Source organism: Kitasatospora sp. NPDC058243, from assembly GCF_042882025.1.
In the GTDB taxonomy this organism is placed as follows: domain Bacteria; phylum Actinomycetota; class Actinomycetes; order Streptomycetales; family Streptomycetaceae; genus Kitasatospora.
Genome location: NZ_JBHVWW010000044.1, coordinates 1 through 47573 on the forward strand (window position 1 = coordinate 1; position 47573 = coordinate 47573).

At 73.6% G+C, this 47573-nt stretch carries 40 protein-coding genes, 1 pseudogene and 1 riboswitch; of the genes and pseudogenes, 23 read left to right on the top strand and 18 right to left on the bottom strand.

The window, feature by feature from the left end:
* From ACFVX9_RS25590 to ACFVX9_RS25600, 3 genes are all read left to right on the top strand, one after another.
* A partial coding sequence (locus ACFVX9_RS25590; protein WP_387983626.1) for a serine hydrolase domain-containing protein occupies positions 1 to 1014 on the top strand: 1014 nt, incomplete at its 5' end.
* Positions 1015 to 1178: 164 nt separating this feature from the next.
* Complete coding sequence (locus tag ACFVX9_RS25595; protein ID WP_380376537.1) at positions 1179 to 1985, top strand: hypothetical protein; 807 nt, start codon at positions 1179 to 1181, stop codon at positions 1983 to 1985.
* Positions 1986 to 2185: 200 nt separating this feature from the next.
* Complete coding sequence (locus ACFVX9_RS25600) at positions 2186 to 3361, top strand: alpha/beta hydrolase family protein (protein ID WP_387983628.1); 1176 nt, start codon at positions 2186 to 2188, stop codon at positions 3359 to 3361.
* A gap of 140 nt (positions 3362 to 3501) precedes the next feature.
* Here ACFVX9_RS25600 and ACFVX9_RS25605 read toward each other — a convergent pair whose 3' ends face one another.
* The gene (locus ACFVX9_RS25605) at positions 3502 to 4041 is read right to left on the bottom strand and encodes a winged helix-turn-helix transcriptional regulator (protein WP_380557848.1); all 540 of its coding nucleotides are present in this window, start codon (positions 4039 to 4041) and stop codon (positions 3502 to 3504) included.
* A 121-nt stretch (positions 4042 to 4162) separates the two neighbouring features.
* Between ACFVX9_RS25605 and ACFVX9_RS25610 the strand changes: the two genes are divergently transcribed.
* On the top strand, positions 4163 to 5665 hold the full coding sequence (locus ACFVX9_RS25610) for an MFS transporter (protein WP_380376545.1): 1503 nt from the start codon (positions 4163 to 4165) through the stop codon (positions 5663 to 5665).
* Positions 5666 to 5734: 69 nt separating this feature from the next.
* Positions 5735 to 9415, top strand: a complete 3681-nt coding sequence (locus ACFVX9_RS25615) for a SpoIIE family protein phosphatase (RefSeq protein WP_387983629.1) — start codon at positions 5735 to 5737, stop codon at positions 9413 to 9415.
* Positions 9416 to 9510: 95 nt separating this feature from the next.
* Here ACFVX9_RS25615 and ACFVX9_RS25620 read toward each other — a convergent pair whose 3' ends face one another.
* The 3 genes from ACFVX9_RS25620 to ACFVX9_RS25630 all read right to left on the bottom strand — a co-directional run bounded on the left by ACFVX9_RS25620 (position 9511) and on the right by ACFVX9_RS25630 (position 12365).
* A complete protein-coding gene (locus ACFVX9_RS25620; RefSeq protein WP_380424040.1) occupies positions 9511 to 10578 on the bottom strand; it encodes an S-adenosylmethionine:tRNA ribosyltransferase-isomerase in 1068 nt (355 codons plus the stop codon).
* Positions 10575 to 11324 (bottom strand): SDR family NAD(P)-dependent oxidoreductase, encoded by a 750-nt coding sequence (locus ACFVX9_RS25625; RefSeq protein ID WP_380376551.1) that lies wholly within the window; start codon positions 11322 to 11324, stop codon positions 10575 to 10577. The genes ACFVX9_RS25620 and ACFVX9_RS25625 overlap by 4 nt, the downstream gene beginning before the upstream one ends.
* 72 nt (positions 11325 to 11396) lie before the next feature.
* On the bottom strand, positions 11397 to 12365 hold the full coding sequence (locus ACFVX9_RS25630) for a pseudouridine synthase (protein WP_387983632.1): 969 nt from the start codon (positions 12363 to 12365) through the stop codon (positions 11397 to 11399).
* Positions 12366 to 12491: 126 nt separating this feature from the next.
* Here ACFVX9_RS25630 and ACFVX9_RS25635 point away from each other — a divergent pair, with 126 nt between their 5' ends.
* The 3 genes from ACFVX9_RS25635 (at position 12492) to ACFVX9_RS25645 (ending at position 15273) form a co-directional block, all read left to right on the top strand.
* Complete coding sequence (locus ACFVX9_RS25635) at positions 12492 to 13580, top strand: PP2C family protein-serine/threonine phosphatase (protein ID WP_380483933.1); 1089 nt, start codon at positions 12492 to 12494, stop codon at positions 13578 to 13580.
* A 130-nt stretch (positions 13581 to 13710) separates the two neighbouring features.
* Positions 13711 to 14100 (top strand): DUF3224 domain-containing protein, encoded by a 390-nt coding sequence (locus tag ACFVX9_RS25640; protein ID WP_387983634.1) that lies wholly within the window; start codon positions 13711 to 13713, stop codon positions 14098 to 14100.
* A gap of 102 nt (positions 14101 to 14202) precedes the next feature.
* Positions 14203 to 15273, top strand: a complete 1071-nt coding sequence (locus ACFVX9_RS25645) for a DUF5995 family protein (RefSeq protein WP_387983636.1) — start codon at positions 14203 to 14205, stop codon at positions 15271 to 15273.
* Here ACFVX9_RS25645 and ACFVX9_RS25650 read toward each other — a convergent pair.
* Positions 15234 to 16673 (bottom strand): GuaB1 family IMP dehydrogenase-related protein, encoded by a 1440-nt coding sequence (locus ACFVX9_RS25650; RefSeq protein ID WP_387983637.1) that lies wholly within the window; start codon positions 16671 to 16673, stop codon positions 15234 to 15236. The genes ACFVX9_RS25645 and ACFVX9_RS25650 overlap by 40 nt on opposite strands.
* Positions 16674 to 16970: 297 nt before the next feature.
* Between ACFVX9_RS25650 and ACFVX9_RS25655 the strand changes: the two genes are divergently transcribed.
* Entirely contained in the window at positions 16971 to 18461 is a 1491-nt protein-coding gene (locus ACFVX9_RS25655; protein WP_380483941.1) for an SDR family NAD(P)-dependent oxidoreductase, read from the top strand.
* Positions 18462 to 18501: 40 nt separating this feature from the next.
* The gene (locus ACFVX9_RS25660; RefSeq protein ID WP_063346495.1) at positions 18502 to 18954 is read left to right on the top strand and encodes an NUDIX hydrolase; all 453 of its coding nucleotides are present in this window, start codon (positions 18502 to 18504) and stop codon (positions 18952 to 18954) included.
* A 133-nt stretch (positions 18955 to 19087) separates the two neighbouring features.
* Here the strand turns inward: ACFVX9_RS25660 and ACFVX9_RS25665 are convergent, their stop codons facing one another.
* Genes ACFVX9_RS25665 through ACFVX9_RS25675 form a run of 3 tightly spaced genes read right to left on the bottom strand, consistent with a single transcriptional unit; the run spans position 19088 to position 22550 of the window.
* On the bottom strand, positions 19088 to 21328 hold the full coding sequence (locus tag ACFVX9_RS25665; protein ID WP_387983639.1) for an FtsX-like permease family protein: 2241 nt from the start codon (positions 21326 to 21328) through the stop codon (positions 19088 to 19090).
* Complete coding sequence (locus ACFVX9_RS25670; RefSeq protein WP_380483924.1) at positions 21325 to 22029, bottom strand: ABC transporter ATP-binding protein; 705 nt, start codon at positions 22027 to 22029, stop codon at positions 21325 to 21327. Before ACFVX9_RS25670 ends, ACFVX9_RS25665 begins: the two co-directional genes overlap by 4 nt.
* On the bottom strand, positions 22026 to 22550 hold the full coding sequence (locus ACFVX9_RS25675; protein ID WP_380376580.1) for a PadR family transcriptional regulator: 525 nt from the start codon (positions 22548 to 22550) through the stop codon (positions 22026 to 22028). The genes ACFVX9_RS25670 and ACFVX9_RS25675 overlap by 4 nt, the downstream gene beginning before the upstream one ends.
* A gap of 522 nt (positions 22551 to 23072) precedes the next feature.
* Between ACFVX9_RS25675 and ACFVX9_RS25680 the strand changes: the two genes are divergently transcribed.
* Complete coding sequence (locus tag ACFVX9_RS25680) at positions 23073 to 23741, top strand: hypothetical protein (protein WP_387983640.1); 669 nt, start codon at positions 23073 to 23075, stop codon at positions 23739 to 23741.
* A gap of 48 nt (positions 23742 to 23789) precedes the next feature.
* Here the strand turns inward: ACFVX9_RS25680 and ACFVX9_RS25685 are convergent, their stop codons facing one another.
* From ACFVX9_RS25685 to ACFVX9_RS25695, 3 genes are all read right to left on the bottom strand, one after another.
* On the bottom strand, positions 23790 to 24467 hold the full coding sequence (locus tag ACFVX9_RS25685) for a YoaK family protein (RefSeq protein WP_063346500.1): 678 nt from the start codon (positions 24465 to 24467) through the stop codon (positions 23790 to 23792).
* 59 nt (positions 24468 to 24526) lie between these two features.
* Entirely contained in the window at positions 24527 to 25261 is a 735-nt protein-coding gene (locus ACFVX9_RS25690; protein ID WP_063346501.1) for an MgtC/SapB family protein, read from the bottom strand.
* Between the two features lie 120 nt (positions 25262 to 25381).
* Positions 25382 to 27031 carry an NRAMP family divalent metal transporter gene (locus ACFVX9_RS25695; protein WP_387983642.1) on the bottom strand — a complete coding sequence of 550 codons (1650 nt, stop codon included), beginning with the start codon at positions 27029 to 27031 and terminating at the stop codon, positions 25382 to 25384.
* Positions 27032 to 27389: 358 nt separating this feature from the next.
* Positions 27390 to 27567: riboswitch (M-box (ykoK) riboswitch) on the bottom strand.
* Positions 27568 to 27704: 137 nt separating this feature from the next.
* Here ACFVX9_RS25695 and ACFVX9_RS25700 point away from each other — a divergent pair.
* The 4 genes and pseudogenes from ACFVX9_RS25700 (at position 27705) to ACFVX9_RS25715 (ending at position 32798) form a co-directional block, all read left to right on the top strand.
* A complete protein-coding gene (locus ACFVX9_RS25700) occupies positions 27705 to 28580 on the top strand; it encodes an ABC transporter ATP-binding protein (protein WP_387983643.1) in 876 nt (291 codons plus the stop codon).
* 947 nt (positions 28581 to 29527) lie between these two features.
* Positions 29528 to 29863, top strand: a pseudogene (locus tag ACFVX9_RS25705) (FtsX-like permease family protein); the annotation flags it as partial.
* Between the two features lie 1643 nt (positions 29864 to 31506).
* Positions 31507 to 31842 (top strand): BlaI/MecI/CopY family transcriptional regulator, encoded by a 336-nt coding sequence (locus ACFVX9_RS25710; RefSeq protein WP_387983645.1) that lies wholly within the window; start codon positions 31507 to 31509, stop codon positions 31840 to 31842.
* Positions 31839 to 32798 (top strand): M56 family metallopeptidase, encoded by a 960-nt coding sequence (locus ACFVX9_RS25715; RefSeq protein ID WP_380380672.1) that lies wholly within the window; start codon positions 31839 to 31841, stop codon positions 32796 to 32798. The genes ACFVX9_RS25710 and ACFVX9_RS25715 overlap by 4 nt, the downstream gene beginning before the upstream one ends.
* 38 nt (positions 32799 to 32836) lie before the next feature.
* Here the strand turns inward: ACFVX9_RS25715 and ACFVX9_RS25720 are convergent, their stop codons facing one another.
* Both ACFVX9_RS25720 and ACFVX9_RS25725 read right to left on the bottom strand, forming a co-directional pair.
* Complete coding sequence (locus tag ACFVX9_RS25720; RefSeq protein WP_380380670.1) at positions 32837 to 33856, bottom strand: acetamidase/formamidase family protein; 1020 nt, start codon at positions 33854 to 33856, stop codon at positions 32837 to 32839.
* Positions 33857 to 34085: 229 nt separating this feature from the next.
* A complete protein-coding gene (locus ACFVX9_RS25725; protein ID WP_063346507.1) occupies positions 34086 to 35156 on the bottom strand; it encodes a C40 family peptidase in 1071 nt (356 codons plus the stop codon).
* Positions 35157 to 35458: 302 nt separating this feature from the next.
* Here ACFVX9_RS25725 and ACFVX9_RS25730 point away from each other — a divergent pair, with 302 nt between their 5' ends.
* The 3 genes from ACFVX9_RS25730 to meaB are packed head-to-tail and all read left to right on the top strand — an operon-like array spanning position 35459 to position 40542.
* A complete protein-coding gene (locus ACFVX9_RS25730) occupies positions 35459 to 37327 on the top strand; it encodes a methylmalonyl-CoA mutase family protein (RefSeq protein WP_380380668.1) in 1869 nt (622 codons plus the stop codon).
* On the top strand, positions 37324 to 39528 hold the full coding sequence (gene scpA, locus ACFVX9_RS25735; protein WP_063346509.1) for a methylmalonyl-CoA mutase: 2205 nt from the start codon (positions 37324 to 37326) through the stop codon (positions 39526 to 39528). The genes ACFVX9_RS25730 and scpA overlap by 4 nt, the downstream gene beginning before the upstream one ends.
* Positions 39529 to 39540: 12 nt before the next feature.
* Positions 39541 to 40542: a methylmalonyl Co-A mutase-associated GTPase MeaB gene (meaB, locus tag ACFVX9_RS25740; protein ID WP_380380665.1), complete on the top strand. Its 1002-nt coding sequence runs from the start codon at positions 39541 to 39543 to the stop codon at positions 40540 to 40542.
* A 298-nt stretch (positions 40543 to 40840) separates the two neighbouring features.
* On the opposite strand, the gene ACFVX9_RS25745 is transcribed toward meaB, so the two are convergent.
* Positions 40841 to 41314: a DIP1984 family protein gene (locus ACFVX9_RS25745; protein WP_380375422.1), complete on the bottom strand. Its 474-nt coding sequence runs from the start codon at positions 41312 to 41314 to the stop codon at positions 40841 to 40843.
* A 114-nt stretch (positions 41315 to 41428) separates the two neighbouring features.
* Positions 41429 to 42256, bottom strand: a complete 828-nt coding sequence (locus ACFVX9_RS25750) for a hypothetical protein (RefSeq protein WP_380375420.1) — start codon at positions 42254 to 42256, stop codon at positions 41429 to 41431.
* Between the two features lie 581 nt (positions 42257 to 42837).
* On the opposite strand from ACFVX9_RS25750, the gene ACFVX9_RS25755 reads away from it, so the two are divergent.
* The 5 genes from ACFVX9_RS25755 (at position 42838) to ACFVX9_RS25775 (ending at position 45991) form a co-directional block, all read left to right on the top strand.
* The gene (locus ACFVX9_RS25755; RefSeq protein WP_363376953.1) at positions 42838 to 42969 is read left to right on the top strand and encodes a hypothetical protein; all 132 of its coding nucleotides are present in this window, start codon (positions 42838 to 42840) and stop codon (positions 42967 to 42969) included.
* 360 nt (positions 42970 to 43329) lie between these two features.
* Positions 43330 to 43530 (top strand): hypothetical protein, encoded by a 201-nt coding sequence (locus ACFVX9_RS25760; RefSeq protein WP_380375419.1) that lies wholly within the window; start codon positions 43330 to 43332, stop codon positions 43528 to 43530.
* A gap of 314 nt (positions 43531 to 43844) precedes the next feature.
* Positions 43845 to 45185 carry a hypothetical protein gene (locus ACFVX9_RS25765; RefSeq protein ID WP_380375417.1) on the top strand — a complete coding sequence of 447 codons (1341 nt, stop codon included), beginning with the start codon at positions 43845 to 43847 and terminating at the stop codon, positions 45183 to 45185.
* Between the two features lie 3 nt (positions 45186 to 45188).
* Positions 45189 to 45500 carry a putative quinol monooxygenase gene (locus ACFVX9_RS25770; RefSeq protein ID WP_380375415.1) on the top strand — a complete coding sequence of 104 codons (312 nt, stop codon included), beginning with the start codon at positions 45189 to 45191 and terminating at the stop codon, positions 45498 to 45500.
* A 17-nt stretch (positions 45501 to 45517) separates the two neighbouring features.
* Positions 45518 to 45991 carry a hypothetical protein gene (locus ACFVX9_RS25775; RefSeq protein WP_380375427.1) on the top strand — a complete coding sequence of 158 codons (474 nt, stop codon included), beginning with the start codon at positions 45518 to 45520 and terminating at the stop codon, positions 45989 to 45991.
* A gap of 21 nt (positions 45992 to 46012) precedes the next feature.
* On the opposite strand, the gene ACFVX9_RS25780 is transcribed toward ACFVX9_RS25775, so the two are convergent.
* From ACFVX9_RS25780 to ACFVX9_RS25790, 3 genes are read right to left on the bottom strand one after another with little or no spacing between them, the layout of a single operon-like run.
* The gene (locus ACFVX9_RS25780; protein WP_380375413.1) at positions 46013 to 46354 is read right to left on the bottom strand and encodes a hypothetical protein; all 342 of its coding nucleotides are present in this window, start codon (positions 46352 to 46354) and stop codon (positions 46013 to 46015) included.
* A gap of 34 nt (positions 46355 to 46388) precedes the next feature.
* On the bottom strand, positions 46389 to 46970 hold the full coding sequence (locus ACFVX9_RS25785; RefSeq protein WP_380375412.1) for an HD family hydrolase: 582 nt from the start codon (positions 46968 to 46970) through the stop codon (positions 46389 to 46391).
* Between the two features lie 13 nt (positions 46971 to 46983).
* Positions 46984 to 47367, bottom strand: a complete 384-nt coding sequence (locus ACFVX9_RS25790; RefSeq protein WP_380375411.1) for a hypothetical protein — start codon at positions 47365 to 47367, stop codon at positions 46984 to 46986.
* Positions 47368 to 47573 lie beyond the last annotated feature (206 nt).

Here is a 47573-nt window from a genome sequence, read left to right on the forward strand (position 1 = left end):
GCGGTGGTCTCCAGGCGGGCTGGCGTCGCCGCGGAGATCCGCGGCGCCGGGCGGACCGGTCCGGGCGGCGCCGTGCCCGGGCCGCACACCCTGTTCGAAGTCGGTTCCGTCACCAAGGTGTTCACCTCGCTCGTCCTCGCGCGGCTGGTGCTCGCCGAATCCGGCGGGGCCGCCACCGGGCTCGACGAACCGCTCGCCGACGTGCTCGCCGACGTACGGCCCGGCGGTGTCGCCGTCCCGGCCAGGGGCGGGCAGCCGATCACCCTGCGGCACCTCGCCACCCACACCTCCGGGCTCCCCCGGCTGCCCCGGGGCCTGCTGGCGACGGCACTGCTCAATCCCAACAAGCCCGATCCGTACGCCCGTTGCAGCACCGAGTACGTCCTCGCCGGGCTGGCCAGGACGAGACTGCGGGCCAGACCCGGGCGTGGCTTCCGCTACTCCAACCTCGGCGCCGGGCTGCTCGGCCTGGCCCTCGCCCACCGGGCCGGCACCGGCTACGAGGAGCTGGTGGCGCGTGAGATATGCGAGCCGCTGGGACTGGTGGACACCCACGTGCGCTCGGGCCGGGAGCAGTCCGGGCGGCTGGCGCACGGGCACACCTCCGGCGGGCGGCCCGTGCCGTACTGGGACTTCGCGGACGTCCCCGGTATGGGCGGGCTCCGGTCGACCGCCTCCGACCTGGCGATACTCCTGCGGGCCCAGCTGGCCGCCGACCGCGAGCCGGACGCGCCGCTGGCGCCCGCGATCACCCTCACCCGGGCGGCCCGGCACCGGGTCAACCCGTTCGCCTGGATGCACCTGGGGTGGCTCGGCCACCGCCTGCACACCCAGCAGGGCGGCCACCTGCAGATCTGGCACAACGGCGGCACGGGCGGGTTCCGCTCCTTCGTGGCCTTCGATCCGGAGAAGCAGGTGGGGGTGGCGGTGCTGGTCAACACCCGTCGCTCCGCCGATCCGGCCGGGACGGCCCTGCTGCGCACGCTGCAGAACGAGTACGCGACGACGAGCTGAGGCGGCGGGTCCGATCGAGCGGCAGGCCGGGTCGAGTGGAGGACCGGGTGCGGCCGTCGGCGGAGTGAGGTGGAGGATGGGGTGAGTTCGTTTCAGGGCCAAGAGGTACGAATTGGCCCTGTTCGAGGGCGCGGCGGTCGGTCGATGCTGAGGATCTGACAGTCGTGGTTCCGGTTGTGGTGTTCGCTCAGCGGGAGGTGGCCGAGGTGGCGGTGGTGTGGCCCTTGTCGCGGGCTCGGTCGGTCGCGGGCGGCGACGGGCGGCTCGGCCGGGCGGTGCGGGTGTACCGGCGGTTCCGGCCGCTGCCGTGGCGGACGCGGGCCTGGCTGGACGCGGCGGCGGCCGCCGTCGCCGGGGCGGCCTGGCTGGCGAGCGGGGAGTGGTGGCCCGCGCCCATGGTGGCCGCGGCGGCGATCACGGCCGCGAGCGGGTACGGGCGGCTGCGGCCGGCACCGGGCCTGCGGGCCGTCCGGGTGCACGAGCGCGGGCTGGTGCTGGTCGGGGCGGACGGCGCGGAGCGGCCCCTGCCGTGGAGTGCGGTGGAGGCCACCGAGTACTCCCCCGGCGGGCGGCACGGGGTGGGCGAGCAGGGCCGGATCTGGCTGGTCGGCGCGGACGAACCGCTGGCACTGGCGCAGCTGCGGCGGCTGGACGAGCTGTTCCGGGAGCTCGACGAGCGGCTCCGCCCGACCCTCCGGGCCGCGCTGCACGAGGCGCTGCGCACGGAGGGCGGCGTCCGGTTCGCCCGGGGGCGGCTGACGCTGACGGCCGGCGGGCTGGTGCACCGGCCGCCGCATCCGCTCGCCGCGACGGAGGCGTTCCGGTGGGCGGAGGTGCAGTCCGCGCGGGCCTCGGATCTCGGGGAGCTGGAGATCCGGACGCACTCGGCCGGCCTGCCGCTCACCCTCCCGGTGCCGAACGCCGGTGCGGCGGCGGCCTTCGTCGAGGAGGTCCGGGCCCGGAGCCTCTGACCAGCGAACGGTCCCGGGGGCTGGACTCCCGGACTCGCTGCTCAGCGGCGAGTTCGGCTCCTCAAAGGACCCCCCCCGGTCCGGTCCGGCCGGCGTCCGTCCGGCCGACCCCTAAGGGTCCCCGCCCGCACCTCCCGGAAGGGATCTGTACGCCGCTGAGGGGACGTCAACTTCCGCTCCCCCGGCCTACCGTCCCTCACATGAACCGACTTCGCGCCACCGCCGCCGCGGCGGCCCTGCTGCTCACCCTGCCGCTGTCCGTCGCCGCCGCCGTGCCGGCCCTGGCCGCTCCCGCCTCCCCGACGAACGTCTCCGCCCCCGCCGCCGTCCACGTCGACCTGCCGCGCCCGACCGGCCCGTACGCGGTCGGGCAGGAGATCCTGCACCTGGTGGACCAGGACCGCCCGGATCCGTGGGTCCCCTCCGCCGGTCCGCGCCAGCTGATGGTGTCGATGTACTACCCCGCGAAGGCCGGGACGGGCAGCGCGGCCCCGTACATGACCCCTGCGGCCGCCCGGATGCTGCTGGACGGGAAGCTCCCGGGCAACACCATCCCGACCGAGACGGTCACCGGCACCCGGACCTGGGCGAAGTCCGACGCGCGCCCGCAGGGCGGCCACTTCCCGCTGGTGGTGCTGTCGCCGGGCTTCACCATGCCGCGGGCCTCGCTGAGCGGCCTCGCCGAGGACCTGACCAGCCGCGGGTACGTCGTCGCGCTGATCGACCACACCTACGAGAACACCGGGACGACGTTCCCCGACGGGCAGACCCTCCCGTGCCTGCTGTGCAACAAGCTGACGACCCCGGAGTCCTGGGCGGCCGTGGACAACAGCCGGGCGAAGGACGTCTCCTTCGTCCTCGACCAGCTGACCGCCCGCCCCCACCCGGCGTGGCGCTACGCCCGCATGATCGACCGCGACCGGATCGGGATGGCCGGGCACTCGGCCGGCGGCGCCTCGACCGTCCCGTCCCTGCTCACCGACGACCGGATCCGGGCCGGGGTGGACCTGGACGGCACCATGGACGTCACCGTCCCCGCCTCCGGGATCGGCGGCAAGCCCTTCCTGATGATCGGCCACCCGCTGCCCGACGGCGCCGAGGACAGCAGTTGGACGGAGAGCTGGCCGCACCTCGACGGCTGGAAGCGCTGGTTGACCTTCGCCGGCTCCAACCACGGCACCTTCACCGACTTCCCGCTGTTCTTCGAGAAGCTCAACCTGCCCCAGCCTCCCGGCACCACGATGTCGGGCGAGCGGGGCGTGGAGCTCACCCGCTCGTACGTGGCGGCCTTCTTCGACCTCCAGCTGAAGGGCGTGCAGCAGCCGCTCCTCGACGGGCCGACCGCCGCCAATCCGGAGGTGACGTTCCAGCCGTAACCGGGACGTGGTGGGCGCGGCCGTCGGCAGCCTGCCGGCGGCCGCGCCGCCGTCTGTCGCCAGCCGTTCGCCGTTCGCCTTTTGCCGTTCGCCTTTTGCCTTTTGCCTTTTGCCTTTTGCCGACCGCCGACCGCCGACCGCTACGCGGCCGCCGCCGAGGCGATCGGTTCGAGCAGCCGGTGCGGGCGGACCAGGGAGCGGGAGACCGGGTCGTCCCGGTGCGTGCCGCCGCGGGCGGGGTTGGGGCGCATCGCGATCTCGGCCGGCGGGACGGGTGCGCCGCCGCACCGCGGGCAGACGCCGACGACGTCCAGGTCGGTGCCGCAGACGGCGTGCGCGAACAGGTGGTGCGGGCCGCCCGCGGTCGCGTGGCGGCCGCCCCAGCGGCTCAACTGGTAGAGCGGCCCCCACAGTTCGAGGCCGGTCCCGGTGAGCAGGTAGCCGTGGCGCAGCGGCGCCTGCTGGTACGGCTCCTTGCGCAGCACCCCGGCCGCGACCAGGGCGTTGAGGCGGGCGGTGAGGACGGCGCGGGGGATGCCGAGGTGGGCGAGGAAGTCGTTGAAGCGCTGCACCCCGTAGAAGGCGTCGCGGAGGATCAGCAGGCTCCAGCGTTCGCCGACCACCTCCAGGGCGCGGGCCAGTGCGCAGTCCTGCTGTTCGTAGTCGGTTCCCAGCGCCATGCGGGTCAGCCTAGTCCACCCGGACAGAGGGTTCAATGAACAGACCAATGGTGGTAGCGTGCCGACCGAGACGAAGGTTCATTCACCAGACCTAAGGTCCGCGCTCCGGAGGGAACACCCCATGTCCCCCGCACCACCCGGCTCCTCCCCCGGCTCCTCCCCCGTCACCGTGCCCGTCACCGCGCCCGCCCGGCCCCGCGCCACCCTGGCCGCCACCGCGGCCGCAACCGCGCTGGTCACCGTCGCCTACACCGCCCCCACCGCCTCGCTCGCCGCCACCGCCCAGGCCGCGCACCTCGGGGCCACCGGCCGGACCTGGATCCTCACCGGCACCCTGGTCGGCATCTCCGCCCTGCTGCTCACCGCCGGAAGCGCCGCCGACGACCACGGCCGCAAGCGGGTCTTCACCTTCGGCGTGCTGCTGTTCGCGGCCGCCGAGGCGCTGGCCGCGCTGGCCCCCGGCGGCGCCGTCTACCTGGCCGCCCGGGTGCTGCTCGGCGTCGCCTCGGCCGCCGTCCTGGCACCCGCGCTCGGCCTGATCAGCCACGCCCACCCGCCCGGACCGGGCCGGATCCGGGCCCTCGGGGTCTGGGGCGCCGCCGTCGGCCTCGGCATCGCCGTCGGCCCGGTGTACGGCGCGCTGGTCGGGCAGTGGGCCGGCTGGCGCGCGGTCAGCGGCGGGATCGCGATCGTCTCGGCCGCCGTGGCGGCGTACGCGGCCACCGTCCTCACCGAGTCCCGGGCCGAACGGCCACGCGCCCTCGATCCGTACGGGGTGCTGACGCTGGCCGCCGGGACGTCCTGCCTGATCGCCGGGCTGGCCGAGGGGCGCGGCGGCTGGGGGCGGCCGGTGGTCGTCGCGCTGCTGGCCCTCGGCGTGCTGCTGCTGGCGCTGTTCGGGCTGGTCGAGGCGAAGACCCGGGAGCCGATGCTGGACCTCGCACTGTTCCGCAGCCCCGGCTTCGTCGCCGCCACCGTCGGGGCGCTGTTCACCGGGCTCTCGCTGGTCGGCTTCATGAGCTACCTGCCGACCCTGCTCCAGGGCGTCCTGGGCCTGTCCGGCCTGGCCGCGGGCGGGGTGCTGGCGCTCTGGTCGGGCCTGTCGGTGCTGTCCGCGCTCCAGGCGCGGCGGCTGGCGGCGCACCTGTCGGCCACCGCGCAGGTCGCCGTCGGACTCGCGGTCTGCGGCCTCGGCGAGGCGGGCCTGTACGGGCTGGCGCCCGGCTCCGGCTGGCTGCGGCTGGCGCCGGGTCTGGCGGTGGCGGGCGTCGGCAGCGGGGTGCTCAACGCGGCGCTGGCCCGGCTGGCCGTCAGCAGCGTCCCGGCGCACCGGGCGGCCATGGGCTCGGGTGCCAACAACACCTCCCGGTACCTGGGCTCGGCGCTCGGCGTCGCGGTCACCGTGGCCGTCGCGGGCTCGGCCCGACCGGGCGGCCCCGGCCGGGAGGCCGCCGCCCGCGCCCTGGCGGCGGGCACCGACCGGGCCGTCCTGGTCGCCGCCGCCCTGTGCCTCGTCGGCGCGCTGCTCGCCCTGGCCGCCCGCACCGCCGAAGTCCGAGGCGCCGAAGCCCGGCGAGCCCTTCCCGGAGCGCCCGCTGCCGCACCGGTGAGCCCGCTACGGTGAGCGGCCCGCCGGGGCCGCGTGCGAAGATGGCAGGGCTGGTGGGGACGATCTCCGGACGGTTCTCTGGCCATGGTGAACGACAACGAGCACCACCAGGGCGAGCCGCAACAGGACGCCCTGCTGATGGTGCCGATCGCGACGGCGCTGATCGAGGCCGACGGCCGGATCCTGCACTGGAGCGGCGACGCGGAGGCACTGCTCGGCTACTCCCCGGGGCAGGCGGTCGGGGCCAGGGCCGCCAAGTTGCTGACCTCCGAGGAGCAGCGGCCCGAGGTGCTGGAGCTGTTCCAGCAGATCCTGAACGGCCGGCCCTGGTCCGGCGTGTTCCCGGTCCGGCACCGGGACGGGCACCTGGTGAACCTGGAGTTCCGCACCCATCCGATCACCGGGCCGGACGGCCGCACGCTGGTGCTGGCCGTCGCCTCCGACGTGACCACGCTGCGCCGGATCCAGGCGGACCTGGCGGTGCTCGACGGCTTCTTCACCCAGTCCCCCGTGGGCATGGGCGTCTTCGACCCCGAGCTGCGGTTCGTCCGGCTGAACGAGGCGCTGGCCCGGGCCAACGGCCTGCCCGTCGAGGAGCAGCTCGGCCACCGGCTCACCGAGGTGCTGCCCGGGATCAACGGCGCCGAGGCCGAGGCGGTGATGCGGCGGGTGCTGGAGAGCGGCGAACCGGTGGTGGACACCCGCTCGCACGGCCGCACCCCGGGCGACCCGCAGCGCGACCACGCGTGGTCCGCCTCGTACTTCCGGCTGGAGGAACCCGGCGGCCGGGTGCTCGGCGTGAGTTCCACCGTCATCGACGTCACCGAGCGGTTCCGCGCCGAGGCCCGGGCGGCGCGCGCCCAGGAGCGGCTGGCCCTGCTGGTCGACGCGACCGCCTCCATCGGCACCACGCTCGACCTGCGGCAGACCGCCCGGGAGCTGGCCGACACGATGGTGCCCAGGGTCGCCGACATCAGCGGGGTGTTCGCGCTGGAGGTGCTGGTGGCCGGGCGGAACGTCGAACCGCCCGACCCGGACGCGCCGCAGCTGGTCCGCCGGCTGGCCCTGGCCACCACCGACCCGCTGTACCCGGCCGAGTCACTGCCGGTGGAATCGCTGTACGAGCTGACCCCGGACTCGCCGTACGCCCGGGCGCTGGCCACCGGGCGGACGGTGGTGGTGCCGTCCTGGGAGCTGCCGCTGCTGAGCGAGGCCATCACCGAGAGCCACCGCCGGGCCTACCTCGGCGACCGGCCGCGCTCGGTGCGGATCACCCCGCTGGTCGCGCGCGGCACCACGCTCGGCATGGTGGTGTACTCGCGGCGCGGCGACCGGGAGTCGTTCGCCGAGGCCGACATCACCCTCGGCGACGAGCTGGCCTCGCGGGCCGCCGTCGCGATCGACAACGCCCGGCTGTACCTGCGCCAGCACCAGACCGTCCTGGCCCGGCAGCAGGCGCTGCGCGAGGCGAAGGCCGCCCAGGAGCGGCTGGCGCTGGTCAACGTGGCCTCCGCCCGGATCGGCACCACCCTCGATCTCGCCCAGACCGCACAGGAGTTGGCCGAGGTGGCGACGCCCAGGCTGGCCGACTCCGTGGTGGTGGAGGTGCTGGAGGAACTGGTCCGCGGCGAGCGCGAGGCCCGCGCCCCGGAGGACGGTTCGGCGCTGCTGCGGCGGATGGCCTTCCACTCGGTGCCCGGCTCGACATTGCGGCCGGTCGCCCGGCTCGGCGGGGTGCACCGCTTCGCACCCGGCACGCCGTACGCGTGGAGCCTGGCACACCGCAAGCCGGTCCTGGTGCCGCGGATGGACGCGGAGGGGCTGGCCTGGTTCGCCGACGACCCGGTGCGCGCCGCGGCGGTGCGGGAGCAGAACGTCCACTCCTTCATGGTCGTCCCGCTGATCGCGCGCGGCACCGCGGTCGGCGTCGCGGGCTTCTACCGCACCCTGGTGGAGCGCCCGTACGAGGAGGACGACATGGCGCTGGCCGGCGAGTTGGCGGTGCGGGCCGCCGTGTCGATCGACAACGCACTGCTGTTCACCCGCGAGCGGGACGCGGCCGCCGCCCGGCAGCGGGCGCTGGACGCGGCCCGGGCCGCGCAGCAGCGGCTGTCACTGCTCAACGAGGCCAGCACCCGGATCGGCACCACCCTCGATCTGCACCGCACCGCCCAGGAGTTGGTGGAGGTGGTGATCCCGCGCTTCGCCGACTTCGTCACCGTGGACCTGCGCGACGCGGTGCTCGGCGGTGAGGAGCCCGGCCCCGTCCCGGATAACGAGTCGATACTGATGCGGGCGGTGGCGGTCGGCGAGACGGCTCAGGACGGCACCATGACGGCGGCCTCCGACCAGGTCGGCGAGACCTCGCAGTCCGCCCAGCTGTACGCGCAGAGCCTGCGCACCCGGCGCTCGATCCTGGTCTCCGAGGTGACCGAGGAGGAGATGCGTCGGATCGCCGCCTCACCCGACCGGGTCCAGCCGGGGCTGGCCGCCGGGGTGCACTCGTACCTGATGGTGCCGCTGGTGGCGCGCGGACTCGTACTGGGCGGCGCGGAGTTCGTCCGCACCCGCAACCCGGAGCCGTTCGGCCCGGAGGACCGCTCACTGGCCGAGGAACTCGCCGCGCGCACCGCCCTCGCGATCGACAACGGCCGGCTCTACCGGCGCGAGCGGGACACCGCGCTCACCCTCCAGCGCAGCCTGCTGCCGCAGGAGATCCACCGCACGCTCGGCCTGGACCTCGCCTACCGCTACCTGCCCAGCAGCGTGGTCAGCGAGGTCGGCGGCGACTGGTTCGACGTCGTGCCGCTCTCCTCGGGGCGGGTCGCGCTGATCGTCGGCGACGTGATGGGCCACGGCATCCGGGCCGCCGCCACCATGGGCCAACTGCGCACCGTAGCCCGGACGTTGATCACCCTGGACCTGAGTCCGGAGCGTGTCCTGCACCGGCTGGACGAGGCCTCCAGCGCCCTCGGCGAGGGCCAGTTCGCCACCTGCGTCTGTGTGGTGTACGACCCGGTGGACCGCCACTGCACCGCCGCCTGCGCCGGCCACCTGCCGCCCGTCGTCGCCGATCCGCAGGGGCGGGCGCACCTGGTCGAACTGCCGCCCGGCGCACCGCTCGGCGTCGGCGGAGTCCCGTTCGAGAGCGTGGAGTTCACCCTCCCCGAGGAGGCCATCCTGGTGCTCTACACCGACGGGCTGGTCGAGCGCCGGGGCCACGACATCGACGAGGGACTGCAGTTGCTCTGCCGGACGGTCGCCGACCGGCGCCGCTCGCTGGAGCAGACCTGCGACGCCGTCCTGGCCGAACTCACCGGCCCCACCAGCGAGGACGACATCGCCGTCATCATGGCGCAGGTCCGGCCGGTCGGCGCGGACCGGATCGCCAGCCTGCCGCTCACCGGCGACCGCGCGATGGTCGCCCACTCGCGCCGCTTCACCCGCGAGACGCTGGCCGCCTGGGGCCTCGAAGCGCTCGCCGACTGGGCCGAACTGCTCACCAGCGAGCTGATCACCAACGCCCTGGTGCACGCCGGATCCCCCACCCAGCTGCGGCTGTTCTGCAACCGGGCGCTCACCGTCGAGGTCGCCGACCAGGAGAGCGAGACGCCCCGGATCCGGCGCGCCCGCGCCGAGGACGAGGGCGGGCGCGGCATCCACCTGGTCAACGAGCTCGCGCACCGCTGGGGCAGCCGCCGCACCGGGGACGGCAAGGTGGTCTGGTTCGAGCTGGAACTGCCCCCGGGCAGCCCGTCCGAGTGATCCGGCCCGCGACCGGGCGATCCGGGCCCGCGACCGGGTGGCACGGCCTGCGACCGGGCGGTTCGGCCCGCGACCAGGAGGCACGGCCCGCGGGCTCAGTCCGGCAGGAGCAGGTTCACGTCGCCGAACTCGTGCCAGAGGTAACGGTGCTGGACGGCAGCCCGGTAGCACTCGGCGAGCAGGGGCCGCCCGGCGACGGCGGCCAGCATCAGCAGGTGCGAGGCGCGGGGCTCGTGCCAGCCGGTGAGCAGGCCGTCGACCGCGCGCACCCCGCGCTCCGGGGTGATCACCAACTCCGTCCAGCCGTCCGCCTCCTGGACGGTGCCGTCCGGCGCGGCGGCCGACTCCAGGGCGCGCACCACCGTGGTGCCGACGGCGATCACCCGCCCGCCGCCGGCCCGCACATGGCCGACCAGGCGGGCGGTGGCCGCCGGGACGTGGAACCGCTCGGCGTACGGCGCCTCGTGCGCCTCCGGCGAGGCCACCCCGGTGTGCAGTGTGACCGGCGCGACCAGCACCCCGCGACCCGCCAGCCGGGCCACCACCTCCGCGCTGAACGGCCTTGCGGCGCTGGGCATCTCGCTGCTGCCGGGGGCGGTCGCGAAGACCGTCTGGTAGGCCTCGATCGGCCAGTCGCGGTCCACGTAGCCGTACCGGATCGCCTTGCAGTGCGCCTCCAGGTACGACAACAGCCCTGCTGGAAAGGTCAGTCGGGCGTACCAGAGCCGGGCGGTGAACGGTGCGACCAGCTCGGCCGCGCCGCCGGCGGGCAGCGCCACCCGCAGACCAGGCCGGGCCGGGGAGTCGGCCGGCGGGTAGCAGGCGGCCGCCGCACCCGACACCACCCGCCGCAACTCCACCAGGTAGGAGCCACGTTGGTCGGGCTGGGCGGAGGACAGGTGCAGCGCGACCGCCGTACCGTCGGGCAGCCGGCCGGGCAGTGCGGCCGGCAGGGTGGCCGAGTTGTTGACCACCAGCAGGTCACCCGCGCGCAGCACCCCGGGCAGCTCGGTGAAGCGGTGGTGCTCGACGCTCCCCCGGTCGCGCCGGCCGACCAGCATCCGCACGCCGTCCCGCGCCCCGCCGCGCGCCTCCGCCGGTGCCCGGGCGGAGAGTTCGGGCGGCACGGCGACGTCGAGGCCGAGGTCCGCCAGTCCGGTCATCGCCCACCCCGGGCCGCGGCCCTCAGGTCCTCGGCGCGGTAGCGGCCGGAGGGGGCGCGGTCGTGCAGCAGTCCGAGCAGGACCGGCACCACCTCCTCGGGCAGCGGCTCGCCGGAGATGTCCTCACCGGGGCTGGCCTCCTGCAACATCCCGGTGCGCATGCTTCCCGGGTCCACCGCCCACACCCGCAACTCCGGCTCCTCGCGGGCGAGTACGGCGGTGGCGAGGTCGAGCGCCGCCTTGCTGGCGCCGTAGCCGCCCCAGCCGAGATAGGGCACGACGGCGGCGTCCGAACTGATGTTGAGCACGGCCCCGGCGTGGGCGCGCAGCTGCGGCAGGACGAGCTGGGTGAGGGCGATCGGGGCGAGCACGTTGACCTCGAAGGTCTCCAGCAGGTCCGGCAGCGGGAAGTCGGCCAGCCGGGGCAGCGGTTCGGCGCCGGGCGCGGTGGCGCCGTTGAGCGTACCGGCGTTGTTGACCAGCAGGCTCGCGCCGCCGAGCCCGTCGGCGGCCGCGGTCAGGTGGGCGCGGTGGTCGTCGTCGACGATGGAACCGGGGAGGGCGACGACCTTGGTGACGGCGGCCAGGGCCGCCTCGGCGGCGGCGAGTCCGGCCGCGCCGCGGGCGCTGATCACCAGCTGCCAGCCGTCGGCGGCGAGGGCCCGGGCGAGCGCCAGGCCGAGCCCCCGGGAGGCGCCGGTGACCACGGCGACGGGGGCGGGGGCGGTGTGCTGTGCTGCGTTCATGCCCCCACCCTCGCCCCGCAGGGGGCGGCGGCGGATCGGCCACCGGAACCGGGACCCGGTCGTCCGTTGGGCCTACGGCACCTGGGTCGCCGGACCGGGGCCGGCGGCCCAGGCTTGCGGGTCCGTCCAGGCGGCGAGGGTGCGACGGGTGTCGAAGCGGTGCTCCCGGCCGGTCAGCGGGTCGGTGAACTCGACGACCGAGGCGAGGAGTTGGAGCGGGCGGCGGAAGTCGTCCGGGGCCGGTTCGGGCAGCACCACCGGATACACCGGGTCGCCGAGGATCGGCACGCCGAGGCCGCACATGTGCAGCCGCAGCTGGTGGGTGCGCCCGCTCAGCGGCCGCAGCCGGTAGCGGGCCAGGCCGTCGCGGCGTTCCAGCAGGTCGATCCGGCTCTCGCTGTTCGGCGGCGCGTCGAGCTCCCGGGCCGCGATCACCCCGCGCTCCTTGAGGATGTGGCTGCGCACGGTGCGCGGCAGGTCCAGCGCCGGGTCGTACGGGGCGATCGCCTGGTACTCCTTGCGCACCAGCCGGTCGCTGAACAGCGTCTGGTAGGCACCGCGCTCCTCGGGCCGCACCACGAACATGGCCAGGCCCGCGGTGAGCCGGTCGAGCCGGTGCGCGGGGCTGAGGGCGGGCAGGTCGAGACTGTGCCGCAGCCGGGACAGCGCCGTCTCGACGACGTGCCGGCCGCGCGGGGTGGTGGCCAGGAAGTGCGGCTTGTCGACGACGACCAGGTGTTCGTCGCGGTGCAGCACCTCCAGTTCGAACGGGACGTGGACCTCCTCGGGGAGGTCCCGGTAGAACCACAGGTGCGCGCCGGGCCGGAACGGCTCGTCCGGGGCGACCGGGCCGTGCTCGCCGACGATCTCGCGGCCGCTCAACGCCGCGTCGATCCGCGCGGCGCCCACGGCCGGCAGCCGCTCGACCAGGTAGGCGCGGACGGTCGGCCAGGGGCCCTCGGGCGGCAGCCGCAGGTGCACCGGGTCCACACCGTGGCGCTGCGGAAGGGGGGAGGCCGGGCGGCGGCTCTTGCGTCTCATCTCCCGGCCAGCGTAGTCCGCCCGCTGGGGCGGCCTCGGCCGAGGTCCCCGAGGTGCCGCTCACGGGGAGTGCGGAGCACAGTGGACGGTAGGTCGCCAATCCGCCGGGAGCAGCCGGGAGGACGTGTGAGCGCAGACGGCCCGGGCGGTGTGCCGCCGCTGCACCTGCCGCGGCGCACCCGGATGCTGCTGGTCGGCGCCTTCGGGCTGCTGGTCGCCGCCGTGGTGGCCGACCTGGTGACCGGGCCGGGGACGACCCTCTCCCCCGTACTGGCCGTCGCGCCGGTCCTGGCCGGGGCGACCACCCGCAGCGCCCGGGTGCCGCTGGCCGCCGGGGGCATCGCCGTCGTGGCGGTCGGGCTGCTGGAGACCACCAACACCGAACTGCCGGCCGAGGTGCACATCACCGCGCTGATCACGGTGCTCGCGGCGACCCTGGCCAGCGCCGCCAACGTCGTCCTGGTCTCGGCCCGGGAGCGGGAGCTGTTCCACGTCCGGACGGTCGCCGAGGCGGCGCAGCGGGCCCTGCTGCGACCGCCGCCGGAACGGATCGGGCGGCTGCGCACCGCGGTGCGCTACGTCGCGGCGGCGGCCGAGGCACGCATCGGCGGGGACCTGTACGCGGTGGTCGACACCCGCTACGGCGCCCGGATCCTACTCGGGGACGTGCAGGGGCACGGGCTGCCGGCGGTGGAGACGGCGGCGGACGTGCTGGGGGTGTTCCGCGAGGCGGCCCGGACGGAGCCCGATCTCGGGCGGCTGGCCGAGCGGCTGGACGCGGCGCTCGCCGCCCGACCGGGCGAGGGGCGCTTCGCCACCGCGCTGCTGCTGACCGTGCCCGCGGAGCGGGGGCCGGTCGGCGTGGTCAACTGCGGGCACCCGCCCCCGCTGCTGCGCCGCGCGGGCCGGGTGCACGCGCTGACGCCGCCGTACGCCGCGCCGCCGCTCGGGCTGCTGGGGCTGACCGGTGACGGGTATCCGACGGGCCGCTTCGAGCCGCTGCCGGGGGACCTGCTGCTCCTGTACACCGACGGCATCACCGAGGCCCGCAACGCCGAGGGGCGGTTCTACCCGCTGGAGGAGCGGCTGCCGGAGCTGCCCGCGGGGAGCCCGGCGGACCTGCTGGAGGACCTGCTCGCGGACGTCGACGGCTGGGTCGGCGACGCCGGGCTGACGGACGACGCGGCGCTGCTGGCGCTCCGCTGGGAGCACTGACGGGCGGACGAGCAGGCCGGCGGGCCGGCGGGAACAGTGACGGCCCGGCCGATTGTCAGAGCCGTGTGCAAGGCTTCGCACACGGTCGGTGAGGGGCCGGCCGGGCAACGATCGTCGGGAGGAGAACACCATGGGGTCCAAGGCCAACGGGTCGTTCGAGCTGACCAGCTTCGAACCGGTGGAGACGGAGGAGCGCGAGGGTGCGGCCTTCGGGCGGGTCCGGATCTCCAAGAACTTCACGGGCGGGCTGAGCGGCACCAGCGAGGTGCGGATGCTCTCCGTCGCGGGCCCCTCGGGCGGCCCGGCGTCGTACGTCGCGGTGGAGCACGTGACGGGCGAACTGGACGGGCGGATGGGCTCGTTCGTGCTCCAGCACGCGGCGTGGGACACCGGCGGGACGACCATACGCGTGGTGCCGGGCACCGGGTCGGGCGAGCTGGCCGGGCTCACCGGCGAGTTCCGCCTGGCCGTCGACGAGGCCGGCACTCACACCTACGTCCTGGAGTACGACCTGGGCTGATCACCTGGTCTCCCCCGCGCGCCGCGTGCCGCACGCACCGGGCTGCCGTCCGCGCTGCCACGATGATGCGATCAGTGCACGATCGACATCGGAGGGTGGCGCATGCCCGGTACGACGATGGCGGCGGACGGCACGCCGGTCGCGGTGCTGGCCGCGAATACGGTCACAGCGCCTGTCGCGACTCCTGTCACGGCGCCGGTCACGGCTCACGTCACGGCGCCGGTCACGGTCGAGGAGGTGGTCGGTCGGCTGCGGGAGATCGGGGCGGGTCTGCCCCCGGCGGACGGGGTGGCGGTCTTCAACCGGCTCTACCTCACCGTCACGGAGGCCGTCCGCGACCGGCTCGGCGGCTCGTACTTCGCCGATCCGGCGGCGATGGCCGAACTGGACACGGTGTTCGCCGGGCGCTACCTGCTGGCCGTGGCCGCCGACGCGGCCGGGCAGGAGCCGCCCGCCTGCTGGCGGCCGCTGTTCGCGCTGCGCGCCCACCCGGGGGTGCACCCGCTGCAGTTCGCGCTGGCCGGGATGAACGCCCACATCCAGCACGACCTGCCGCTCGCCGTCGTGGACACCTGCCTGCGGCGGGGCTGCGAGCCGGCCGGGCTCGCGGCGGACTACCACCGGATCAACGGTCTGCTGGCGGAGGTGGAGACGGCCGTCCGGGAGCAGCTGATGCCCGGCCCGGACGTGCTGGAGCGCGCCGAGCCGCTCACCCACCTGCTCGGCGTCTGGTCCGTGGAGGCCGCCCGCGAGGGGGCGTGGTCCGCCGTCCAGGCGCTCTGGGAGCTGCGCGCGGTGCCGGCCGCCGCGCGGGCCTTCGCCGCCGCCCTGGACTGCTCGGCCGGCCTGCTCGGCCACGCCCTGCTGCTCCCGCTCGGCCCGCACCCCGCGCGGGACGCAGCCGGCGGCGCACCGGGCACGGCGGACGCACCAGGCACGGCGGCGGACGCACCGGCCGCACCGGCCGCACCAGGCAAGGCACTGCACGCACCGGGCACGGCGCCCGACGCACCAGGCACGGCGCCGGACGTACCCCGCAAGGCACCGGACGCGCCCCGCACGGCGGCCGGCCGGCTCCCCGAGGCGAGGAACCGGCCGGCCGGTGAAGGAGCGGGCGCTCGGGCCCGGCCCGATCAGGCCCAGCTGGAGTGCAGCGGCTTGCCCTCGGCGTAGCCGGCCGCGCTCTGGATGCCGACGATCGCCTTCTCCTGGAACTCCTCCAGGGTGTTGGCGCCCGCGTAGGTGCAGGAGCTGCGCACACCGGCCACGATCGAGTCGATCAGGTCCTCGACGCCCGGGCGGGCCGGGTCGACGAACATCCGGGAGTGCGAGATGCCCTCCTCGAACAGCGCCTTGCGGGCCCGGTCGTACGAGGAGTCCTGGGAGGTGCGGTTGCTGACCGCACGGGCCGAGGCCATGCCGAAGCTCTCCTTGTACTGGCGGCCGTCGGCGGCGGTCTGCAGGTCGCCCGGGGACTCGTAGGTGCCGGCGAACCAGGAGCCGATCATCACGTTGGAGGCGCCGGCGGCCAGTGCCATCGCGACGTCGCGCGGGTGGCGGACGCCGCCGTCGGCCCACACGTGCTTGCCGAGCCGGCGCGCCTCGGCGGCGCACTCCAGCACGGCGGAGAACTGCGGGCGGCCGACGCCGGTCATCATCCGGGTGGTGCACATGGCGCCGGGGCCGACGCCGACCTTGAGGATGTCGGCGCCCGCCTCGACCAGGTCGCGGACACCGGCGGCGGAGACCACGTTGCCGGCCACGATCGGGATCCGCGGGTCGAGGCCGCGCACCGCGCGCAGCGCGCTGATCATCGATTCCTGGTGGCCGTGCGCGGTGTCCACGACCAGCACGTCGGCGCCGGCGTCGATCAGGGCCTTGGCCTGGCCGGCCACGTCGCCGTTGATGCCGACGGTGGCGGCGATCCGCAGTTTGCCGGCGGCGTCCACGGCCGGGGTGTACAGGGTGGCGCGCAGCGCGCCCTTGCGGGTGAGGATGCCGACGAGCCGGCCCTCGGCGTCGACGACCGGGGCGAGCTTGCGGTGCGCCTCGGTGAGCTTGTCGAAGGCGGTGCGCGGGTCGATGCCCTCGTCCAGGAGCAGCAGGTCGCGGGACATCACGTCGGCGAGGCTGGTGAAGCGGTCCACGCCCTGGCAGTCGGAGTCGGTGACGACGCCGACCGGCTTGCCGTCCTCGACGACCACGAGGGCGCCGTGCGCGCGCTTGGGCAGCAGCGACAGCGCCTCGGCGACGGTGGCGCCGGGGGCGAGGGTGATCGGGGTGTCGTGCACCAGGTGGCGCTGCTTGACCCAGGAGACGACCTCGGCGATGACCTCGGTGGGGATGTCCTGCGGGATGGCGACCAGGCCGCCGCGGCGGGCGACGGTCTCGGCCATCCGGCGGCCCGCGATGGCGGTCATGTTGGCGACGACCAGCGGGATGGTGGTGCCGGTGCCGTCGTCCGAGGAGAGGTCGACCGCCTGCCGGGAGCCCACGGCGGAACGGCTGGGGACCATGAAGACGTCGTCGTACGTGAGGTCGTACGAGGGCTTGAGGTCGTTCAGGAAGCGCATGAAGGGGGCTCTCTGGCTGGGAGAAATTACACCTCGGGTGCGGTTGCGGCACTGCCGCCGGGCGCACTCGGGCGCCCGGCACCCAGCATTCGATTCTCCGGGACGGTGGGATCAAAAGCCAGTTCGAGGCCCATTGCTGGCACTGTGTACAAACCATGATCAATGCTCCGCGCGTAGACTTGGACGATCATCCAAGGCTGGCGGTTTTCGCCCCGGCCTGGGCCGCTCCCGTAGCATTCACGCGGTAACGGCGAGGCGAGCGGGAAGCGGCGACAGGCAATGACGGCGGGCGTGGACATCAAGCAGGACCAGAGCGACACGGACACCGGGGAGGAGATCGACTACGGTCCCGGCCTCGACCCCGAGCGGCTGCGGCTCTGCCTGGACGTGCTCGCCGAGCTCGACCAGCTGCACGTCGACCACCCGGACGCGATCACCGTCCGCCAGGCCGTCGGCGGCATATTCCGGACCCTCAAGCAGCGCCGCCGCCAGGAGACCCGGGCCCGCAAGACCGCCAACGACCGCGAGGTCACCGCGCGCACCGCCACCGGCGCCCCCACCCGGATCGACGACGAGACCGCCGGCGCCTTCGGCCTGACCACCGTCACCAGCACCGAGATCGCCGGCATCCTGGAGCGGCCCCGCTCCTGCTACACGTGCAAGCAGCGGTACGTCGAGGTCGACGCGTTCTACCACAACCTCTGCCAGGACTGCGCCGTCAAGAACCGGTCCCACCGGGACGCCCGCGCCGACCTCACCGGCAAGCGCGCGCTGCTCACCGGCGGCCGGGCCAAGATCGGCATGTACATCGCGCTGATGCTGCTGCGCGACGGCGCCCACACCACCATCACCACGCGCTTCCCCAACGACGCCATCCGCCGCTTCACCGCGATGCCGGACAGCGCCGAGTGGATCCACCGCCTCAAGGTCGTCGGCATCGACCTGCGCGACCCGGCCCAGGTCATGGCGCTCGCCGACGAGGTCGCTGCCGACGGCCCGCTGGACATCCTGATCAACAACGCCGCGCAGACCGTGCGCCGCCCGCCGGAGTCCTACCGCGAGCTGCTCGCCGCCGAGTCCGCGCCGCTGCCGGCCGGCGAGCTGCCGCAGGCCACCACCATCGGCCGCTTCGGCAGCGGCAGCGTCGACCTTCCCGCCCTCCCCCACCAGGCGAGCGGCGACGCGCAGCGGATGGCCGCCGAGGACGTCACCTCGCTCGCGCTCGTCACCGGCTCCGCCACGCCCGCCCGGATCGAGGCCGGCACCGCGATCGACGCCGGCGGACTGGTGCCCGACCTCGCGCCCACCAACAGCTGGGTGCAGACCGTCCAGGAGGTCGGCCCGGTCGAGCTGCTGGAGGTCCAACTCTGCAACTCCACCGCGCCGTTCATCCTGATCAGCCAGCTGCGCCCGGCGATGGCCGCCTCCGCCTCCCGCCGCAAGTACGTGGTCAACGTCTCCGCGATGGAGGGCGTGTTCCAGCGCGGCTACAAGGGCGCCGGCCACCCGCACACCAACATGGCCAAGGCCGCGCTCAACATGCTCACCCGCACCAGCGCGCACGAGATGTTCGAGACCGACGGCATCCTGATGACCGCCGTCGACACCGGCTGGATCACCGACGAGCGGCCGCACCCGGACAAGATGCGGCTGGCCGACGAGGGCTTCCACGCCCCGCTCGACCTGGTCGACGGCGCGGCCCGGGTGTACGACCCGATCGTCCGCGGCGAGCTCGGCGAGGACCTGTACGGCTGCTTCCTGAAGGACTACGAGCGCTCCAACTGGTAACCCCGGTCCCCGCGAGGATCCCCGCGAAGGAGATGGCGAATTGACCACCGCACCGCTGCTCGGCGCAGGAATCATCGTGCCCACCGGGGACGGCCGGGTGCTGATCGGCCGGCGCACCACCGCCGGCGAGCCGCCCACCTGGAGCCTGCCCGGCGGAAAGGTCGATCCCGGTGAGTCCTTCGAGCAGACCGCGGCCCGCGAACTCGCCGAGGAGACCGGCATCGTGCTGCCCGCCGAGCAGATGCGGGTGCTCGCCCTCCTGCTCGACCACGAGCTCGGCCGGCCCCGGCTGACCGCCGCCGTGCTGGCGCCGCCGAGCCTGGCCGAGGCGGTCGTCACCGAGCCGCACGCCTGCGGCGGCTGGGAGCGCGTCGCGCTGGACGCGCTGCCGGAGCCGATGTTCTACCCGTCCTCGCTGGTCCTCGGCAGCTGGCTGCCGGAACGGCCGTCGGCGGTCCGGGCCGGAACGACCGGGTACCCCGTCACCCGCTGAGGGCGACGGGGTACGCCCGGGCGGCGGCGGTCCAGCCCACCCGGGCGCCGACGGTCCAGCTCGCCCGGGCGCCGACGGTCCGGCTCGCCCGAACGGCGACGGGCCGCCGCCCACGCCGGGCGGCGACGGGCCGTCAGCCGTTGCGGGCGGCCTCGGGGCCGGTGATCCGCTTCAGCAGCGGCAGCGTCGAGGCGATGATCCCGACCGAGGCCACCACACCGAGGGCGACGAAGCCGAAGTACACCGCGCCCGGCGACACCAGGTGGTAGTCCATCTGGGAGCTGAGGAACAGGGCCGAGGCGGCGAGGGCCGCGCCGATCGAGATCACCGCCACCGACAGCAGCGGCAGCACGCTCTCCAGCGCGATCACCCGCTGGAGCAGCCGCAGCGGCGAGCCGGTGAGCCGCAGCATCGCGAACGGCCGCCTGCGGTCGGAGAGTCCGGCCACCACGCTGACCGCGAGGCTGCACCCGGCGATCGGGAGCGTGGTCAGCAGCACCACGTTCGCCAACTGCCGCCAGCCGGCGAGCCGTTGCTGGCCTTCGGTGGCCCAGTCGCCGACCGTGTGCGCGTCGTGGTCGGGCCACGCCTCGGTGAACACCGTCCGGACCTGCTCCTTCGCCGCCGTCGATCCGTCGGTCGTGGCGTAGAGCAGTTGGACCGGGAGCTTCGCGACCTCCTCCGCGGAGACCGGGACGGCGGGCCACTCGGCGTCCGGGCGCGAGGTGAGGTTGAGGAACTCGCGCGACGGGACGGCCGCCACGCTCGCCCCGGCCGCACAGTGGCCGACCACCGGGACCTCGGCGAGGTCCGCGCAGGACACCAGGCCGGGGGTGAGGAGCGGGGCGTCCGGGCGCGGGCTCACCGGGATCTTTCCGAGGCCGGCCGGGTTGGTGTGGAGCACCGCGAGACCCCGCAGGCCCGGCACGGCCCGCGCCTGCGCCAGGACCTGCTCCGGCACCGCGTCCGTCAGTTGCCTGCCGTCCCGGTAGTCGCCCTGCACCACGGACGCGCGGGACGACTGGTCGCCATCCAGCGAGCTGCGGTTGGCGTTGATCGTGCCGATGACGCAGACCGTCGACGTGGTGACGAACAGTGCCAGGATCAGGCCGCTGACCGCGCGGAATCCGGCCTTCGGGTCGTCCGCGAGCCGGCGCACCGCGATCAGCGTGGCCGGACGGCTGGTGCGGCGGGCGACCGCACGGGCGGCGACCATGGTCAGCCACGGCCCGGCGATCACCAGGCCGAGCATCACCAGCAGGAACCCGGGCAGGTAGGCCGCCGCCTGTCCGTTCCCGGTGGCCGGACGGCGGCCGAGGAAGTACACCAGCTCCGCGAGCCCGGCCAGCAGCGGGACCAGCCGCCAGGCCCGGGGCGGCCGCGGGGTGACCCGGCGGCTGACGCCCAGCGGGGAGACGGTGACCCGGCGCAGCGCGAACCGGGCCGCCACCGCCGAGGCGAGCGGCACGGCCAGGACGGTGCCCAGCACCTGGAGGCCGGTCAGGCTCAGGTCGTCGAGGTGGAAGCGGCCGCCGGTGAAGGGCACGTCGGCCACCAGCGGGCGCAGCGCCAGGTAGAGGCCGAATCCGGCGGCCGTACCGGCCACCGCGGCGACGGTGGACTCGACCGCGGCGATCACCGAGATCTGCCGCGGGGTGGCACCGACCAGCCGCATCGCGGCGAACCGCTGCTCCCGGGTGGCGGCGGACAGGCGGGTCGCGGTGCCGATGAAGATCAGCACCGGGAAGATCATCGCACCGCCCACCACCGACAGGATGAGCGTCATCGCGTCACCCCGGATGCCCCGGCTCAAGCAGTCGCCGTTCCCGCACTCGGGCCGGGTGGTGGCGATGGCGGTGACGGCGACGGCGCGGGGCGCGGCCTGGACCTCGCCGACCGTCCGGCCGACGACCACGGCCAGCGTGTCCGGAGAGGGCATCGCCGAGTCGTTCAGGGTGCCGGCCATCCGGCCCGGGAAGCGATCGCCCAGCTCGACGGCCGGGACGGTGCGCAGCAGCGCGGCCAGCGCCGGGGAGGCGTAGTACTCGCCGGGGGCCGGCACCCGGTCGAGTCCCGGCGGGACGGGCGAGGTCGGCCCGGTCGCGGCGACGTCGATCTCGCGGATCTCCGAGCCGTCGTAGTAGTCGTTGTGGGGCTGCCACCACAGCGGGTCGACCTGCGCGCTCTCGGTCCGGCTCCGGGCCCCGGAGTCGAGCCAGACCTGGCGCTGGTTGGCGCGGTCGATCGCGTTCATGCTGGCGAGCGTGGACAGCAGCAGCCCGACCCCGATCGCCACCGCCGCCGCGATCATCAGCAGCCGGGCGAGCGCCTCCCGGCCGCCGCTGACCGCCAGCCGGAGCGAGAACCGGATCACGAGGCCACCGACCCGGCTCCGGCCCCGGCCCCGGCGGAGAGCGTGCGGGCCTGGCCGTCGCGGACGATCGCCTCGCGGTCGGCGTAGGCGGCGACCCGCGGCTCGTGGGTGACCAGGATGACGGTGGTGCCCTGCTCCCGGGCCGAGCCGACCATCAGTTCCATCACCTGCTCGCCGGTCAGCGAGTCCAGCGCGCCGGTCGGCTCGTCGGCGAACAGCACCTGCGGCCGGGCCACCAGGCCCCGGGCCAGCGCCACGCGCTGCGCCTGACCACCGGACAGTTCGCCGGAGCGGCGCCGCTCCATGCCGTCCAGGCCGAGCCGGGCGAACCACGGCCGGGCCTGCGCGAGAGCGTCCGCGCGGCGCACGCCGTTCAGCAGCAGCGGCAGCGCCACGTTCTCCTCCGCCGTCAACTCCGGGACGAGCTGGCCGAACTGGAACACGAAGCCGAACTTGTCGCGGCGCAGGGCGCTGCGCCCCGCCTCGTTCAGGGTGTCCAGGCGCTGCCCGTTGAACAGCACCTCGCCCGCGTCGGGCACCAGGATGCCGGCCAGGCAGTGCAGTAACGTCGACTTTCCCGAGCCGCTCGGGCCCATGATGGCGAGCACCTCGCCGGCCTCGACGGACAGGCTCGCCCCGCGCAGGGCGGGGGTTTCACCGAAGGACAGGGCGACGTCGCGGGCCTCGATCACGGCGGTCATGAGCGCACCGCCTCGGCCAGCGCGTCCAGGCGGGCGGTGGTGAGGTCGATCCAGCGCAGGTCGGCGTCCAGGTGGAACAGGCCGTGGTCGGCGAGCAGGGCGTCCACCAGGGCGCCGGTGCGGCGCAGTTCGGTGAGTTCGCGCATCCGGCGCAGGTGGGCGGCGCGCTGGGTGTCCAGGTACTCCTCGGCGTCGCGGCCCAGCATCAGGGCCAGCACCACCTTGGTGAACAGCACGCTCTGCAGGTTGGGTTCGGGCGCGACCGGATCCCGGAGCCAGGTCTCGAACTCCGTCACCCCCGCGTCGGTGATCACGTAGCGCTTGCGTTCGGGTCCGTCGCCGGGCTCCGCCTCGCCCGCGACCACCTTGCCGTCCCGGGCCAGCCGGCCGAGGGTCGCGTACACCTGTCCGTACGGGAGGGGTTTGCCGCGGCCGAAGAGGGAGTCGTAGTCGCGCTTGAGGTCGTAGCCATGGCTCGGCTCCCGCTCCAGCAGCCCCAGCAGGGTCAAAGGAACACTCATGGGGGAGACCATACCCCACGCGTATACTCTGAGTGTATAGCTGGCGAGAATACGGCCCATGCCTGCGGAAACCCCGTCAGAACCCGGGTGAGACCCGGGCGGAAGCCGGTCAGAACGCGGCCAGAGCGCGGTCGGGACCCGGGCGGAAACACCGTCACCCGGGTGCGGGCGGGCAGGAGGCAGCCCCACGCTCACCCCCTGCACCGCACCACGGCCCGGCACCCCCACGGTCAACCGGGCCAAGCCGTCCCCTGACACGAAGGATGCGGCCGGACCCCAGCCTGCCCGCCCACCCGGCCGCTGCCGAGGGCCGAACGTCCCGGGTGCGCGAAGGGGCGCCGGGAGGCCGCGCACCCGGGCGCGACCCGGAACGCGACCGGCGCGCGGCGGCGCCGTCCGCAGGTCCCGGTGGTACGAGCCCGCACGACTCTTGTGCGCGGGCGGCCACCGGGTGGAAATTGGGTGACGAAGCCTCACGACCTCACCACCGCGCCGCCCCAACCCCCCTGAGGAGCCGTCGACGTGTCCAGCACACCCCGCCCCGCCCGGCCCTCGTCGCGCCCGCCGCGAACCGGCCGCCGGCTGCGGCGGGCCTTCGGTGCCCGGCACGAACCGCTGGTCCGGCCCGTCGACCGGGCCCGCGCCCGCGCCTGGCTGCTGAGCGCCTTCGGGGCCCTGCTCGCCCTCGCCTTCGCCACCGGCAGCTCCCTGCTCGCCTACCACGCCACCGCACCCCAGGCCGACAGCGACCGCCTGCGCCTCCACAAGGTCGACGCCGTGGTGCTCACCCTCCCCGACCACGGCTCCGGCACGGACACCGGCGCCGGAGGACGCTTCGGCGCCGGCTACAGCACCCGCGTCGACGCCGAGGCCTCCTGGACCTACCCCGACGGCCAGCCGCACACCGGCACCGTCCAGGCCCCCCGTACGGCCGTCACCGGCACCGTCGTCCCCGTCTGGGTCGACCCCGCCGGCGCCCTCTCCTCGCCCCCGACCAACCGCGCCGCCGTCGCCGTCTCCGCCGTCTGCACCGGCGCCGGCGCCCTCCTCGCCCTCCTGGCCCTGCTCACCCTCGCCCTGCGCCTTCGCCTGCACGTCCTCGACCGCCGCGCCGACGAGGCCTGGACCCAGGGCTGGGCCCGCCTCGAACCCCTCTGGAGCGGCCGCGCCGGCCACCGCCAGGACGACTGACCCCTGTGGACGAGCGGGAACCGGCGAGCAGCGGGACGCGGCGCCGGGTCAGAGCGGGTGGGTCCAGTCCGGGGCGGGGTGGGCTCCGGCGGCCCGGTGGGTGAGGGCCGCGACCGCGACGAGGAGGGCCAGGGCGAGGGTCAGGGCGATGGGGACGTCGGCCTGGCGGATGAGGAGGGCGCCGACGAGGGCGCCGACGAACATCCAGACGGCGGAGGCCAGCCGGCGGGGGCCGGTGCGGTCGGCGGCGAGGGCCGTGATGGTCATGGTGAGCACCGTGGTGGTCAGGTCGGGGACCTTGAGGGAGCGGACCACCGCGTTCTGGCCGCCCATGGCGAAGGCCAGCAGCCCGATGAGGCCGTAGCGGGCCGGGTCGGAGGTGTAGCCGGCCACGGTGGCCAGGGCGATGCTCGCGGCGACGAACACCGTCTGGGCGACCACCGCCGTGGTCAGCAGCCGCCCGCGGTGGTCGGGCAGCCGTCGGGCGAGGTGGCCCCCGACCAGCGCGCCGAGTACGAAGGCGGCGAGGGCGCTCAGCGAGGCGGTGGCGGAGAGTCCGGCGGCACCGGCCAGGGCGAAGCCGAGGAAGACCACGTTGCCGGTCATGTTGGCGACGAAGACGTGGCCGAGCCGGAGGTAGCTGACGGCGTCCACCAGTCCGGTGACGACGGTGAGCACCAGCAGCATCGGCACCAGCGGCCCGTGCCTGGGGTCGGGGGTGAACATCGGGACCTCCTGGTCGGCCTCGTGACGGTGCCTCCGTTCTACCTCCCCCGGGCCGCGCCCTAGGCGAGCGCCGGGCGGCTCGGGTCGTCGGGTTCGTCGTCGAGGTGCCAGTGCAGGTCGCGGACGCCGGGTTCGAGGGAGAGCCGGCTGACGACCTGTTCGAGGGCCGGGGCGACCTGCCCGGTGATGGCCACGGTGGCGCGCAGGCTGGTGGCGTCGCCGCTGTCGGTGCGGCGGGCGCGCAGGCCGGTGGGGGCGAGGCCGGAGGCGGACAGGGCCTGGAGCAGCAGGGCCCGGATGTGGGTCTCGGCCTTGCGCTCGCATTCCAGGTGGACGGTGGCGCGGACGGTGGAGTCGGGGTCGCTGCCGGACTGCGGGGCCCGGTCGAGCATCCGGCCGGCCGGGCGCAGGATCAGGTGGACGGCGAGGACGCCGAGCGTGCCGAGGACGGCGAATTCGAGCTTCCCGGCGGCGGCGAGCACCCCGACGGCGGCCGAACACCACAGCGTGGCGGCGGTGTTGAGGCCGCGGACGCCGGCGCCGTCGCGCAGAATGACGCCACCGCCGAGGAAGCCGATGCCGGAGACGACGTAGGAGGCGACCCGGGTGGGGCTGGCGGCGTCGCCGACGGCCTCGCTGTACAGCACGAACAGGGTGGCGCCGGCGGCGACCAGGGCGTTGGTGCGCAGGCCGGCCATCCTGGCCCGCCACTGGCGTTCGACGCCGATGAGCGCGCCGCAGGCGACCCCGGTGGCGAGCCGGACGAGGAAGTCGGCGGTGGTCAGGGTGTGCACGACGGCACCTCCTTCACTGGGAGAGCTGGGAGAGCGGGGAGAGCTGGAAGAGCAGGGAGACGGACGGACGGGTGGCGGGCCGCTGCCCACCACCCGTCCGTCCGGGCTGCGGTCTGCGGCTCAGTGGTTGAGCGCGGTCTGGACGATCTTGATGATGACCATCACCATCGCGACCAGCAGGTAGGCGCGCAGGGCGCCCATGCCGACCTTGCGGGCGGTGGACATGACCGGCTTGCCGAGGGTCTCCAGCGGGGGCATCCGCCATTCCTCGCGGCCGGTGCGGTCGACGGGGTCCTCCTTGGTGGCGGTGCGGCCGAAGGTGAAGAAGTACCCGGCGACCAGCACGCCCGCCACGCCGCAGCCGGCCATGATCCACAGGATCGCCTGCGAGCTGATGTCGGGCCAGACCACGGCGGCGGTCAGGATCAGCGACAGCATCACCAGCACGCCGACCACGGCGGAGGTGAAGGCGTTGGTCTTGGGCCCGTTGACCCACGGCCCCAGGACGGCCTTGTCGTTGCACAGCAGCAGCAGGAACACCGTCGCCGAGGGCAGCAGCACACCGGCCAGCACCTGGACGAACTGCGTCATCAGGCCCTGGGTGTAGCCGGTGGACAGCAGCGTGATCGCGGCCGCCGCGACCACCAGGCCGGCGTAGATCGCGTAGAAGCCCTTGGCGCCCTTGACGCCCCGGTGCAGCGAGTGCCTGATGCCGAACACGTCGCCGATCGCGTAGGCGGTGGAGAGGGAGACAGCGAAGGCGCCGATGATCGAGGCGTCCAGCAGCGCGATGGCGAACAGCACACCCACCACGTGCCCGGCCTTGTCCTCAAGGCCCTTGGCGACGGCGCCCGCATCGGAGAACTGGCCGAAGCCGTCGGTGCCGGCGAAGGCCGCGGCGGTGAAGCCCATCATCGCGGCGGCGCCGATGATGACGATGGCGATCCCGATCCACAGGTCGACCTTCTCGTACTTCATGAACCGAGGCGTGATCCGCTTGTCGATGACGTACGACTGCTGGAAGAACAGCTGCCACGGGGCGACGGTGGTGCCCACGATGGAGACGATCACCAGCATCACGGCCGCCAGCTGGCCCGAGCCGCCCGGCATGCTCGGCACCGTGAAGTCGTGCGCCATCTGCGAGGTCTTCGGGTGGACCATGAAGTAGATCGGCACCAGCAGCAGCGAACCCACGCACAGCGTGACCGCGACGCGCTCGAAACGCCGGAACGAGCCGGTGAACGCCGAGGCGATGATGATCACGGCGGCCAGCACCACCGAGGCGACCTTCGGCAGGCCCAGGTACCCGGCGGCCAGGGTGACGCCGATGAACTCGGTGACCAGCGTCAGCGCGTTCAGCAGGAACAGGTCGATGACACTGAACGCGCCCCAGAACTTCCCGAAGCGCTCCAGGATGAGCCGGGCGTGGCCGACACCGGTGACGGCGCCCAGGCGCAGCACCATCTCCTGGTTCACGTACAGCACCGGGACCAGCATCAGCAGCGTCCACAGCAGCTGCGTGCCGTAGTTCTGCCCCGCCTGCCCGTACGTCGAGAAGGCGCCCGCGTCGTTGTCGCCGACCATCACGATCAGGCCGGGGCCCACGATCGCCAGCAGGGTCTTGAGCCGCGCGGACAGGCCGTGGCGCGGCGTGGTGTCGTCGAGCCGGATGGTGCCGAGCGCACCCCTGATGTCGCCGACGTGGGCGTCGTCGAGCACGGCGGTACGGGTGGTGGTGGGGACCTTCGGGTCCAGCATCACGTTGGTCATGGCAGGGCCTCCCTGCCCCCTTCCTTGAGGGGGCGACAGGGGGCACGCAGCAGCGATCCTCCCTGCGAGCGCACGCCGCCGGACCGCACGGCGGCGCTGAGCGGCGGCGGCCGTGAGGGCATGACGGAGCGTCAGACGTCGTGCGTCGGGGCGCGGTTGAGCGCATGACGCAGCGTCAGGTGAACGAGCGCAGGGAAGGTTGTTACCGCGTGCCAGAGGTGATCGAGAGCATGCGGGGGCAGGGGCGACTATGGCCCGGACTATCGCAGTCCATGTCTCTCGCCTCCTCCCGGTCGGGGGTGCACCGTCTGTGCACCGCATCGCGACACGGCAAGGAGCGGACCGGCCCCACGGGACCGGCACACCCCAACTCGTCAGAGCTTTGGCACTCCACGGCGTGTCCAGCCCGGTCGGGCCGGAAGCCACTTGGGGTCAACCCTTAACTCGGGAAGACCTGTCCTGAACCTGGGCGTCTCTCGACGTCGTCGGGTCAGTGGCCTGTGTCCGTGAAGACGCCTCACCGAACGAGGTGCCTTGCAAACCTCGTCAAGCATAGACCCTCCCCTTCACCCGGATAGCGGCGTTTCGACCGAACTTCGACAGCTTTGTAGAAGCTTGACCAAACCCACCCCTCGACGTGCACCCCCATCCGGCATATATAGTTCACCGACATATGCAGCTCAACAGCTCACGAGGGGGAAGTGTGTCCCACAGCGATCCGACCCGATCCGCACCCGTCCTGCACCTGGCCAACGTCACCCGGGTGCACGGGCGGGGCGCCGCCGAGGTACACGCCCTGCGCGGCGTCGAACTGGCCGTCCACCCCGGCGAGTTCGTCGCCGTCATGGGCCCGTCCGGCTCCGGGAAGTCCACCCTGCTGACCCTGGCCGGCGGACTCGACACGCCCAGCGAGGGCGAGATCCTGGTCGAGGGCGTGGCCCTCGGCGGCCTCAGCCGCGGCCGGCTCGCCGACCTTCGGCGGCGCTCCATCGGGTACGTCTTCCAGGACTACAACCTGATCCCCGCCCTCACCGCCGCCGAGAACATCTCGCTGCCCCGCGAACTCGACGGAGTCTCCGGACGCGCCGCCCGCCGCGAGGCGCTCGCCGCCCTGGAGGAACTCGGCATCGGGGAACTCGCCGACCGCTTCCCCGACGACATGTCCGGCGGCCAGCAGCAGCGCGTCGCCATCGCCCGCGCGCTGATCGGCGAGCGCCGGCTCGTCCTCGCCGACGAACCGACCGGCGCCCTCGACTCCGCCACCGGCGAGGCCGTGCTCGCCGTGCTGCGCGCCCGCTGCGACGCCGGGGCCGCCGCGATGATGGTCACCCACGAGGCGGCGCACGCCAGTTGGGCGGACCGGGTGGTCCACCTGAAGGACGGCGCGGTCGCCTCCGAGAGCCACGGGCGGCGCACCGGCAAGCGCCGACTGACCACCGAGCCGCTCAGTGCTCCGGCCGACGGAGCCGGGCACGCGTCCGGCGACTACGGCCACACGTCCGGCGACTTCGGCCACGCGGCCGGCGGCTTCGGCGAGGTGACCCGATGAGACTCGGCGCCTGGAAGGTCGCCCTGCGCATCGCCCGCCGCGACGCGCTGCGCGCCAAGGGCCGCAGCGCCCTGATCGTCGCCATGATCGCGCTGCCCGTCCTCGGCGTCACCGGCGCCGACGTCGTCCACCGCAGCGGGCAGCTCACCCCGGCCGAACGGGTCGAACGGGTGCTGGGCGGGGCGGACGCCCTGGTCACGTCGCTCGCCCCCGGCCGGACCGTCGAGCAGGCCCCGGTCGCCGAGGACGGCGCCTTCGCGGTCCAGCCCCGCCCCGGGCAGCCGCCCACGGCCGAGCAGCAGAAGGCCGCCGGCACCGACCCCGTCGCCCTGGTCACCGGACTCCTGCCGCCGGGCAGCGTGCTCACCTCCGCCCGGCAGGGCCCGGAGACCGGCGCCACCTCCCCCGAAGGCCTGGTCCGCACCCTCACCACCGAGGCCGACCTCGCCGACCCGCTCTGGCACGGCCGGCTCGACCTGGTCGACGGCCACGCCCCGGGCGGCCCGCGCGAACTGGCCGCCACCCGGGCCTTCCTCGACAACTCCGGACTGGCCGTCGGCGGCACCACCACCTTTCCCGGCCTGGAGCGGACCACCTTCACCATCACCGGCGTCGTCGAGCACCCGGACGACCTCCGCCGGGTCGAACTCGTCGCCCAGCCGGGCGCGTTGCTGAGCCAGCTCGCCGCCGCCACGCCTCCCGGCAGCCCGGCCGCGGCAGCGCCGGAGCCCGAACGCGGCGCCTGGCTGGTCCGGCTCCCCGCCGGGGCCGCCCTCGACTGGGCCAAGGTCCAGGAGTTCAACGCCCACGGCTACACCCTCACCGCCCGCTCGGTCGCGCTCGCCCCGCCGCCGCGCGCTGCCGTCCCCTACTACCGGGACGCCTACCGCTCCTTCGGCCCCTCCGCCGACGACAACACCAAGGTCGTGGTGGCCACCGTCACCGGCATGGGCCTGCTGGAGGTCGCCCTGCTCGCCGGCCCCGCCTTCGCGGTCGGCGCCCGCCGCTCCCGCCGCCAGCTCGCGCTGCTCGGCGCCGCCGGCGGCCGGCGGACGCACGTCGGCGCGGTGGTGCTCGGCGGCGCCCTCGTCCTCGGCACGGCCGGGGCCGTGGTCGGCGTGGTCCTCGGCGGCGGCCTCGTCGCCGGGCTGCGCCCGTGGATCGAACGGGCCGGCGGCGCCCGCTTCGGGCACTTCGCCCTGCCGCCACTGGACCTGCTCGCGATCGGCGGGATCGGCCTGCTCACGGCGCTCCTCGCGGCCGCACTGCCCGCCCGGCAGGCCGCCCGCAGCAGCGTCACCGCCGGACTCACCGGCCGGGACACCGTCCAGGCCCCGAACCGCTGGGTCACCGTGCTCGGTGTGCTGCTGCTCGCCGCCGGCGCCGCCCTGGCCCTGTACGGCGCGAGCGCAGTGCAACACGGCGGCGTGCCCGTCGTCAGCACCTACGACACCCGCACGCTGACCGTGCTCGGCGGCTCCGTCATCGCCGAACTCGGCCTGCTCGCCTGCACCCCCGCACTCGTCGCCCTGCTCGGCCGGCTCGCCAAGCGGCTGCCGCTCGGCCCCCGACTCGCCCTGCGCGACTCCGCCCGGCACCGCTCGCGCACCGCGCCGGCCGTCGCCGCCGTGATGGCCGCCGTGGCCGGGGCCGTCGCCATCGGCGTCTACAGCACCAGCACCGACGCCGAGAACCGCCGCGACTACCGGCCGCAGGCCCCGTACGGCGCCGTGCAGCTCCTCTCCACCGCCGACGGACCGCAACTCGACGGCCTGCGCGCCGAGGTGGGCAAGCAGCTGACCGACCTGGGGCCGCGCGCCGACCTCGGCGAAGCGGTGTACCAGTTCTGTGCCAACTGCTCCAGCACCGTCCAGCTCAAGGGCACCGTGAACTGGCGCACCGCGTCCGGCCCGCCGCACCTGGCCGCCGGGGACGCCGCCATGCTCCGCACCCAGTTCGGCATCCACGACCCGGCCGCCGAACAGGCCCTGGCCGCCGGGAAGATCCTGGTCTTCGACCGCGCCTTCCTCGCCGGCGACGGCCGGGCGGTGCTCCAACTGCGCGGCAGCTCCGGCGCGCCGCTCCAGCCCGGCGAGATCCCCAAGCCCGACCTCCAGGAAATCCCGGCCGACGCCGTCCTGGTCGAGAACCCGAACGCCGCCCGCTTCGCCCAGGGCCTGATCCTGCCCTCGGCGCTGCCCAAGCTCCTGCCCGGGCTCGCCGCGAGGCCCACCGGCGCGATCTGGGTGCCCGCCACCCCGCCCGACCGCAAGGCCCAGCAGCGCGCCGAGGCCGCCGTCGTCCGGCTCGACCGGGCCGCCCAGCTGGAGGTCGAGCGCGGCTTCCAGCCCCGCGGCGACGCCCTCACCCTGGCGCTCAGCGGCTTCGCCGGGCTGGTCGTCCTCGGCGCCGCCGGCATCGCCACCGGTCTGGCCGCCGCCGACTCCCGCCAGGACCAGGCCACCCTGGCCGCCGTCGGCGCACCGCCGCGGATCCGCCGCACCATGGCGGGGCTGCAGTGCGCGATGATCGCCCTGCTCGGGGCGCTGCTCGGGGCGGTCAACGGCTTCGTCCCCGCGGTGGGCCTGCTGAAGTCCCGGGCTAGCGGGTTCGGCGGCCACCCGGCCCTGATCACCGCCCCCTGGGGCCAGCTGCTGCTGGTCGTCCTGGTGCTCCCGGTGCTGGCGGGGCTGCTCGCCGCCCTGCTGACCCGCTCCCGCATCCCGATGGGGCGGTGGTTTTCCTGCCCCCCGCCACACGCCGAAGCCCGCCCTCCGAAGTGGGGGGCGGGCTTCGGCGTGCGCGGGCGACCCACGCGCGAGAGGGCCGTACCATGGGCGGGTTCTAGCGGGCGAAGGGCGCCGGCGGGTCGGCGAGGGAGAGAACGGCGGTGCTGCGCGGGTTCGGCGACCTGGAGGCCGAGATCATGGACCGGCTGTGGTCCTGGGGCCGGCCCGCCACCGTACGCGAGGTGGTGGACGACCTCCAGCGTCAGCGGCCGGTCGCGTACACCACCGTCACCACGGTGGCCGACATCCTGCACACCAAGGGCTGGCTGCGCCGGGACAAGGTGGGCCGGGCCTGGGCGTACGAGCCGACCTGCACCCGGGAGGCGTACACCGCGCAGCTGATGCGCCAGGCGCTGGAGACCACGCCGGACCGGGCGGGTGCGCTGCTGCACTTCGTCGACGGGATGAGCAGCGACGAGGCGTCCGCGCTGCTGGCGGCGCTGGAGCAGGTGAAGGCCCGGGACGCCGAGTGACCCTCGCGCTGCTCGGCCTCCACCTGGCCGTGACCGGGGTCCTGCTGCCGCGCCGGCTGGCCGGCTCGGCCCGGTTGCAGGCGCGCCCGGCGGCGGGCGCCGCGCTCTGGCTGGCCCTGATGGCCTCCTTCCTGGTCGCTCTGCTGCTGGCGGCGCACCACGCGGTGGAACCGTTCGCCCACGAGCCGGCCGGGCTGGTCGGGCTGTTCCCGCACCCGGAGCCGGTCGGGCCCACCGCCCCGCACACCCACGACTGGTGGCTGCTGGCCGCCGCCGGGGCCGCGATCGCCACGGTGGTGACGGCCGTCGGCGTCCGGGCCGGACGGGCGCGCCGGCGGCACCGGGCGATGCTGGACCTGGTCGCCGTCCGGGACGGGCGCTGGGGCGCCCTGATCCTGGAGCACGCCCACCCGACCGTCTACTGCCTGCCCGGCCGCAGCTCCCGGGTGGTCCTGTCGCGCGGGGCGCTGCGGCTGCTGGACGAACGGCAGTTGGCCGCGGCGGTGGCGCACGAGCACGGACACATCCGCGGCCGCCACCACCTGTTCCGGCTGCCGGCGGACACCTTCGCCCTGCTGTTCGGCCCGCTGCCGCTGGCCCGGCGAGGGCGGGCGGAGGTGGGGCTGCTGCTGGAGATGGCGGCCGACGACGCCGCGCTGGCGCGGGTTTCGCGCAGCGAACTCGCCTCCGCGCTCTGCGCCCTGGCGACGTCCGGGGCCCCGACGGGCGCCGCGCCCGGCATCGTGCCGGGCGGGGCGCACGGCATCCCGCCGGGCGGGTCACTGGGCCCCGCGTCGGGCGGGGCGCTGGCGGTGGCCGCCACCGGGGTGCTGGCCCGGGTCCGCCGACTGGCCCGCCCGGGGCACGGTCGGCGCGGGCGCCAACTGGCCTTCTGGATGGCGGTGTCGGCGCTCCCGCTGCTGCCGTACCTGCTGGCCTGCGCGCCGCACCCGTAGGGCGCCCGCCGCCCCCCGGTCACGATCCCGGACCGACCCTACCGGTGCCGCAGGTACGCCTCGGCGGTCTCGCGCAGGCGGTCGTGCAGGCCGTCGTAGGCGCGGACCCGCCCGAGCAGGCTCTTCGGCAGCTTGGCGACCATCGTGTAGTTGGTGTCGCAGACGTTGGCGGCCGGCGCCAGCCCGGCCTGGCTGACCAGTTGGTAGGCGTCGAGCTGGTCCAGGCCGAGCAGGTGCCCGGTCCAGCCGACCAGGTCGTGCTGGCTGATCCGGAACGCGTCCTCCAGGGGGCGGGCGGAGCCGGTGCTGATCAGGAAGCGGTCGTCCTCCAGCCGGGGCCAGGCCGGTCCGCCGCCCTTGACCAGGTCGACGATCACGGTGGTGCGCATGGCCGCCTCCACCGCCGTCCCGCACACCTCCCCCTCCCCCTGGCGCGCGTGGCCGTCGCCGATGGCGAGCAGCCCGCCCGGGACGTTGACCCCGAAGTAGGCGGTGGTGCCGGCCCTCATCTCGGGGGTGTCCAGGTTGCCGCCGTGCGCGCCCGGCGTGATCGAGGCCAGCACCTCGCCGGCCGCCGGGGCGACCCCGACGGTGCCGTGCATCGGGTCGAGCGGGAGGTCCACCGTGAAGTCGCTGTTGCGGGCCCGGAATCGGCAGACGCCCGCCTTGAGGTCCAGGTCGTAGACCCAGACCCGCTCCTCCAGCGGCGGGTGCAGCATCGCCGTGCTGTGGGTCGCGGTCAGCGCGCCGAAGTGCGGGAAGGTGCTGGAGACGCCGTAGTCGCGGGCCGGGGTGATCTCCACGAAGTGCACCGCGAGGACGTCGCCGGGCTCCGCGCCCGCCACCGCGATCGGCCCGGTGACCGGGTTGAGGTAGGGGAAGACGCACACCTGGCTGGGCAGGTCGCCGGTGCCGCGCACCTTGCCGCCGAAGCAGTCCTCGGTGGTCAGTTCGACGATGGTGCCGGGCTGCACGGTGACGAGCGGTGCGCGCCCGCCGAAGGTGTAGGCGTAGTCGGCCGAAGCGGGGGCCAGCTGGACGGTCTCGGGCAGGCTCACGGGTTCTCCTCGCGGGTGGTGGGCGCGGGCGTGTCAACCATGGTGCTCTCTCTCCGTGACGACCCTGCAGGTGTGGGGAGACTGCGGAGGCAAGTATGTCCAGATGGCGGCCCCGGAGAACGCGAAGGCCCGCCCCCGCCGAGGCGGGAGCGGGCTGCCGGACTGCCGGACTGCCGGACTGCCGGGCACAGCACACAGCTGCAGCCACGGCCTACGGCTACGGCTACGGCTACGGGCGGACGGCGCCCACGTACGGCATGGCACTGATCGGGAGGACCTCGACGTTCTTGCCGGTGCGCGGGGCGTGGATCATCTTGCCGTCGCCGATGTAGATGCCCACGTGGTGGATGTCGGGGTAGAAGAAGACCAGGTCGCCGGGCTGGAGGTCGGCGCGCTGGACGCGGGAGCCGGTGTTCCACTGGTCCTGGGACATCCGGGGCAGCTTGACGTTGCCCGCGCGGTAGGCGCCGCCGGTGAGGCCGGAGCAGTCGAAGCTGTTGGGGCCGGTCGCGCCCCAGCCGTAGGGCTTGCCGAGCTGGGCGTAGGCGAACTGGAGGACGGCGGCGGCGCGACCGCTGGCGGGCGGCGCCGGGGTGTTCATGTTCGGGCGCTCCGAGGAGCGGGAGGCCCGGTCGGCGGCGGCCGCCGCCTGGGCCTCGGCCTTGGCCTTCTCGGCGTTCTGCTGGGCGTTGATCTTGGCGCGGTCCTCGGCGCTCAGCTTGTTGAGCATGCCCTGCGCCTGGGCGAGCTTGACCTGGATCTGCTTCTTCTTCTCCCCCAGCTCGGTGCCGACGGAGTCGAGCTGGGCCAGGGTGGCGGTGGCCTCGGCGCGGTCCTGGTCGAGCTTGCGCTGCTCGTTCTGGGCCTGCTTGAGCAGGGATATCTGGGAGTCGGCGAGGTGGTTCTGGACCGAGGCGCGCTCCAGGTAGGCGGCCGGGTCGGAGTCGAGCATCAGCTGGAAGGACGGGTCGATGCCGTTGGTGCGGTACTGGTCGGCGGCCACCGCGCCGAGCTGGGAGCGCAGTTCGTTCATCGCCTCCTGCCCGCGGGCGACCTTCTCCTGGATCTTGCTGGCGTCGCCCTGGAGCTTCTGCTGCTTCTCCTGGAAGCCGTTGAACTGCTCGACGGCCTGCTCGGCCTCCTCGTTGAGCTTGTCCACCTGCTCCTTGACGGAGGCCAGGTTGGGGGCGGGCTCGGCGTGGGCGGTGCCGGAGGCGAGGACGGCGCCGCCGGCCATGGCCGTGGTGAGGACCGCCATGCGGGCCCGGCTCGGGGGGCTGGGCTTGCGACGCTTTCCCATGGCGGGGGGCTCTCCTTCGGGGGACGGCAGGGGACGGCGAAGGCGGGCGAGGACCTACGGGGGTTCGGTCCCCGCCCACCTTCTTCGAAGTAACTTAATAGATGAGTGGAGGGGTTCCGCAATCCCCCTGTTCCGGGCCGTTCCGGGCGATCGATCGTGGCCCCCGGCACCGGCGTTGACCTCGGGTGCCACCGTCCGCGGCACTCCTCGCCGCCCGGAGTGCTGAGAACGTGCCAAATCGAGGGAAAGGTCACACGGGCCGCCCCTCCTGCGGGCCTGCGAACGAGCGCTAACCTGCGGTCATGAACGTCCTGCCCGAAGGGCTCCCCCTCGCCGCCGAATTCCCGGCCGCACACCGCGAGCAGTGGCAGCAGCTCGTCGAGGGCGTGCTGCGCAAGTCCGGCGCGCAGCCCGCGGACGGCGCCGCCGCCGAGCGGGCGCTCACCACCGAACTCCCGGACGGGCTGCGCGCCCGCCCGCTGTACACCGCCGAGGACGCCCCGGCCGAAGCCGGCTACCCCGGCTTCCCCCCGTTCGTCCGCGGCGGCCGGCCGCAGGGCGCGGCCGTCGCCGGCTGGGACGTCCGCCAGCGGCACGCCGACCCGGACCGCCGGCGCACCAACGAGGCGGTCCTGGCCGACCTGGAGAACGGCGTCGGCTCGCTCTGGCTGGAGCTCGGCGGCGCGGGCCTGCCCGTCACGGCCCTGCCCGAGACGCTGACCGGCGTGTACCTCGACCTGGCCGCCGTGGCACTCGACGCCGGGCCCGAATTCACCGCCGCCGCCGAGCAGTTGTTCGCCCTGTACGAGGAGCGCGAGGTCTCCCCCGGCGCCGCCGCCGGCAACCTCGGCGCCGACCCGCTGGGCCTCCAGGCCCGCACCGGCGAGACCGGACGCACCACCGCGCTGCTCGCCGAGGCCACCGCGCTGGCCGCCCGCTGCGCCGCCGAGTACCCCGGCGTCCGGGCGCTGACCGTGGACGCCCTGCCCTACCACGAGGCCGGCGCCTCGCCCGCCCAGGAGCTGGGCTGCTCGCTCGCCACCGGCGTCGCCTACCTGCGGGCGCTCACCGCCGCCGGGCTGTCGGTGGACGCCGCGCTCGGCCAGCTGGAATTCCGCTACGCGGCCGACGCCGACCAGTTCCTCACCATCGCCAAGTTCCGTGCCGCGCGCCGCCTCTGGTCCCGCGTCGCCGAGGTGTCGGGGGCCTCCGCGGCGGCCTCGGCGCAGCGCCAGCACGCGGTCACCTCCCGGGTGATGATGACCGCCCGCGACCCGTGGGTGAACATGCTGCGCACCACCGTCGCCTGCCTCGCCGCCGGCGTGGGCGGCGCCGACGCCGTCACCGTGCTGCCCTTCGACAGCGCCCTCGGCCTGCCGGACGCCTTCGCCCGCCGGATCGCCCGCAACACCCAGTCGATCCTGCTGGAGGAGTCCCACCTCGCCCGGGTGATCGACCCGGCCGGCGGCTCCTGGTACGTCGAGCAGCTGGGCGAGGAGCTGGCGGCGGCCGCCTGGGCCTGGTTCCAGGAGATCGAGCGGGCCGGCGGCCAGCAGACGGCGCTCACCGACGGGACGGTCCGCGAGCGGATCGCCGCGACCTGGGCGGAGCGCTCCGTCAAGCTCGCCAAGCGGCGCGAACCCGTCACCGGTGTCAGCGAGTTCCCGCACCTGGACGAGCAGCCGCTGGTCCGCGAACCGGCCCCGGCCGCACCGGGCGGCGGGCTGCCGCAGGTGCGCCGCGCCGAGGCGTACGAGGCGCTGCGCGACCGCTCGGACGCGCAGCTCGCGGCCACCGGCGAGCGGCCGAAGCTGTTCCTGGCCTCGATCGGCACCGCCTCCGCGCACACCGCGCGCACCACCTTCGCCGCCAACCTGTTCCAGGCCGGCGGCATCGCGACGACCTCGCTGGAGTCCGTCGACCCGGCCGCCTTCGCCGAGGCCTTCACCGCCTCCGGCGCCACCGCCGCCTGCCTGTGCTCCAGCGACGCGCAGTACGGCGAGCACGCCGAGGCCGTCGCCGGCGCGCTGAAGGCGGCCGGAGCCCGACGGGTGCTGCTGGCCGGTCGACTCGGCGAAGTCCCGGCAGGAGTAGACGAGTTCATCCACGCGGGCGGGGACGCCATCGCCGTCCTCACCTCCCTGCTCGACCAGATCGGAGTGGCACGATGATCCCCGACTTCACCGGAATCGGGCTGAACGGGGATCCCTCCGGGGACGTCACCGACGGCCAGTGGCGGGCCGCCTGGCGGCAGTCCACCGGCAAGGACGTCGACGAGCTGGTCTGGGACACCCCCGAGGGCATCGGCGTCAAGCCGCTGTACACCACGGCGGACCTGGCCGGCCTGGACTTCCTGGAGACCTACCCGGGCATCGCCCCGTACCTGCGCGGGCCGTACCCGACCATGTACGTCAACCAGCCGTGGACCGTCCGCCAGTACGCGGGCTTCTCCACCGCCGAGGAGTCCAACGCCTTCTACCGCCGCAACCTGGCAGCCGGCCAGAAGGGCCTCTCGGTCGCCTTCGACCTGCCGACCCACCGCGGCTACGACAGCGACCACCCGCGCGTCACCGGCGACGTCGGCATGGCGGGCGTGGCGATCGACTCGATCTACGACATGCGCCAACTCTTCGACGGCATCCCGCTGGACAAGATGTCGGTGTCGATGACCATGAACGGCGCCGTCCTGCCCGTCCTGGCCCTGTACATCGTGGCCGCCGAGGAGCAGGGGGTGGCGCCCGAGAAGCTGGCGGGGACCATCCAGAACGACATCCTCAAGGAGTTCATGGTCCGCAACACCTACATCTACCCGCCGCAGCCGTCGATGCGGATCATCTCGGACATCTTCGCGTACACCTCGCAGAAGATGCCCCGGTACAACTCCATCTCCATCTCCGGCTACCACATCCAGGAGGCCGGGGCCACCGCCGACCTGGAGCTGGCCTACACCCTGGCCGACGGGGTGGAGTACCTGCGCGCGGGCCTGGACGTGGGCCTGGACGTGGACGCCTTCGCGCCGCGGCTGTCGTTCTTCTGGGCGATCGGCATGAACTTCTTCATGGAGGTCGCCAAGCTGCGCGCGGCCCGGCTGCTGTGGGCCAAGCTGGTCAAGCAGTTCGACCCGAAGAACGCCAAGTCGCTGTCGCTGCGCACCCATTCGCAGACCTCCGGCTGGTCGCTCACCGCCCAGGACGTGTTCAACAACGTGACCCGTACCTGCGTGGAGGCGATGGCCGCCACCCAGGGCCACACCCAGTCGCTGCACACCAACGCGCTCGACGAGGCGCTGGCGCTGCCCACCGACTTCTCCGCCCGGATCGCCCGCAACACCCAGCTGCTGCTCCAGCAGGAGTCCGGCACCTGCCGGGTCATCGACCCGTGGGGCGGCTCCGCCTACGTCGAGAAGCTCACCCACGACCTGGCGCGCCGCGCCTGGCAGCACATCCAGGAGGTCGAGGCGGCCGGCGGCATGGCCAAGGCCATCGACGCGGGCATCCCGAAGATGCGCGTCGAGGAGGCCGCCGCCCGCACCCAGGCCCGGATCGACTCCGGCCGCCAGCCGGTCATCGGCGTCAACAAGTACCGGGTGGACAGCGACGAGCAGATCGACGTGCTCAAGGTCGACAACTCCTCGGTGCGCGCCCGCCAGCTCGAAAAGCTGCGCCGGCTCCGGGAGGAGCGCGACGAGGCGGCCTGCCAGGACGCGCTGAACGCGCTCACCCGGGCCGCCGAGGCCGGCCCGCAGCGCGGCGGCTCGCTCGACGGCAACCTGCTGCACCTGGCCGTCAACGCGGCCCGGGCGAAGGCCACCGTCGGCGAGATCTCGGACGCCCTGGAGAAGGTGTACGGCCGGCACAGCGGCCAGATCCGTACCATCTCCGGTGTGTACCGAGACGAAGCGGGCCCCTCGGCCTCCCTCCAGCGCACCCGCGACCTGGTCGAGCGGTTCGAACGGGCCGAAGGCCGGCGCCCGCGCATCCTGGTCGCCAAGATGGGCCAGGACGGCCACGACCGCGGCCAGAAGGTGATCGCCACCGCCTTCGCCGACCTCGGCTTCACCGTGGACGTCGGCCCGCTCTTCCAGACCCCCGACGAGGTCGCCCGCCAGGCCGTCGAGGCGGACGTGCACATCGTCGGCGTCTCCTCGCTCGCCGCCGGGCACCTCACCCTGGTCCCCGCGCTGCGCACCGCACTCGCCGAGGCCGGCCGGGAGGACATCACCATCGTGGTCGGCGGGGTGATCCCCCCGCAGGACTTCGACGCGCTGTACGAGGCGGGGGCGGCGGCGGTCTTCCCGCCGGGCACCGTCATCCCGGACGCCGCCTACGACCTGCTCACCTCCCTGGCGGCCGACCTCGGCCACGAGCTGTGAGATTTTGATCGTATGCCTCCGCGGACGATCGACCTCGACAGCTATGTGACGGGTGTCCTCGACGGCTCGCGCGCCTGGATCGCGCGCGCCGTCACCCTCGTCGAGTCCACCCGGCCCGACCACCGCGCGCTCGCGCAGCAGTTGCTCCAACGGCTGCTGCCGCACGCGGGCGGCGCGGTCCGGGTGGGCATCACCGGCGTGCCCGGTGTCGGCAAGTCGACCTTCATCGACTCCTTCGGCACCATGCTCACGGGGCTCGGCCACCGGGTCGCCGTACTCGCCGTCGACCCCACGTCCAGCCGCACCGGCGGCTCCATCCTCGGCGACAAGACCCGGATGGAACGCCTCGCCGTCGACCCGCACGCCTTCGTCCGCCCCTCGCCCACCTCCGGGACACTGGGCGGCGTCGCCAAGGCCACCCGGGAGTCCATGGTGGTGATGGAGGCCGCCGGCTACGACGTGGTCCTGATCGAGACGGTGGGAGTCGGCCAGTCCGAGACCGCCGTCGCCGGGATGGTCGACACCTTCCTGCTGCTCAGCCTCGCCCGCACCGGCGACCAGTTGCAGGGCATCAAGAAGGGCGTCCTGGAGCTGGCCGACGTCATCGCCGTCAACAAGGCCGACGGCCCGCACGAACCCGACGCCCGCGCCGCCGCCCGCGAACTCGCCGGCGCCCTACGGCTGTTGCAGGCCCCCGACGCGGCGTGGACGCCGCCCGTGCTGACCTGCAGCGGCCGCGACGGCGCCGGACTCGACGTGCTGTGGGAACGGCTCCAGCAACACCGCAAGGTCCTCGACGCCACCGGCGCACTGGCCGCGAAACGGCGGGAACAGCAGGTCGAATGGACCTGGACGATGGTCCACGACCAGCTCTACGCGCGGCTGCACGAACACCCCGAAGTGCTGCGGCTCTCGGTCGAGTTGGAGGCCCAGGTCCGCGCCGGCACCATGCCGGCGGGGCTGGCCGCGCAGCAGATCCTGGACGCCTTCTTCGGCTTCTTCGGTGCGCCCTGACGGGAGGCGCTTCTTGAGCGGCCCCGGGGTGGAAAAGGTGCGAGGGCCGTGCTGGTGTGCACGGCCCTCGCACCGGGTGTGGGGCGCCCCGTTCCCGCCCTCGTCGCCCGGATCTGCACGTGGTGGTGAGCTGTACAGTGTGCTCTGTCACCTGTACGCGATGCTGAGCTGCATTGTTTGATGAGGAATCGAACCCCCTGCGTTGCTCTTCACGCGCCAAGGGCCGGATGAACCGCCGGCCCGCGGTGTGTGCACGCCTCCGTGGCGACTACCTGCTTCCCACACCCAGCTGGTGGGGTCAGTCCTCGATCAGGTCGATCTCCCAGTTGGTGCGCTGGATCAGGGTGTCCACCTCGCGGATCTCCTTCGCCAGGGCGTCCGCCTGGGCGCGGAGCTCGGCGACCGGCAGGGCGGCGAGGATCCTGAGTTCGGACCGCAACTGCCGTACGACTCCGCGCTGGTCGCGCCCGGAGGCGGCGTCGGCGGCCGCGGTGATCACCGAGTGGCGCAGCCGCAGGACGTCCCGGCGGGCGAGGGCATCGGTCAGCGTGCCGCCGCCCTCGATGAGCGCGGTGGAGTTGGTCCGGTTGATCTGACGGATCAGCCGCTCCAGCTCGTCCAGCACCTCTCCGGCCTGGGCCAGGACCTCCGCCGCGCTCTCGGCCGGCTCCTCGCCCTCCTGGTAGCGGGCACTGCCGACGACGCGCGCCCGCAACTGCTCCACCCGCCGCACCGCAGCCGCGCGCTGCGCGAGCGCTTCAGCCAGTTTCACCGCGTCATCACCTCTACGTCCTACTGATCGTCCGGCAAGTATGCACGTCAGTGCCTGCCGGCACGGTTCGCGGGGTGGGGTCGGCCAGGCCGACCCGGCGGGCGCCGGGCGGGTTCATGCCTCTCGACGGCGTTCGGCCGCGGCCCGTACGTCCGCCAGCGCCCTCGCCCGGTCGACCGGCGGCGGCGAGAAACGTCCGGGCGCCGCGAGTACATGCTCCTCCCAGCGGTCCTGCCAGAACTCCACCGTCCAACCAGGCCACCGCTGCGGCATCTCGTACGCCTCCGCCGACGCCCCGAGCACCCACCAGCCCACCCGCCGACGCAGCGGATCGACGTGGATGCCGGCATCGGCCGACGCCTCGCAGACCCCGTGCTCGGGGCCGCCCGCCAGTCGGTCGAGCAGCGCAGCCCCCTCCCGGACCGGATGGTCGTTGACGTTCGCCAGCACGTAGCAGTGCTCCGCCCCGACCGCCCCGACCGTCACCACCGCAACCATCGACTCGGGGTCAGCCAGCTCCTCGTCGCCCGGTTCGAGCAGCGGCCCCACCGCATGCCCGCGCCCACGAGCGCGGACGTGTTCGGGGTCCAGCCCCAGGTACGTCCGCAGCTCGGCAGGGCCGTCGTACATCCACCGGACGTCCCACCCCACCCATGCCTCCCGCAACAGTTCCAGAGTGGCCGCCCTGTGACGCATCTCGGCGCTCGGCCCTTCCCAGGCGAACAGCATCAGCACCTTCCGGCCGAGGTCGATCAGTGCCGCACCCTGGCAGTGCACATCATCCAGCCACCAGTCGACCGCCCTCAGGTGCCGGACCATCGAAAGCGCCTCCGCCGGCCCGGCCAGGAGGTCGAGGTCGATTCCTATCGCCCCGAACCGCGACAGGTACAGCTCGAACTCACCGCTCTCGCGGACAACGACAAAATTCGCACGATCACCCATCCACCCAGAATGACCACCCCCGGCACCGGGCCGCCACCACATTTGACGCACCCACACGGGCACGACCCCAGGACCGCCACTCGATCCACCGGCATCACCTGACAACCGATCAAAATCAGTTGCCGAGGATGCTCGGGCGGCTCACCCCACCCCGACGCATTTCTCAGTCGACTGACCACCACCGACACCCTCTGAGCCAGTCGGGCACAACTGCCAGGACAGGGCCTGACGTCGGTGTCTCTGAGCCGGGACACGGTAGGTGAAACTGACACGGTGTGGTGACCTGGCCGTTTCGACCCGGTGGGACAGGTTTGTTGGAACCAGTTCCGAACTACCCGGGCTCGCGGCGTCCGTGGCCGCTCCGCTGAGGGGCTTGGAACCGAGCGAGCGCGTACGCAGGACAACTGGAGCGGCGGGGACGACAGCGGTTCAGCCGTTGTAGTCACACCGCGCCGCTTGGGACCTATCCTGAGCCAATGCTTCACGAGCTGTGGGACGAAGGCGAGGAGGGAAAGATGTTCTGCCTGGCCGGACCGCGCGGAGACGGGGCTCGTGCGCTCTTGTCCGAAGGTGCCCGGCTCGTGTGGACCGTTGAGGCCGCGAGCTACTTCGACGCGATGACGTTGTACTACCAGCGCATGGGCTGGGGCACCTACACCACAGAGCACCCGGAGTGGGACAACCGGACCTACGCCGAGCACGGCTGGGAATGATCAACCCATTTCACGCCTTCAGTCACACACGCCTCACGAACTACAGCTGGAGTAGTAGCCCCAAGAGCGATTCCAGCGCTGGGGCACTCCGGTTCCAACAACCGTGACCAAGTCCCAGCCAACGTGTCCTGGCTCAGTCTCGGCAGCAGCCGAGACACCGACGCACAAGCCAATTCCTTACTGTCAGTCAACAATCCGTCACAGTCGCGAGGCGCCCGACGGTCGCCACTACGCCACCTCTCGCAGAGCGTGAAGGTCCAGCGCCGTGCCCCATCCATGCGTGGGGCACGGCACTTCGGCGACTTCCAGGTACTCGAACCAGACCACCTTGCCCACCCCCGCCGGGCGCCAGCCCCATGCGTGCGCCAGCGCTTCGACGAGCAGGAGGCCACGCCCGCTGGTCGATCCGGCGTCACGCTCGCGCTTCGGGAGCTCCGGGCACCGATCGGCGACCTCCACCCGCACCCGCCCGGCACCCACCGGACGGTCACGGCGCAGCGCTCCCTGGTGTGCACGAGCGCATTGGCGATCACCTCGCTGGCGCACAGCTCCACCTCCTGAAGCCCGTCCGCCGACAGCGGCACACCCCACTCCCGCACGATCGCCCCCACCAACCGCCGGGCCGCCGGCACGGCGTCGGCCCCCGGCGGCACGCCCCACTCCAGCGGAACCGGGAATCGAGCGGTGTTGAGCGGACTGACGATCACTGGGAATCCATTCGGTCACATAGCGACAATTCTGCAGCCATGCCGGATCGTTCGGGTCCACACCCACCGTCCAAATGGCTGACGCCAAGTCAACGCGGGTACACAAGAAGGGAGAACAGGCGAAGCTGGTCCAGGCGTTGAACCGGTTGAACAGAGGACGGGATCGCGATGACCCACCGACCGCGCACACCCAACACCGCGCTCGCGACACTCATGCAGCAGGCGGGGTGGGGCAACGGCCAGCTCGCCCGAGCCGTGAATCGCGTCGGAGCCGAGGCGGGGCACCAGCTGACCTATGACAAGTCGGCGATCTCGCACTGGCTCTCGGGCACTCAGCCCCGGGCAGACGCACAGGAGATTGTCCGCGAGACGTTCTCACGTCGGCTCGGACGACCGGTGACACCCGAGGAGACGGGCTTCGGGCGCGGCGCCGAGCAGGCGGGCAGCCAGGGGGTCCTGTCCGATCTGATGTCGATCGGCAAAGCCGACATGGATCCCTCACGCCGTGGTGTACTCGCCTCCGGGCTCTACTCGCTCGCCCTGACACTGCCGGTCTTCGACGACACCGCTGACCGGATGAACCATGCCGCTGCGGGCCGTACCGTGCGGGTCGGCCAGGGCGAGGTCGAGACCGTTCGGAGAATGACGGACCGGATCGCCGATATCCTCGACGAGCTCGGCGCCGCCCACGCCCGCCCGATGGCGGCGGCCTTCCTGGTCAACTCGGTCGGACCCTGGCTCCAGGCATCCGGCACCACGGAAGTGAAGGCCGGGCTGCTGTCGGCCGCCGCCGATCTCACCTACCTCACCGGGTGGATGGCGATGTACGAGACTGCCCACGGTCTCGGCCAGAAGTACTACGTCCAGGCCCTCAAGCTCGCACGCGAGGCCCAGGACCACGTGACGTACTGCCGCACCCTACGGGGCATGGCGCTCCAGGCGTCCAATCTCGGATACGGCCCGAAGGCGCTGGAACTGGCCGACTCGGCCGCCGAAGCGGCTCCGGCCTCCGGCCCGCGACTGCGGGCCTTCCTCGCCGGCCAACAGGCGCACGGCGCCGCCATGGTGAAGGACCAGCGGCAGGCATTCGCGCGGCTTGCCGAGACCGAAACCGCGCTGACCCAGGCCGAGGGCCGCAACGACTCCGTCGGCGGCTACGACCAGGCCGCCTACCACTTCCACGTCTCGCACGTGCTGTACGAACTCGGCGACCTCTCAGGGGCAATCAAGGAACTTCAACTCTCCAACCGAGCCCGCCCCGCCAACGAGAAACAGGGCCGCGTACACGGCAACGGCCTGCTGGCCCGCCGCCAGATGGAACTCGGGCACGTCGAGGCCGCCTGCGCCACCTGGAACGCGTTCCTGGACGACTACGTCACGATCAGCTCCGTCCGTGGCGACGAGCACTTCCAGGCTCTGGGCAAGGGCCTCCCGGCACGAGCCACCAACCGTACGGTCCGCCAGCTCCACCAGCGCACCCGCGAGGTCGCCGGCCAGAAGGCCGCGTGACCCGTGGGATTCGGTCTGGTCGTCCGCTTCATCACCCACGACGCCACAGCAGCCCGCGCCTTCGACCAGCTGGCAGCTGCGGCCCTCGAAGAAATCCGCGCCCAGGAACCGGGCACACTCCTCTACGTCACTCACACCGTGCCGGGCGAGCCACACGTCCGGGTCTTCTATGAGTTGTACGCGGACCGTACGGCCTTCGAGGAGCACGAACGGCAACCTCACGTCCGCCGATTCCTGGCCGAACGCGCGCAGCACCTCGAATCGTTCGAGGTGACGTTCCTGGATGAAACCTCCGGCAAGGGCACTACGCCGTGAAGGCCGACCGGAGCGGTCTGCGGATCGGAATCACGGGGCACCGGGGGCTGGCGGCCGGAGTGGAGGAGCAGGTTCGACGGCTACTCGAAGACGCTCTCGCGGGCGAGGACCCGACTGGGCTCACGGTCGTGTCCTGCATCGCGGACGGGCCGGACGCGTGGCTGGCGGAGATCGCGCTCGAACGGGGGGCCCGGCTGGAGGCCGTCATTCCGGCGGATCAATACCGGGACGGGCTGCCGGACTGGCATCACCCCGTCTACGACCGGCTGTTGAGCAGTGCCAACGCCGTTCACCGAACAGGCCGGGTGGAGTCCGACGAAGCCGCCCACATGGCGGGGAGCGAGGTCCTGGTAGCCCAGGTCGACAAACTCCTAGCCGTCTGGGACGGCCTGCCGGCCCGCGGCTACGGCGGGACGGCGGACGTGGTCGCCTACGCCCGCCGGCGCGGCGTGCCGGTTGAGGTGCTGTGGCCGCAGGGAGCGCGCCGGTGAATGCGGAATGAGGCCTACCAGTCAGGCCGGTCGCGCCGCCGCGACCGCGTCGGTGTACAGCTCAGTGGTCAAGTCGACTTCCCTGATGCCGAGTTCGGCCAGCACCGCACGGACAAGGGCGAGGGCCGGCGTGAGGTCGGCCTCCGTGGCGGCCGTCGTCTCGACCTCGATGAACGTGGCGTCGTCCAACTCGGGAACGCGAACGAGTGTGGCGAGCAGGTGCCTTCCGTCGCGCTGGAAGCCGTAGTTGCGGCACCGCTTCTCGAACGTGATGCGAGGGGTGAAGCCCAGGCCCCGGATGATCTCGTGCGCGGCGTCGTCCACCATCACATCGAACTGCCGCTTTGAGACCGACACCGGCAAGGTGCCGCCTTCAAGGCGCGATCCACGACCCGCGTCAGCTCGGCCTCTCGCCGAGGGCAGCACGGAGCCAGTCGAGGGAGTCGGTTGCCAGGACGGCGTCGGCGAGTGCGTTGGCGGTCTTCGTGGTGAGACGGCCACGGCTGTTGTCGATCCAGCGCTGAGCGTTCGCGTAGCCCTGCGCCTTGTACTCGACTCCCTGGATCAGGCACTCCAGCTTGTCGGCATCCCGCGCGCAGACCGCCTCCGGAGAGTCCTTCGCTTCGTACTCCGCGACGAGATCCCGGATGGTCGAGGCGAGGATCTCCGGCATGCCGCCGACCTGGTCGGCCGTCACCGCCGCCGGATCGGCGCCGGGCGCGTACTTCTTCCCCAGATGGTTGACGTCCCCGGTGCGCGTCTCCTGGGAGTCGTGCCAGACCGCGAGGAAGGCGGCCTGCGCCGGGTCCGCGCCTTCGAGCTTGGCAATGATCGAAGCGATCAACGCGGTTCGCCAGGAGTGTTCGGCGACCGATTCGGGATCGCGGACGCCGGCCATCCACCAGCCCGTGCGCTTGGTCTGCTTGAGCGTCCCGGCTTCGAACAGGAACCTCGCCACCGGCGTCAGGTCGTCTGTCACTGTCTGGCTCCTCTCACGCCTCGACAAGGCGGATCGCGTAGCGGATGCTGTCGAGTTCGCGTCGCCCGCGCCGCGACAGCTCCCGACCATCCAACAGCACCGGGAGCCGTTCGCGCAGGGCGCGGGCCGCAGTTCCGGAGCGCAGCAGATCCGGCCGGACCTGGAGCAGTGACCACACACTGTGGATGTTCAACTCGGCGTACCCGCACTGCGGGCCGAGCCCCTGAACGAGGTGCGCGAGGAGCTTGTCGCCGGGCCACGGACCCGGCGACCGGGCGGCGATGAAGTCGTCGGAGAGTTCGAGGTACGGGACCTCGCCGACCCAGTACGCCCAGTAGTTGAGGTTCGCCAGCGCACCCGCCTCATCCGCGAGGCCTTCTCCAACACCTCTCCCCAACGATCACAACCAGCCGCGAACCCTGCCACCACGGCGGCCGAGAAGAGCGCCCACCACACCAGGCGCGCGAAGGTTGCCACTACGCCACCTCTCGCAGAGCATGGAGGTCCAGCGGCGGGGCCCCCCCCCGCCTTGGGGGAGGGGGCTTTGGGGGTTTTCGGGGACCCAACCAAAACACCCCTCCCCCCCCCCCCAGGTACCAACCC

Bases quoted from the DNA above. Each gene is read 5' to 3' on its own strand.
- ACFVX9_RS25600 (WP_387983628.1), top strand. From the start codon at position 2,186: ATGAACCGACTTCGCGCCACCGCCGCCGCGGCGGCCCTGCTGCTCACC.
- ACFVX9_RS25605 (WP_380557848.1), bottom strand. From the start codon at position 4,041: ATGGCGCTGGGAACCGACTACGAACAGCAGGACTGCGCACTGGCCCGC.
- ACFVX9_RS25610 (WP_380376545.1), top strand. From the start codon at position 4,163: ATGTCCCCCGCACCACCCGGCTCCTCCCCCGGCTCCTCCCCCGTCACC.
- ACFVX9_RS25615 (WP_387983629.1), top strand. From the start codon at position 5,735: ATGGTGAACGACAACGAGCACCACCAGGGCGAGCCGCAACAGGACGCC.
- ACFVX9_RS25620 (WP_380424040.1), bottom strand. From the start codon at position 10,578: ATGACCGGACTGGCGGACCTCGGCCTCGACGTCGCCGTGCCGCCCGAA.
- ACFVX9_RS25625 (WP_380376551.1), bottom strand. From the start codon at position 11,324: ATGAACGCAGCACAGCACACCGCCCCCGCCCCCGTCGCCGTGGTCACC.
- ACFVX9_RS25630 (WP_387983632.1), bottom strand. From the start codon at position 12,365: ATGAGACGCAAGAGCCGCCGCCCGGCCTCCCCCCTTCCGCAGCGCCAC.
- ACFVX9_RS25640 (WP_387983634.1), top strand. From the start codon at position 13,711: ATGGGGTCCAAGGCCAACGGGTCGTTCGAGCTGACCAGCTTCGAACCG.
- ACFVX9_RS25645 (WP_387983636.1), top strand. From the start codon at position 14,203: ATGCCCGGTACGACGATGGCGGCGGACGGCACGCCGGTCGCGGTGCTG.
- ACFVX9_RS25650 (WP_387983637.1), bottom strand. From the start codon at position 16,673: ATGCGCTTCCTGAACGACCTCAAGCCCTCGTACGACCTCACGTACGAC.
- ACFVX9_RS25670 (WP_380483924.1), bottom strand. From the start codon at position 22,029: ATGACCGCCGTGATCGAGGCCCGCGACGTCGCCCTGTCCTTCGGTGAA.
- ACFVX9_RS25675 (WP_380376580.1), bottom strand. From the start codon at position 22,550: ATGAGTGTTCCTTTGACCCTGCTGGGGCTGCTGGAGCGGGAGCCGAGC.
- ACFVX9_RS25685 (WP_063346500.1), bottom strand. From the start codon at position 24,467: ATGTTCACCCCCGACCCCAGGCACGGGCCGCTGGTGCCGATGCTGCTG.
- ACFVX9_RS25695 (WP_387983642.1), bottom strand. From the start codon at position 27,031: ATGACCAACGTGATGCTGGACCCGAAGGTCCCCACCACCACCCGTACC.
- ACFVX9_RS25700 (WP_387983643.1), top strand. From the start codon at position 27,705: ATGCAGCTCAACAGCTCACGAGGGGGAAGTGTGTCCCACAGCGATCCG.
- ACFVX9_RS25710 (WP_387983645.1), top strand. From the start codon at position 31,507: ATGGACCGGCTGTGGTCCTGGGGCCGGCCCGCCACCGTACGCGAGGTG.
- ACFVX9_RS25725 (WP_063346507.1), bottom strand. From the start codon at position 35,156: ATGGGAAAGCGTCGCAAGCCCAGCCCCCCGAGCCGGGCCCGCATGGCG.
- ACFVX9_RS25730 (WP_380380668.1), top strand. From the start codon at position 35,459: ATGAACGTCCTGCCCGAAGGGCTCCCCCTCGCCGCCGAATTCCCGGCC.
- scpA (WP_063346509.1), top strand. From the start codon at position 37,324: ATGATCCCCGACTTCACCGGAATCGGGCTGAACGGGGATCCCTCCGGG.
- meaB (WP_380380665.1), top strand. From the start codon at position 39,541: ATGCCTCCGCGGACGATCGACCTCGACAGCTATGTGACGGGTGTCCTC.
- ACFVX9_RS25750 (WP_380375420.1), bottom strand. From the start codon at position 42,256: ATGGGTGATCGTGCGAATTTTGTCGTTGTCCGCGAGAGCGGTGAGTTC.
- ACFVX9_RS25765 (WP_380375417.1), top strand. From the start codon at position 43,845: ATGACCCACCGACCGCGCACACCCAACACCGCGCTCGCGACACTCATG.